55 protein-coding genes, 1 tRNA gene and 1 pseudogene (1 of these 57 cut by a window edge) are annotated in these 57,019 nt (G+C 43.7%); 16 read left to right on the top strand and 41 right to left on the bottom strand.

All coding sequences use genetic code 11. The annotated features are described in order from the left end of the window. The 3 genes in view from WHS63_RS05640 to WHS63_RS05630 are tightly spaced (at most 26 nt apart) and all read right to left on the bottom strand, a layout consistent with a single transcriptional unit that may run on beyond the window. Positions 1-839 carry the 5' portion of an SDR family oxidoreductase gene (locus tag WHS63_RS05640; RefSeq protein WP_445204255.1) on the bottom strand. It extends 49 nt beyond the left edge of the window, so only the first 839 of its 888 coding nucleotides appear in the window; its start codon is at positions 837-839; its stop codon lies beyond the left edge, outside the window. A gap of 12 nt (positions 840-851) precedes the next feature. Continuing rightward, a complete protein-coding gene (locus tag WHS63_RS05635) occupies positions 852-1,856 on the bottom strand; it encodes a potassium channel family protein (protein WP_445204254.1) in 1,005 nt (334 codons plus the stop codon). A 26-nt stretch (positions 1,857-1,882) separates the two neighbouring features. After that, positions 1,883-3,154: a DUF2851 family protein gene (locus WHS63_RS05630; RefSeq protein ID WP_445204253.1), complete on the bottom strand. Its 1,272-nt coding sequence runs from the start codon at positions 3,152-3,154 to the stop codon at positions 1,883-1,885. A gap of 105 nt (positions 3,155-3,259) precedes the next feature. Between WHS63_RS05630 and WHS63_RS05625 the strand changes: the two genes are divergently transcribed. Next, a tRNA-Pro gene (locus tag WHS63_RS05625) sits at positions 3,260-3,333 on the top strand. 31 nt (positions 3,334-3,364) lie between these two features. Here WHS63_RS05625 and WHS63_RS05620 read toward each other — a convergent pair. The 4 genes from WHS63_RS05620 to WHS63_RS05605 all read right to left on the bottom strand — a co-directional run bounded on the left by WHS63_RS05620 (position 3,365) and on the right by WHS63_RS05605 (position 6,689). Next, complete coding sequence (locus WHS63_RS05620) at positions 3,365-4,150, bottom strand: hypothetical protein (RefSeq protein WP_445204252.1); 786 nt, start codon at positions 4,148-4,150, stop codon at positions 3,365-3,367. 11 nt (positions 4,151-4,161) lie between these two features. Further along, entirely contained in the window at positions 4,162-4,878 is a 717-nt protein-coding gene (locus WHS63_RS05615; protein ID WP_445204251.1) for a L,D-transpeptidase, read from the bottom strand. A 2-nt stretch (positions 4,879-4,880) separates the two neighbouring features. Further along, the gene (locus tag WHS63_RS05610) at positions 4,881-6,023 is read right to left on the bottom strand and encodes a L,D-transpeptidase family protein (protein ID WP_445204250.1); all 1,143 of its coding nucleotides are present in this window, start codon (positions 6,021-6,023) and stop codon (positions 4,881-4,883) included. A 69-nt stretch (positions 6,024-6,092) separates the two neighbouring features. Further along, entirely contained in the window at positions 6,093-6,689 is a 597-nt protein-coding gene (locus WHS63_RS05605) for a hypothetical protein (protein ID WP_369490292.1), read from the bottom strand. 280 nt (positions 6,690-6,969) lie between these two features. Between WHS63_RS05605 and WHS63_RS05600 the strand changes: the two genes are divergently transcribed. Together WHS63_RS05600 and WHS63_RS05595 are read left to right on the top strand one after the other, a co-directional pair. Further along, positions 6,970-8,427: a M28 family peptidase gene (locus tag WHS63_RS05600; RefSeq protein WP_445204249.1), complete on the top strand. Its 1,458-nt coding sequence runs from the start codon at positions 6,970-6,972 to the stop codon at positions 8,425-8,427. A gap of 20 nt (positions 8,428-8,447) precedes the next feature. Further along, the gene (locus WHS63_RS05595) at positions 8,448-9,563 is read left to right on the top strand and encodes a gamma-glutamyl-gamma-aminobutyrate hydrolase family protein (protein WP_445204248.1); all 1,116 of its coding nucleotides are present in this window, start codon (positions 8,448-8,450) and stop codon (positions 9,561-9,563) included. A 6-nt stretch (positions 9,564-9,569) separates the two neighbouring features. On the opposite strand, the gene pyrF is transcribed toward WHS63_RS05595, so the two are convergent. The 6 genes from pyrF to WHS63_RS05565 form a co-directional block, all read right to left on the bottom strand. Next, positions 9,570-10,403 carry an orotidine-5'-phosphate decarboxylase gene (gene pyrF / locus WHS63_RS05590; protein ID WP_445204247.1) on the bottom strand — a complete coding sequence of 278 codons (834 nt, stop codon included), beginning with the start codon at positions 10,401-10,403 and terminating at the stop codon, positions 9,570-9,572. A gap of 12 nt (positions 10,404-10,415) precedes the next feature. Continuing rightward, the gene (prfA, locus tag WHS63_RS05585) at positions 10,416-11,507 is read right to left on the bottom strand and encodes a peptide chain release factor 1 (RefSeq protein ID WP_445204246.1); all 1,092 of its coding nucleotides are present in this window, start codon (positions 11,505-11,507) and stop codon (positions 10,416-10,418) included. Between the two features lie 47 nt (positions 11,508-11,554). Next, positions 11,555-12,724 (bottom strand): AIR synthase related protein, encoded by a 1,170-nt coding sequence (locus WHS63_RS05580; protein WP_445204245.1) that lies wholly within the window; start codon positions 12,722-12,724, stop codon positions 11,555-11,557. Between the two features lie 69 nt (positions 12,725-12,793). Beyond that, complete coding sequence (locus WHS63_RS05575) at positions 12,794-13,153, bottom strand: DUF6150 family protein (RefSeq protein ID WP_445204244.1); 360 nt, start codon at positions 13,151-13,153, stop codon at positions 12,794-12,796. Positions 13,154-13,319: 166 nt separating this feature from the next. Next, on the bottom strand, positions 13,320-15,302 hold the full coding sequence (gene porE, locus WHS63_RS05570) for a PorE family type IX secretion system protein (RefSeq protein ID WP_445204243.1): 1,983 nt from the start codon (positions 15,300-15,302) through the stop codon (positions 13,320-13,322). 305 nt (positions 15,303-15,607) lie between these two features. After that, positions 15,608-17,803 (bottom strand): glutamine synthetase III family protein, encoded by a 2,196-nt coding sequence (locus WHS63_RS05565; protein WP_445204242.1) that lies wholly within the window; start codon positions 17,801-17,803, stop codon positions 15,608-15,610. A gap of 349 nt (positions 17,804-18,152) precedes the next feature. Between WHS63_RS05565 and WHS63_RS05560 the strand changes: the two genes are divergently transcribed. From WHS63_RS05560 to WHS63_RS05550, 3 genes are all read left to right on the top strand, one after another. Beyond that, positions 18,153-18,635 carry a CDGSH iron-sulfur domain-containing protein gene (locus tag WHS63_RS05560; protein ID WP_445200237.1) on the top strand — a complete coding sequence of 161 codons (483 nt, stop codon included), beginning with the start codon at positions 18,153-18,155 and terminating at the stop codon, positions 18,633-18,635. Next, positions 18,622-18,846, top strand: coding sequence for a CDGSH iron-sulfur domain-containing protein (locus tag WHS63_RS05555; RefSeq protein WP_445200238.1), 225 nt, complete (start codon positions 18,622-18,624; stop codon positions 18,844-18,846). The genes WHS63_RS05560 and WHS63_RS05555 overlap by 14 nt, the downstream gene beginning before the upstream one ends. Positions 18,847-19,039: 193 nt before the next feature. Further along, a complete protein-coding gene (locus WHS63_RS05550; protein WP_445201284.1) occupies positions 19,040-19,381 on the top strand; it encodes a YbaN family protein in 342 nt (113 codons plus the stop codon). A 6-nt stretch (positions 19,382-19,387) separates the two neighbouring features. Here WHS63_RS05550 and WHS63_RS05545 read toward each other — a convergent pair whose 3' ends face one another. The 14 genes from WHS63_RS05545 to WHS63_RS05480 form a co-directional block, all read right to left on the bottom strand. Further along, complete coding sequence (locus WHS63_RS05545; RefSeq protein ID WP_445198127.1) at positions 19,388-20,380, bottom strand: D-alanine--D-alanine ligase; 993 nt, start codon at positions 20,378-20,380, stop codon at positions 19,388-19,390. A 96-nt stretch (positions 20,381-20,476) separates the two neighbouring features. Further along, a complete protein-coding gene (locus WHS63_RS05540) occupies positions 20,477-21,460 on the bottom strand; it encodes a dihydroorotate dehydrogenase-like protein (protein ID WP_445200240.1) in 984 nt (327 codons plus the stop codon). 31 nt (positions 21,461-21,491) lie between these two features. Next, on the bottom strand, positions 21,492-23,291 hold the full coding sequence (locus WHS63_RS05535; protein ID WP_445204241.1) for an FAD-dependent oxidoreductase: 1,800 nt from the start codon (positions 23,289-23,291) through the stop codon (positions 21,492-21,494). 22 nt (positions 23,292-23,313) lie between these two features. After that, a complete protein-coding gene (locus WHS63_RS05530) occupies positions 23,314-24,507 on the bottom strand; it encodes an NADH-quinone oxidoreductase subunit D (protein WP_445204240.1) in 1,194 nt (397 codons plus the stop codon). Beyond that, the gene (locus tag WHS63_RS05525; RefSeq protein WP_445204239.1) at positions 24,497-25,027 is read right to left on the bottom strand and encodes an NADH-quinone oxidoreductase subunit C; all 531 of its coding nucleotides are present in this window, start codon (positions 25,025-25,027) and stop codon (positions 24,497-24,499) included. Before WHS63_RS05525 ends, WHS63_RS05530 begins: the two co-directional genes overlap by 11 nt. A gap of 11 nt (positions 25,028-25,038) precedes the next feature. Then, entirely contained in the window at positions 25,039-25,680 is a 642-nt protein-coding gene (locus tag WHS63_RS05520) for a NuoB/complex I 20 kDa subunit family protein (protein WP_369490272.1), read from the bottom strand. A gap of 28 nt (positions 25,681-25,708) precedes the next feature. After that, the gene (locus WHS63_RS05515; RefSeq protein ID WP_445198133.1) at positions 25,709-26,614 is read right to left on the bottom strand and encodes a respiratory chain complex I subunit 1 family protein; all 906 of its coding nucleotides are present in this window, start codon (positions 26,612-26,614) and stop codon (positions 25,709-25,711) included. After that, a complete protein-coding gene (locus WHS63_RS05510; RefSeq protein WP_445204238.1) occupies positions 26,615-29,740 on the bottom strand; it encodes a proton-conducting transporter transmembrane domain-containing protein in 3,126 nt (1,041 codons plus the stop codon). Then, positions 29,734-30,108, bottom strand: coding sequence for a sodium:proton antiporter (locus WHS63_RS05505; RefSeq protein ID WP_369490269.1), 375 nt, complete (start codon positions 30,106-30,108; stop codon positions 29,734-29,736). Before WHS63_RS05505 ends, WHS63_RS05510 begins: the two co-directional genes overlap by 7 nt. A 2-nt stretch (positions 30,109-30,110) precedes the next feature. Next, a complete protein-coding gene (locus WHS63_RS05500) occupies positions 30,111-30,812 on the bottom strand; it encodes a Na(+)/H(+) antiporter subunit B (protein ID WP_445204237.1) in 702 nt (233 codons plus the stop codon). After that, on the bottom strand, positions 30,805-31,047 hold the full coding sequence (locus WHS63_RS05495; RefSeq protein WP_369490267.1) for a Na(+)/H(+) antiporter subunit B: 243 nt from the start codon (positions 31,045-31,047) through the stop codon (positions 30,805-30,807). Before WHS63_RS05495 ends, WHS63_RS05500 begins: the two co-directional genes overlap by 8 nt. A gap of 2 nt (positions 31,048-31,049) precedes the next feature. After that, positions 31,050-31,391, bottom strand: coding sequence for a monovalent cation/H(+) antiporter subunit G (gene mnhG / locus WHS63_RS05490; protein WP_369490266.1), 342 nt, complete (start codon positions 31,389-31,391; stop codon positions 31,050-31,052). After that, entirely contained in the window at positions 31,391-31,651 is a 261-nt protein-coding gene (locus WHS63_RS05485; protein WP_445198137.1) for a monovalent cation/H+ antiporter complex subunit F, read from the bottom strand. The genes mnhG and WHS63_RS05485 overlap by 1 nt, the downstream gene beginning before the upstream one ends. Then, entirely contained in the window at positions 31,644-32,138 is a 495-nt protein-coding gene (locus tag WHS63_RS05480; protein WP_445204236.1) for a Na+/H+ antiporter subunit E, read from the bottom strand. The genes WHS63_RS05485 and WHS63_RS05480 overlap by 8 nt, the downstream gene beginning before the upstream one ends. A 199-nt stretch (positions 32,139-32,337) precedes the next feature. Here WHS63_RS05480 and WHS63_RS05475 point away from each other — a divergent pair, with 199 nt between their 5' ends. Then, the gene (locus WHS63_RS05475; protein ID WP_445198139.1) at positions 32,338-33,027 is read left to right on the top strand and encodes a Crp/Fnr family transcriptional regulator; all 690 of its coding nucleotides are present in this window, start codon (positions 32,338-32,340) and stop codon (positions 33,025-33,027) included. Between the two features lie 96 nt (positions 33,028-33,123). Here the strand turns inward: WHS63_RS05475 and WHS63_RS05470 are convergent, their stop codons facing one another. From WHS63_RS05470 to WHS63_RS05435, 8 genes are all read right to left on the bottom strand, one after another. Continuing rightward, positions 33,124-34,179, bottom strand: coding sequence for an RluA family pseudouridine synthase (locus WHS63_RS05470; RefSeq protein ID WP_445204235.1), 1,056 nt, complete (start codon positions 34,177-34,179; stop codon positions 33,124-33,126). Beyond that, positions 34,176-36,089 carry a T9SS type A sorting domain-containing protein gene (locus WHS63_RS05465; protein WP_445204234.1) on the bottom strand — a complete coding sequence of 638 codons (1,914 nt, stop codon included), beginning with the start codon at positions 36,087-36,089 and terminating at the stop codon, positions 34,176-34,178. Before WHS63_RS05465 ends, WHS63_RS05470 begins: the two co-directional genes overlap by 4 nt. Before the next feature lie 7 nt (positions 36,090-36,096). After that, positions 36,097-36,975: a PASTA domain-containing protein gene (locus WHS63_RS05460; RefSeq protein ID WP_445204233.1), complete on the bottom strand. Its 879-nt coding sequence runs from the start codon at positions 36,973-36,975 to the stop codon at positions 36,097-36,099. Positions 36,976-37,033: 58 nt separating this feature from the next. Then, positions 37,034-38,158: an aminofutalosine synthase MqnE gene (gene mqnE, locus WHS63_RS05455; RefSeq protein WP_445204232.1), complete on the bottom strand. Its 1,125-nt coding sequence runs from the start codon at positions 38,156-38,158 to the stop codon at positions 37,034-37,036. A gap of 85 nt (positions 38,159-38,243) precedes the next feature. Next, the gene (gene rpmH / locus WHS63_RS05450; protein WP_369490258.1) at positions 38,244-38,399 is read right to left on the bottom strand and encodes a 50S ribosomal protein L34; all 156 of its coding nucleotides are present in this window, start codon (positions 38,397-38,399) and stop codon (positions 38,244-38,246) included. A gap of 350 nt (positions 38,400-38,749) precedes the next feature. Continuing rightward, complete coding sequence (gene rsmG / locus WHS63_RS05445) at positions 38,750-39,370, bottom strand: 16S rRNA (guanine(527)-N(7))-methyltransferase RsmG (protein ID WP_445204231.1); 621 nt, start codon at positions 39,368-39,370, stop codon at positions 38,750-38,752. 11 nt (positions 39,371-39,381) lie between these two features. After that, positions 39,382-39,999, bottom strand: coding sequence for an RNA polymerase sigma factor (locus WHS63_RS05440; protein ID WP_445204230.1), 618 nt, complete (start codon positions 39,997-39,999; stop codon positions 39,382-39,384). Next, on the bottom strand, positions 39,993-41,156 hold the full coding sequence (locus tag WHS63_RS05435; protein ID WP_445204229.1) for a glycosyltransferase: 1,164 nt from the start codon (positions 41,154-41,156) through the stop codon (positions 39,993-39,995). Before WHS63_RS05435 ends, WHS63_RS05440 begins: the two co-directional genes overlap by 7 nt. A 149-nt stretch (positions 41,157-41,305) precedes the next feature. Here WHS63_RS05435 and WHS63_RS05430 point away from each other — a divergent pair, with 149 nt between their 5' ends. From WHS63_RS05430 to WHS63_RS05415, 4 genes and pseudogenes are all read left to right on the top strand, one after another. After that, positions 41,306-42,439, top strand: coding sequence for a DEAD/DEAH box helicase (locus WHS63_RS05430; RefSeq protein ID WP_445204228.1), 1,134 nt, complete (start codon positions 41,306-41,308; stop codon positions 42,437-42,439). Positions 42,440-42,448: 9 nt separating this feature from the next. Further along, a pseudogene (locus WHS63_RS05425) lies at positions 42,449-45,091 on the top strand (DUF5686 family protein). Between the two features lie 165 nt (positions 45,092-45,256). Beyond that, positions 45,257-45,832, top strand: coding sequence for a TetR/AcrR family transcriptional regulator (locus WHS63_RS05420; protein WP_445198148.1), 576 nt, complete (start codon positions 45,257-45,259; stop codon positions 45,830-45,832). Between the two features lie 25 nt (positions 45,833-45,857). Further along, positions 45,858-46,664 (top strand): DUF5692 family protein, encoded by an 807-nt coding sequence (locus tag WHS63_RS05415; RefSeq protein WP_445204227.1) that lies wholly within the window; start codon positions 45,858-45,860, stop codon positions 46,662-46,664. Positions 46,665-46,897: 233 nt separating this feature from the next. Here WHS63_RS05415 and rsmI read toward each other — a convergent pair whose 3' ends face one another. Together rsmI and WHS63_RS05405 are read right to left on the bottom strand one after the other, a co-directional pair. Next, positions 46,898-47,590: a 16S rRNA (cytidine(1402)-2'-O)-methyltransferase gene (gene rsmI / locus WHS63_RS05410; protein WP_445198150.1), complete on the bottom strand. Its 693-nt coding sequence runs from the start codon at positions 47,588-47,590 to the stop codon at positions 46,898-46,900. Positions 47,591-47,602: 12 nt separating this feature from the next. Beyond that, positions 47,603-48,322, bottom strand: a complete 720-nt coding sequence (locus tag WHS63_RS05405; RefSeq protein WP_445198151.1) for a hypothetical protein — start codon at positions 48,320-48,322, stop codon at positions 47,603-47,605. A gap of 86 nt (positions 48,323-48,408) precedes the next feature. Here WHS63_RS05405 and WHS63_RS05400 point away from each other — a divergent pair, with 86 nt between their 5' ends. From WHS63_RS05400 to WHS63_RS05385, 4 genes are read left to right on the top strand one after another with little or no spacing between them, the layout of a single operon-like run. After that, on the top strand, positions 48,409-48,996 hold the full coding sequence (locus WHS63_RS05400; protein ID WP_445198152.1) for a thymidine kinase: 588 nt from the start codon (positions 48,409-48,411) through the stop codon (positions 48,994-48,996). 32 nt (positions 48,997-49,028) lie between these two features. Continuing rightward, a complete protein-coding gene (locus WHS63_RS05395) occupies positions 49,029-49,499 on the top strand; it encodes a hypothetical protein (RefSeq protein WP_445204226.1) in 471 nt (156 codons plus the stop codon). Between the two features lie 23 nt (positions 49,500-49,522). Then, positions 49,523-49,945, top strand: coding sequence for a DUF3592 domain-containing protein (locus WHS63_RS05390; RefSeq protein WP_445204225.1), 423 nt, complete (start codon positions 49,523-49,525; stop codon positions 49,943-49,945). A gap of 49 nt (positions 49,946-49,994) precedes the next feature. Continuing rightward, the gene (locus WHS63_RS05385; RefSeq protein ID WP_445204224.1) at positions 49,995-52,463 is read left to right on the top strand and encodes a bifunctional UDP-N-acetylmuramoyl-tripeptide:D-alanyl-D-alanine ligase/alanine racemase; all 2,469 of its coding nucleotides are present in this window, start codon (positions 49,995-49,997) and stop codon (positions 52,461-52,463) included. Position 52,464: 1 nt separating this feature from the next. Here WHS63_RS05385 and WHS63_RS05380 read toward each other — a convergent pair whose 3' ends face one another. The 3 genes from WHS63_RS05380 to WHS63_RS05370 form a co-directional block, all read right to left on the bottom strand. After that, the gene (locus WHS63_RS05380) at positions 52,465-53,172 is read right to left on the bottom strand and encodes a Crp/Fnr family transcriptional regulator (protein ID WP_445204223.1); all 708 of its coding nucleotides are present in this window, start codon (positions 53,170-53,172) and stop codon (positions 52,465-52,467) included. A 94-nt stretch (positions 53,173-53,266) separates the two neighbouring features. Continuing rightward, positions 53,267-54,934: an NAD+ synthase gene (locus tag WHS63_RS05375; RefSeq protein WP_445204222.1), complete on the bottom strand. Its 1,668-nt coding sequence runs from the start codon at positions 54,932-54,934 to the stop codon at positions 53,267-53,269. Between the two features lie 16 nt (positions 54,935-54,950). Then, positions 54,951-55,616, bottom strand: a complete 666-nt coding sequence (locus tag WHS63_RS05370) for an outer membrane beta-barrel protein (RefSeq protein ID WP_321586063.1) — start codon at positions 55,614-55,616, stop codon at positions 54,951-54,953. 165 nt (positions 55,617-55,781) lie between these two features. Between WHS63_RS05370 and ispE the strand changes: the two genes are divergently transcribed. Next, positions 55,782-56,603 (top strand): 4-(cytidine 5'-diphospho)-2-C-methyl-D-erythritol kinase, encoded by an 822-nt coding sequence (ispE, locus tag WHS63_RS05365; protein WP_445204221.1) that lies wholly within the window; start codon positions 55,782-55,784, stop codon positions 56,601-56,603. 130 nt (positions 56,604-56,733) lie between these two features. Here ispE and WHS63_RS05360 read toward each other — a convergent pair. Further along, positions 56,734-57,019, bottom strand: a 286-nt coding sequence (locus tag WHS63_RS05360) for a DUF4411 family protein (RefSeq protein ID WP_445204220.1), incomplete at its 5' end; no start/stop codon positions are given.

The raw sequence follows: 57,019 nt of genomic DNA, 5'->3' as shown, positions 1-57,019 counted from the left end.
GTAGGTTTGAAGTTTAAATCGTTTTTTGCCTTGCCTATAACCAGCGAGGTGTTTTTTGGCCTGGGAGCAGCCTCTGCTAAGTCTTTTGAATTTACTTCCAGCAGCAACTTATGGTTCAGGTTAAAGGCTTTTGCAGCAAGTATGGCAAAATCAGCAACTGAAATTATTTGGTCACCGGAAATATTGTAAATGCCTGTAACCCTGTTTAAACAGATCTGGGAGATGGCAGATGCTAAATCCGGAGCATAGGTTGGGGTACGGATTTGATCGCTTGGCACTTTGTACTGCTTGTTTTTGCTGAGGTTATCGAATACACGGGTAATAATGTTTGGACGCGAAAGTTTGGACTCAACCCCGTAGACCAAAGAGGTTCTTACTATTGTATTGACCACACCCGAGGCCTGTATTAACTTTTCCGCTTCAAGTTTCGATTCCCCATAGTAATTTACTGGGTTAGGTGCATCCATCTCTGTGTAGTTACCTTTAGAACCGTCAAAAATGAAATCGGTTGAGAGGAACACAAGGTGAACATTATAGTCAACGCAGGCCGATACAATACGTTTGGTTAGCTCAACGTTCATCCTGTGACAGGCGTACCTGTCAACTTCACAGGCATCCGGGCTGGAAAGGGCAGCACAGTGAACAACAATCTCGGGTTTAATCTCATCAACCATGTGGTTGATGTCAGCATTCAACAGGTTCGATGTAAAAGTGGTTACCCCCTCGAGCTGAAACTTTTTGAGCGATGTGGCAAAAACTTCAACCTGGTTAGTGGCACTTAAAGCTTTTGCTATGTTTTTCCCTACAAGGCCATTTGCCCCAGTAACAAGGATTTTCATTTTTAAAATGTTTTAGGAGATTAGATCTTTTAGCTTCTCAACTTGCTCTGTAGTTCCCAGAACAAACAGTAAGGAGTCGTGGGTAAGTATGTGATTAGGTTCAGGGTTTAAAATGTATTCGCCAATGGGATTCCTAACGCCAATTACATTAACGCCAGTTTTTTCCCTTATTTGTAATTCATCCAACGATTTTGCTCCAACCTCGAGAATTTTCCTGCATGATATTTCAAAAAGGCTAATGTTTCCGGTTCGTTTTAGCATGATATTCTCAACAAACTCAAGAATGTCCGGTTGAATAACCAGCTTTGCCATTTTTTGTCCTCCAACCTTGTCGGGCAGTATCACATTGTCGGCGCCAGCAAGCTTTAATTTTCTATCGTTTGTAACAGCTGATGCTCTGCTAATGATTTTAAGCTTTGGATTCATTTCCCTTGCGGTTATTACAACAAAAAGGTTGTCGGCATCGTTCGCCAGAGCCGTAATAAGCGCTTTAGCTTTATCCACTCCTGCTTTCTGCAAGGTGATATCAAGGGTGGCATCGCCATCAACATATGCTATTTTGGGGTTTTGCTGTATATACTCAATTACCTTGGGTCTGTTCTCAATAACAACAACAGGGATGTTATGAGTAATCAGTTCTTCAACTGCCTGTGAACCATTACGTCCGTATCCCACCACTATAACATGGTTTTGCATTTTGGCAATCATCTTTTCCATGATCTTCTTATTTGAGTATCGGGAAAGTATTTGTTCCGAAAAGTATTTGGCTAAAAAGGTAGCTGCATAGGCAAAGAATCCAATGCTTATGATGATTAGCGTTATGGTAAACCACATTCCTTCAGGTGAAAGAGGCCGAACCTCCTTAAATCCTACTGTACCGATTGTAATAACGGTCATGTAGATTGCTTCAGTGAATGTAAAGTCTTCAATGTGTATATAACCAACTGTTCCTATGGTTATTATACTCAGGAGAATTGTGATTGCAAGCGCTAATGTTCTACCTCCTTTTTGCTCCATTCAGCAATTTTTACGACGCTTTAAAATTATAATTGTTTTCGCAAAATACTAACACCAATAGGGCAGTAAATACATTTTCGGGTTTCGCAGTAAAAGGCTTTTAGGTGAACCAATGCCTGAGAGTCAAATGCCGATAATGCTTTGATGCCCAAGGTGCCAAAGTTTCTGACAATTGTATTATTCTCCGGTGGCATTTGTTGGAGTATAGCTAGTGCGTTGGCCTCAAGGTCAGCTTTTGCCCTGCTCCGACCATAGCTATACATGAAAGGGATAATTGTGTTTATGGTTATTAACCTTATGGTTTCCTCGCCTAAACGTTTTTTCTTGGAAATTGATTCCTCACCAAAAATGTAGTGGTTATTCCAGTAATCCGATGCTTCAACAGCAAAGAATTTAATTACATCATCAATGTTTTTTACCTCCATAAGTTGAGAGAAGAGACCCGACGATTTGTGTGCAAGCATTGCCAAAAGGGCAATTCTAATGGTTGGGAACGATGCCGGCCTGAGCCTCATAAACTTCCAGAGGCTTGGCTCTATGGGTGTAAGTGAAAATTTGTTTTTCAGATAGTTGTACTCCTGTTTCAAAGAAATAGCATAGCTATCGGTTTTTGCTTTATCGAGCAAGCCCGATTGACCGAATAGTAGGGCCTCAAGCTGAAATGCACTGTTTTTATGTTTAGCCAACACTTTTTGCGGTAAGCTTTGAGCCAGTAGTTGAAAGGGAAGTGCATTGCTTTTAAGCCCAAATGAACGACATAAATCGCGATAGAACGCTTCCTCCCAACTTCCATTGCATTGGCTAACCAGCTCAGCTACACGTTTACTCTTGTTTTCTAACCTTTCAACCTGCATTCGATCAACGGTTGAGTTAATTAGCAATGAATCAACAACCCCAATTTTACTGGCGCATGGGATCCATTCGGTCGATTTGATCAAGTTTTCATGGCTATGCACCAGCTTGTTGGGGTAAGGAATGACAAGTGTCTGAACTTCTGTTCCGTTCGATGTTACTGCGGTTCTATCATGTTCAACAACTACGTGTAGAATTACATTGTTGTAAGCGTTGTCGGTTTGATGGTTATGGGTAAACCAGTCGGACGATTTGATGTGCATTTCAACATTACCTACCCAAAGAGTATCCCCAATTCGAACTTTTGCGTTGGAAAAATCGGGGCCTGAGTCGGTATTGTACAATCCGGGATCGATAACCTCAACCGTATCGCCTTTTGTAGTGCTGAGCCCATTTAGGGTATAGTGCTGGTAGCGCCACTGGAAGTGTAAAAGCGATTCGTCCATTTAAAAAGGGTGAATTGTATTTGGATGTACAAGTTAAAAAAATCCAAAAAACTGGGCAATACTATTATGGCGATTCTAAAATTGTAGTAATTTTGCAAGCGCAAACGGGGTGTGGCGCAGTTGGCTAGCGCGCTACGTTCGGGACGTAGAGGCCGGGAGTTCGAGTCTCCCCACCCCGACTTTAGAGTTGATTTAATGTCAACTCTTTTTTTATTCTAATCGTAAAACTACTTGTCCTTGGTTGGGAATTGCCCGGTATATCACCTTTGCATCTTTCTTGCCTAGTCTAAACCTGATGTAGGGCTTGTAAACCGGCGTTTTAAGTTTGAGCATTCGTTTAACATCCTGAACAACAGTCCACGTGCGCTCTCTAAGATCGAACTTGAACTGATTAAATCCATCCGACGATTGCGAAGGGTTTGACTCGTAAAAGTAAAGTAAAATGTTTGGTTTTAGCTCAATAATAAAGTTAACAGGGTCAAGGTCGGTTGTATCAGGTATAACATCGGGCGTGTACTCCGAGGTGTCGCGTGGGGCAATTTTGATCATTAATGGTACTTTTGGGATGGTTGAGGTATGCTTCGATATTGTTAATGGAACCGACAATCCTTGAATAAGCAAGGGTGGATTAATAGCAGAAAACAAAGGGCTTACTTTAATATGCTCTGCTTTTGCTTTGTGAGCAACAACCCCTTTAATCATTAACGAAACGGTACTGTCCGGAATATTAATGGCTAAAAATATTGAGTCAGTTTTGGAAGCGGTAATCAATGCGTTGTAGTAAGCCTTATCCACCAATAAGTTTTTTAAAGTTGAGTCGGGTTCACTAACCCATTCAACTGTTTTCTTTCGTTTGTTGAGCTCTTTTGCAATGTGTTGCTCAATGTTGTTTATGGCTTTCTGGAATGCTATTACTTTAAGAATGGTATATGCAACAGCCAGTATTACAACTAGTATGGCTGTGGTGTAGAGGGTGATTTTTATAGGTTTTCGCATAAAAAAGATCATTAGTAAATGTAAACCTTCGATCCCAGATCTAGGGTTTTGTAAACTGCTTCAAGATCCTCGTCATTCATTCTGATACATCCGTGCGTTACAGGCATCCCCAGGAATCGCTTGTATATTGTTCCATGGATCAGGTACCCATCGCCAATGCTCAGGGCATAGTCGCCCAAAACGCCAGCTTCCCAACGCGATGGGTCGTTGGCCGATGGAATGGGCAGCCCTTCCTCAACGTACGACCAGTCCGGGCGACGCCAAACAGGATTTGTTACCTTACCCAACACCTTATACATACCCTTTGGGGTATGAAAAATCCATTGACGTTTATCGTGCGACTTTAGTAGTGTATAGCTGCCAGTACTACAAAATCCTTCACGAACCTGTTTGCGGTTTTTGTATAGCCTGAAGCGATTGTACGTTGTGTTAACCACAATGTATGGTTGTGCGGGTGTAAGGTTTTGAAAATGTTGTTTTAATGAGGCCACTTCCTTTTGAAGTTTCTTTACATCAACCTTATCGTCCTGTATGTAGTCGGCCACAAAGGTTAGCTTTCTGTTCTTTACCACCAATTCCGCCATGGGTTGCGAAAGATAGGTGAGATAAAAATAAAGAATGATGAAGCCTGAAAGGATGATATTGATAAGCAGCATTACAAAGCCCAACCGTTTTAGCTTAGGGTTTATTTCGGGGTTGAAATCTATTTTATCTTCAATACTATTCATAGTTAACCCTTAATTTGATTACGTTTAAGGTTCAGGCTCATGGCTATGGTGTTGAAGTCGGCAATTGATCCAACAATAACTACCGGAGTGCCAATTTCAACAATCTTATACACCTGTAGCATATCGTTGTTGTCAAGAGCAATACATCCATCAGTCCAATCGGTTCCTTTGCCGCCATCGCCATGGATCTCAATTAGTCCACCAATCTGAGCGTGCTTAGGTATTCGGCCAGCGGCTTTTTCCTTGTTGAAGTTTTCAATATCCTCTGAATTAGGGTAGTTGAGTAGCAATGCCCTAAAATACTTGGTTTTATTTGCAGGTATTTTGCTTTTAACCAGATAAATTCCCTCGGGAGTAGCCTTGTCGCCTTTCAGCCGTTTACGCCCCATCCAATTCTTGCCAAACTCGGCATCAAATTCATATTTTTTTGAACCGTTTTGGTAGATATATAGTTTTCGGGCAAATTTATCCACAATAATAGCCATGGAGTTGTTTTTGGCTGTATTGCTAATAGCGCTTTTAACAAGTCGGTTCCAGTAGGGTTGTGAGTTGAAGTAATCTTCAAGGTCGTCGAGGGTTTTTTTGTAGGAATCCATAATTAGATCCTCAGCCAACTTGATTTTTTCCGATGACTCAAGGTAATCGCCTCTCTTAAATGCTACCTCTGCCTCATGGATTGACATTTTCCCTTTTGAGATTTTTTTGCGAAACTCATCAGGCAGGGGTAACCTTTGAAAAAGATTGTTCATGTTCGAGACAAGGGCGGTTAGGTTGTCAATTTTATCCTTAACCGATATAACCAGGTTTTTTGAAAGTTCCTTGGAGTTACTCGTTGCGCTTTTAGCCATTTCAGCCGATTTCTTGGCAAAGTACGATACCTTCTGGTAGTCGCGGCTTAAAATGAAGCGTTCATTTTGGATATTCCAATGTTTCATGGCCGAATCAAAGTATGCCTTTGCCTTTAGGTACTTTTGTTTTGAGTAACGTTTGGCATTTGACCGCGATGCCTGGTGTAGCGAGGCCAAGGCATAATCGATATCGCCTTTAGGTGGTTCGGGTATGGAATAGTAAAATAGTGCAAATCCGCCACCAATTACTGATAGCGTTGCAAGGGTAATTAAGCTGTACTTTAAAATCGGTTTCATACGGGTACAAATATCAAAAAAAAATCCCCGGTAAAAAAACGGCCGGGGATTTTATAGCAGGTAAATAAATTATTTTCTGCCCTTAACCTTAGCAATAGCCTCGTTAAGTTCGGTGTTGATTTTGGTAGCGCTTTCTTTAGCAGCTTTCATCTTGTTGGAAGCATCCATGTACTTGCCAGCATCGTAAAGACCCTTAGCTTCGTTAACAGTAGCTTCGATGGTAGCCATTTCAGCTTTCATTTGCTCAAGAACAGCAGCACCTTCCTTACCACGAGGAGCCTTCTTCATGAGCTTGCCATTTTCTTCCATCATGGTGGCAACTTCGGTCATAAGGCCTTCTACCTCTTTCTTAACTTCTTCTTTCTTAGCAACAGCGTTAACCTTTAGCTCCTGAGCCATGCCAAGAATGCGATCGAGCTTTTCGCTAGCTGGGCCAAATTTCTTGAATAATTTTGACTTTTGAACTTCAATGTCAGCCATAACAGCGCTCATTGAATCCTGAACAGCTGCGAAATCAGCAGCAAGATAAACATCAGCTTCAACAGCTTTAGCCGAGTCAATAGCGGCGTTAGCAGCATCAATCTTTTCCTGGGGCACTTTGCCACAGCTTGAAAGCATAGCAACCATAGTTAAGGCTGCAAAACCAAGTAAAAGTGTCTTTTTCATAATCGAAATGTTTGGGTTTGTTAGTTAAACATTAAAGTTTAATTTTCAATGCAAATGTATGGGGTTGTTCAATTCATTGTTTCGTATTCGCGTATTTTTTTTGATCTAAACCATAAAAATTATACTAATGTAATGAATATCAAGTTAATAAAAATATAAAAAAATGTTAAAATAATAGATCTTGCCTATATTAAACTTTTAAGTTAATAATATCACCTTAGAGGGATAGCATTTTAAAATATTTTGTAACATTACAATAAATTTTCAAAGGTCTTGTAAAATGAATAGGATTACAATTATTGCAAGCGCACTTGCTACCTTTTATTGCAGCGTTTTATCATTTGCTCAGCAAGTTGATTCGAATATGTTAAAGGATCACGTTTACTATCTTGCGTCCGATTCACTTATGGGTAGGGGTTTTGGGACTGAAGGAGGGCGCATGGCTGCAAAATACATCACCGATAAGTTCAAAGAGGTTGGACTAACTCCTTGGCAAGGGCAGTACCTACACTCATTTATCACTTCCAGTATGATGCTCAAGACCGAAGGGGCAAATATTATTGGTTGGGTTGAGGGCAATGACCCGGTTCTAAAAAATGAATACATAGTACTTGGAGCGCATTACGACCATGTGGCCTATAAAATAGTAAACGGCGAAAAAGTGGTTTACAATGGAGCTGACGATAACGCCTCGGGGGTTGCTTCAATTATCGAAATTGGGCGCTGGCTTGTACTTAACCGCGATAAACTTAAACGCTCTGTCATAATCATTGCTTTCGATGGGGAGGAGGCCGGTTTAATAGGTTCAAGTCACCTTGTAAGCAATAAGGTTATCCCTACGGACAGGGTAAAGTTTATGTTTAGCCTCGACATGGTTGGGATGCTGCAAAAGTATGGAGGTATCGACCTGGTTGGAAATAAAACGCTTAGCGATGGAGATGAATTTTTCGTTCAGTTGGCTTCAAAGCATGGTATTCAAGTGAAAAAATCGGGACGAAGTGTTGAAATGCAAACCGACACTCAACCGTTTGGGAAGATAGGAATACCTGCCGTGCATGTGTTTACCTCTACGGTTTCGCCTTACCATAAACCCGAAGACGATGCCGATAAGCTTGACTATGAAGGAATGGCGAAAATTGCAAGTTTTGTAGCCGATGCAACCCTTCAGCTTTCAACTACTGATAGCATTAAACCCGATGCAAGGTTTGCTGCAAAAACTTTGGGTAGCGATAAATTTTCGGCTGGATACCAAGTAGGCATTGGTAATACTTACCACGATTACAGGGATGAGTTCTACAACTCAAAGGAAGGTTTCTCATTTAACACAGGGTTATCCTTCACAATTGGATTAAGTAGGTATATCGATTTACAGGTTGGTGCACTTTACCAAACAACTGGAACAGAGCATCGGTATGGTCATTTCAGAACCCATGAAGTTATGGCTCCAGCCAGTATCCTTCTTTACTTGGGTGGGAAAAGGAAGCAAATGTTATCGCCAAATCTGTACTTTATAGGAGGAGGATACTACTCCTACCGATTTGCCGGTAAAGTTGGTAATGGTAGTTTTGACATGGATAATTACATTCAAAAGGATAATTATGGTTATCAAGTTGGTGTGGGATTTAGTGTGATGTATGTTAATTTTCAAATTGTTCGACAGGTTGCAGTGCTGTCATTAGAACAGGATGGAAATGTTATTCCCAGCACCCAAATGTTTAGCTTGGGCTTTAAGTTTTAGTATCTTATTACTCTAAAAATATGAAGAACAGTTGGAAAGCTTTACTGATTACTGCAGGGGTATTGCTAAGCATCCTATCCTGTAGTAGAGATTCTGGTAATATTGTTATAGGGATTGATGACATAGGGAAAAACGATAGGGTACTAATACTAGTACACCCAACCGAGAACAATATCAAAACATTTAACTATTTAATTGATAGCAAGATATTACCAATACCTTCGGTGGTAAAAGTTATTGGTGTGTATCACACCTCTGAAAAATACGATTACTCAAAATCGGTTGAGTACATTAAGAAGAATAAGCTGGAGAGCTTTAGGCTGTTGCCTGTTAAGGAACCAATAACCGAAACCGCAATTTACCGGGTAAACGAATGTACTGATGTTTTTGCTCGGTTAACCAAGGTGAGCGATGGTGTAATCTTTACGGGTGGCCCCGATATTCCCCCATCAATTTATGGAGAGAAAACATCGCTATTAACCCAAATAACCGATCCGGCTCGCCATTACTTTGAGGTGTCGTTCATGTTTCATTTAATTGGGGGCTCAAAGGATACTTTATTTCAGCCCCTGCTCGATGCCAAGCCTTTAATGCCTGTCCTAGGCATTTGCCTTGGAATGCAAACCATGAACGTTGCAGCAGGTGGCACTTTAGTGCAGGATATCCCTTCCGAGATTTACGGAATTGAGAGTGTTGAGGATGCCCTCATACAGCAAACCAACAACTTGCACAGGAATTACAATGCCAATTATGCTTTGGACGATAAGCTCCTATGGGGGAATTTCCACCAGATCAGTATCGTTGATGAACCTCTAAAATCCATTTGCCGGGGACAGCCTTGGGTGTTAAGCAGTCACCATCAGGGGGTGGAGCGGCTGGGAAGGAATTTAAAAATTATTGCCACCTCAATTGATGGTAATGTAGTAGAGGCTATTGTTCATACAAAATACCCAAACGTAATTGGAGTGCAGTTCCATCCAGAGCCTACACTCCTATATAATAACGATGAATTCTTACGCTTTTTGCCCAACCAGCCATCGAGGCTTACATACTTAAATATGTATTCCGGTGAAGCTGGCGAAAAATTTCATCTTAATTTTTGGTCGTGGTTTGGTAAAAAGGTTATAGAGCAGTAAGTGGAACTATATTAATCCATTCTGTTTGAGTAACACTTCCATTTCCTGCTGAAGCTTAAGGGCCCGCTTACGGGCCTCAGAGGTAAAATTCCCGGTAATATCGGCGTAAATGACTCCCCGCGATGAATTTACAATCAGGCCGCAACGGTCGTTCATGCCGTTTTCTGCTACTTTTTGAAGGCTTCCGCCTTGCTCGCCAACGCCAGGGACTAGCAGGAAGTGGTGAGGTGCATGCTTACGAACAGCAGCAAAGTATTCAGGGTGAGTTGCTCCAACAACAAACATCATATTGGCATCGCTGCCCCAGTGCATCGATTTAAGCACTACATCCTCAAAGAGGAGGTTGCCGGTTTGCTTATTGTGTACCAGCTGAAAATCGCCAAAACTCTCGTTTGATGTGATAGCCAAAAGGATTGTCCATTTGCCGTCGTACTGTAGGTAGGGGACAACCGAGTCCTGGCCAAGATAGGGCGATACTGTAACGGCATCGCAGCCTAAGCTATGAAAGTAAGCTTTAGCGTACATTCTGGCTGTGTTTGCAATGTCGCCGCGCTTAGCATCGGCAATTACCAGTACATCGGGGTGATGCGTTTTAAGGTACTTTACAGTTTTCACCAAGCTATTCCAGCCCGCTGCACCATGAACCTCATAGAAAGCAAGATTTAACTTGTATGCAATGGCTAAATCGTGGGTGGCCTCAATAATTTTACGGTTGAACTCAAACATTGGATCATCCTTGGTAAGCAAATGCTCAGGGATTTTAGTGAGTTCGGTATCGAGCCCAACACACAGGAAACTTCGCTTCTTTTTTATTTGTTCAAATAGTTCTTGGGCTGTCATAGGCATTGTTTTTTATTCTTCAGCAGCAGCTGCTTTTAACCTTTCAGCATTTTCGGCAAGTTGAAGTTTATCTATAACTTCCTGTAAATCGCCATCCATTATGGCCGATAGGTTATACAGGGTGAGATTTATACGATGATCGGTTACACGCCCTTGGGGGTAGTTGTATGTTCTGATTTTTGCGGAACGGTCGCCAGTGGAAACCATCGTTTTACGCTTCGATGCAATTTCGTCGAGGTATTTTTGGTATTCCATGTTGTAAAGGCGGGTACGGAGTTCCGTGAGGGCTTTTTCAAAATTCTTTATCTGTGATTTTTGATCCTGGCATTGAACCACAATGCCGGTGGGTATATGGGTTAATCTAATGGCTGAGTAGGTGGTGTTAACGCTTTGCCCGCCAGGCCCGCTGGAACAGAAGGTGTCCTTACGGATATCTTCCATTTTAAGGTCGATATCAAACTCATCGGCCTCAGGAAGTACGGCAACGGTAGCAGCGGAAGTATGTACTCTACCCTGAGTTTCGGTTTGAGGTACACGCTGAACCCTATGAACCCCCGACTCATATTTAAGCACACCGTAAACGCCATTACCGGTTACATTCATGATAATCTCCTTATAACCTCCAACCGTACCCTCGGAGAAACTGGTAACCTCGTACTTCCAACCTTTCTTCTCAAAGAATTTTGTATACATCCTGAACAGGTCACCGGCAAAAATACTTGCCTCGTCGCCACCGGTGCCAGCACGAATTTCCATTACAGCATTTTTGGAGTCTTGAGGATCGGCGGGGAGAAGTAGAATTTTGATTTCCTCCTCGAGTTGCTCTTGTTCCCGGGTAAGGGTTTCTAACTCCATCTTGGCCATCTCACGGAGTTCCTCGTCCTTCTCGTTAGCCAGTATTTGCCTGGACGATTCTATATTGCTCAGAACGTTTTTGTATTTCTCGTAAGCCTCAACAATGGGCTCCAACTGCCTGTATTCCTTGTTAAGTGCGACAAACTTTTTCATGTCGGCCATTACAGCAGGATCGGTTATCTGCTGACCAATCTCCTCGAACTTATGCCTTATACCTTCAAGCTTACGCAGTATAGTATTATCTGCCATATCAAAAATTTATTGGCGCAAAGGTAAGCAAAAAATCTCTTTTTGAGTTAGTAATGAAACTCACCGTAAGGCGACTTAATGGTTAATTTATTTGAAGTAGCCTCAGTACAGTATCCAACAATTTGGGCATCTACCTTAAACTCTTTAGCAATTGCAATAATGTCATCGGCAAACTCAGTGTAAACATAAATTTCGAATCGATGCCCCATGTTGAATACTTTATACATTTCCTGCCAGGGAGTATTCGACTGTTCTTGAATTATACGGAATAGCGGTGGTACAGGGAAAAGGTTATCCTTAACCACGTGAAGGTTGTTCACAAAATTCATCACCTTAGTTTGTGCGCCTCCCGAACAGTGAACCATTCCATGTATTACAGGCCGGTAATTATCTAGTATGGCTTTAATGATAGGCGCATAGGTTCGGGTAGGGGATAGAACCAGTTTGCCTGCCGTAAGGCCAGTTCCCTCAACGGGTTGCTCAAGCATAAGGTTGCCGCTGTAAACCAAACTTTCAGGTACCTGAGGGTCATAGCTTTCCGGATACTTTTGGGCAAGGTAGTGCCCGAACACATCGTGGCGTGCCGAGGTTAATCCATTGCTACCCATCCCTCCGTTATATTCCTTTTCGTATGAGGCTTGGCCGAACGATGCCAGACCAATGATTACATCGCCATCCTGAATATTGCTGTTTGAAATAACCTGGTTCCTTTTAATGCGGGCAGTAACGGTAGAATCAACAATAACTGTTCGCACTAAATCCCCTACGTCGGCTGTTTCGCCACCGGTAAGCACAATGTTAATTCCCATACTGCGCATGATTTGGCAGAACTCCTCCGTGCCATCAATGATGGCCGAAACCACTTCGCCCGGAATCAGGTTCTTGTTACGGCCAATGGTTGATGATAGCAAAATATTATCGGTAATCCCCACGCAAAGCAAATCGTCGATGTTCATTACAATAGCGTCCTGTGCAATGCCTTTCCAAACGGACATATCGCCGGTTTCGCGCCAATATATATAGGCAAGCGACGATTTAGTACCGGCTCCGTCGGCGTGCATCACCAAGCAGTAATCGGGGTCGCCTGTAAGGTAATCGGGAACAACCTTGCAGAATGCTTTTGGGAAGAGCCCCTTGTCCAGGTTGCTAATTGCCTTATGGACATCATCTTTCGATGCGGAAACGCCGCGTTGGTCGTAACGGGAATTTTTGTTCATGGGGTACGTTTTAACTGCAAAGGTAACCTATATTTACGTTACAACCAACTTGTAGATGAAAGAGGGGAATTACTTTAATCCCCCAACAGAAAGCAATTTCTTTTTCGACTCATTAATCCATTTTACCTCGGCTGCTGTGTCTACAAGCCAAACCTTAATGTCGGCATCTTTCTCATTATCAACAAATATCAGTGTGATATCGGCCTCCTTGGGGGTTTCAACCTCCATCATTACACCCGGTTTAGTTATCTCTGATGCATTGTATATGATGCAGAAGTGCAGGTCTGCCTGCTCTGGACTATCAACAATAAAGAATTTCACCTGGGCACTCTTGACATCTTCAGCTTCATAAAACTTTTGAGCTGCTGATATGCCACTGAAGCCAAGCAGAACAAATAGTATGGATAATATTTTTATTGAAAGTCGCATTGTATAACAAAATCATTATACTAATAATGCTTTCATTAGGTTACATTGAATAGCTGGTTCAATGCAAAACTAACAAAATGTTTGAAAAGTAATAAAGTGATGACAAATTTAGTGCCAGTGTATTTACTTGGAAAAATAAACCCCGGTAGAAACCGGGGTTGAAATATTACTTTCCTTGATAATCTTCCCTAAGCACCCTAAACTCAGTTCTTCGGTTGATTTGATGAACTGTTTCTTTTTGATCCTCACTGGTTAAGGAGTCGATAAATTTCTTATCAAGAACAGTTCCTGGTGTTAGGAATGGGTATTGAGCAGCAAGGTTATTGTCAACAACCTTTGGTTGGGTTTGGGCGTAGCCTTTGGCTTTCAACCTATCGGTAGCTATGCCGTTTTCAATTAAATAGTTTACTACTGCCTGGGCACGCTTTTGCGATAGCTCATAGTTATACTCCTGGGATCCCCTACTGTCGGTATGCGATGCTAGCTCTATGGTTATGTTGGGGTTGTCGTTCAGTATCTGGATAAGGTTATCAAGCGCTTCTTTTGACTCGGGACGAAGTTCCCACTTGTCGTAATCGTAGAAAATGTTGGGTATTTCAATTGGTTTAGCGGTTGAGGTTAAGGCTATTGAAACGTTAAAATCCTGGCTCTTGGTTAACCCTTTAGTGGTTTCCTTCGCCTTATTGTTCAGGTATCCCTTCTTTGAAGCTACAATTACGTAATCGGTGTTGGGGACAAGGTTAAACCTGAATGAACCATCGCTCTGGGTCTGCATGGTTGCAATAGTGCCATCGCTGCCAACCAGTTTAACGGTAGCATCGGTGATTGTAGTTCTTGTTTTTTCATCAATTACCTTGCCTATCATGTTAAAGTTTATAGGCGGGAGGTAGAACATGTAGATATCGTCGGCTCCACGGCCACCATTACGCCGTGAGGAGAAGAAGCCAGCTTCGCGTTCCTTTTCGAAAATAATGCCGAAGTCATCGGCGGTTGAGTTTACCGGGTAGCGCATGTTCTCAATAACCCATTGGCCTTCATCGTTTTTCTTAGCTTTAAATATGTCGAGGCCGCCCATGCCGGGATGTCCATCGGAAGAGAAGTAAAGGGTGCCATCAGGATGAATGTATGGAAACATCTCATTTCCGGGAGTGTTGATTTGTGGGCCAAGGTTAATAGGCGCGCTCCACTCTTCGGAACCCGCATCGCGGGTAATTTTCCAAATATCGAGCCCCCCGTTTCCTCCGGGAATGTTACTTACAAAGTAAAGTTCAGTTCCATCGGCCGAAATGGCTGGATGGGCAACAATCATACTATCGGCAGCCAACTCCAACTCTTTAGGGGTAAGCCAACCTTGGTCGCTTTGCTTGGCATACAGTATCTGGCATCCAAGCTTGTTGCGCTTGCTAACCTTACAACGTGTAAAGAACATGTTGTTGCCATCGGGAGTTAATGAGGGGGTACCCTCGTCGAATTGCGAGTTTATGGTTTCATCCAGAGGTTTTGGGGCACTCCAAACCCCTTTATTGTCGAGTTCAGTGATAAAAATGTCGGAAAAATTCTCACCGGTAACGGCGCTTGTCTTGTTTCCGACAGTACCGTTGCGGGAACTGGTAAAGTATAGAATATTGTAGTCGGTTGAAGCGTATGCGGGTGAAAAATCGCTAAACTTTGAGTTAATGGCACGCATGTTGGTTATTTCATAACCAGCCGGGGTGGCAATCCACTGCTTGGCAAGTTCGCACGATTGTATTCCGACTTCGGCAAGGGGATCGTTAGGGACAAGAACTTTGTACTTTTGGTACTGTTCAATGGCAAGGTCGTACTTCTCATTCATTTTCAGCATTTCAGCGTAGTAGTAGTAAACCTTAGGGTTTGGACATTCCCTTCGAATGGCTTTTTCGTACCACTGCTCGGCCTGGCGGGGTTCTCCTATTTGTCTAAAACAGTTCCCAATTTTAAAAAGGTAGAGGGAAAGTTCCTTTTTATCTTTAATCTTGTCGATATCGTCGCGGTAAAGGGCAATCGCATCAAAGTATGCACCGGCATTGTATAGCGCATCGGCTTTCTCTAACTTTTTAGTGGGTTGAGCCGAAATGTTTCCTGAGGTTAGGTAAACTAATCCCAATGCAATAAGAAGTAGTCGCTTCATTGTGCTTTAAAGGTTTTTGTCACAAAATTATGGTAAATATAAGTAAATGCCAATTAAGTAGTAACGCAAGGGCTATTTTTTTATTATAACTTATTCACAATGGTTTTTCGGCTTAGTATGGTAGATGTTTACTTTACTCGCCCATTTAAAAGGATGATCGTATTTAATGGTGATTATGGCTAGCATCCAAAAACAACAATCAGTCAATCTCAATAGTATCAAAACTACTTGTGCAATTAAGTACGCCCCGCTTTACAGGGCGGGGCGTATGGAAAATCAAAAAATGTTTTAGCCGTTGAATGCTATTACCGAATGAATAGCATCTCCCTATACTTGGGCAAAGGCCACATCTCATCGTCAACAATCATTTCCAACTTGTCGATATGCGTGCGAATGCTTTCAATATAGGGTTTAACGTTTTTCCCGTACAAGTGGGCTTTTTCAACAATATCTTCAACCTGGTTGGCTTCCTTTCGGCGTTCAATCATCTCGTTAACCTGATGGCTTATGGCATGTATATGCTCGGAAATTTCCAGGATTAAAGCATGCTGATGATCGGCCAGTTTTTCCCATTCTTTTGGGAAAAGCTCCTTTAATCCCTTAACGTTGCTAATTAAGGTGTTTTGGTATGCAATGGCTGTGGGGATAATATGGTTGATAGCTAAATCGCCAAGCACGCGGGCTTCAATTTGTACCTTTTTTACAAAGATCTCGTTCCTTATTTCGTACCGTGCTTCCAGCTCGCGTTTTGTTAGTATTCCGTTACCGGTGAGAAGTTTTACAGATGAGTCGAGCAGGAAGGTCTTGAATGCCTCCAGTGGGTTGCTGATGTTAGGGAGCCCTCTGCGTGCTGCCTCGTCAACCCATTCCTGGCTGTACCCGTTGCCCTCAAAGCGTATCTTTTTTGACTCAATAATCACCTTGCGCAGGCACTGGATTATGGCTTCGTCCTTTTTAATTCCTTTGGCAATTACCTTATCAACCTCATCTTTGAACTTCATGAGCTGATTGGCCACGGCTGTGTTAAGCACAATCATTGGAGATGCGCAACTGCCCGAGGAGCCTACAGCGCGAAATTCGAATCGGTTTCCGGTAAAGGCAAATGGCGATGTACGGTTGCGGTCGGTATTGTCTAAAAGGATCTCCGGGATTTTACCAATGATTTCCAGTTTGAGTTCGGTCTTTTCGTCGGGAGTCATTTTTTGGTCTGTCACCTTTTGCTCTAGTTCATCGAGTACGGAACTTAGGGTTTTGCCGATGAAGACTGACATGATGGCTGGCGGTGCCTCGTGCGCACCAAGTCGGTGCGAGTTTGGTTCCGATGCTATACTGCCCAAAAGTAATGCGGAGTGGTCATGTACGGCTTTGATGGTATTGATTAGGAAGGTCAGGAATTGTAGGTTGTTCTTTGGTGTTTTGCCCGGTGAAAGCAGGTTAGTCCCAGTGTCGGTCATCATTGACCAGTTGTTATGCTTGCCCGAACCATTTATCCCCTTGAAGGGTTTCTCGTGAAATAGAACACGGAAGCCGTGCTGACGAGCAATGCGATCCATCAGCGACATGATAAGCTGGTTGTGATCAACAGCAAGGTTGGCCTCCTCAAAAATGGGTGCGCACTCAAACTGGTTTGGTGCCACCTCGTTATGGCGGGTTTTAATAGGTATGCCAAGCTTAAGAGCTTCAACCTCAAAATGACGCATAAAGGCGGAAACCCTTGCAGGAATTGAACCAAAGTAATGGTCCTCAAGTTGTTGATCCTTGGCCGCAGCGTGTCCCATAAGCGTTCTGCCACACAATGCAAGATCGGGCCGGGCGTTATAAAGCGATTCATCAATCAGAAAATACTCCTGCTCCCAGCCAAGCGTGGCATAAACTTTACGGGCATCCTTATCAAAGTACTCCAGCACCGAAAGGGCTGCCTTATCGAGAAGTGCAAGTGATTTGAGCAATGGCGTTTTAAAGTCGAGCGCCTCCCCGGTATACGAAACAAACACAGTGGGAATACATAACGTATTCTCTAGTATAAAGGCTGGCGAGGTTGGATCCCACGCGGTGTATCCACGGGCCTCAAAAGTATTACGGATGCCCCCGCTTGGAAAACTTGAAGCATCGGGTTCTTGCTGAACAAGCATATCGCCTTTAAAAACCTCAATGGGTTGACCTTTGATATCAATTGAGAGGAATGCGTCATGCTTTTCGGCGGTGGAACCGTTTAGCGGATGGAACCAGTGTGTGTAGTGAGTAGCCCCACGCTCAATAGCCCAGGCCTTCATGGCCGAGGCAACCTGGCCGGCAATCTTACGGTCAATCTTTTTACCCTCATCAATGGAGGTGATAATACTATCATAAGCTTCTTCCGATAGGTACTTCTTCATTTTAGGCCTATCGAATACATTGATAGCAAAGATATCGACAAGCGATTCCGCTGTGCCCTCGCCGTTCATGTCAACCGGGATGCGATTAGTTGCTTCACCGAATGCTCTAAATCTTAGTTTTGGCATAGTATGATATGTTTTTCAAGGGCAAAGATAAGAAAAAAATCAAAATAAATAGTTTTGGTATATAAAAAAAAAGGGGTATGTATGTAAAAAAAATAAATAATATTCAATATATATAAAAACAAATAGGGGGTGTGGTGTAAAAAAATAAGTATTTTGTTAAATGGTTGTAGGTTTAAAATTCTTATCAGGTATCGTCCCTTGTTTTGATGTCAGCTTTGTATTTGTTTCTTGGTAGTGGGTTGCTTGCCTTAGTGGTTTATTGTGAACACATTTATCCATTATGTATTACCTTGGGTTGGTTTTTGAACAAAGTGTTGCCGTTTTGCGTTGGTTTTTGTAAATTGCAAACATGGAAAGCGATAACAGAAAATATTCCAACGACGAAATCACTGTATTCTGGCGACCAGGGGAGTGTGTTCATGCCTCCATTTGCTACACTAAGCTGCTCTCAGTGTTTAACCCCCGTAAGCGCCCCTGGGTTAACATGAACGGTGCAAGCACAGAGCGAATTATTGAAATTGTGAATGAGTGCCCAACAAACGCACTTACCTTTATGTGGAACGATCCTGAAAAAAATAAGCAAGAGCGTTCGCACAAATGTGTTCGGGAATTTACTCCCGAGGAGGTTGAGGCGTTTGAGGTTACGCCGGTAAAGATTCAGGTAATGCCCAATGGCCCATTGTTGGTTTCAGGCGATTTTCAAATTATTGATGCCGATGGCAAGGAGGTTAAGTCAATGAAAATGGTTTCCATTTGCCGCTGCGGTCATTCAAACAGCCAGCCATTTTGCGATGGCACACATTTCAAAAAAGGATTCCGTGATAGAGAGTAGCAAAATGAACCAGCCAAAAAAAATTGCAGCAAAGCTGCATCTAAGCAAAGGAGGCCCAATTAGGGTTGAGGGGCGCTTCTTTATTGTTAACCTCGATGGCGAAAGTCTTATACCCGATAACTCCAAGGAGGTTTTCCTATGCACCTGTGGGGCATCGCGCAATAAACCCTTTTGCGATGGTAGCCACAAGGGAGGAAAGTCCAATGGGTAGGGTTATTTTGTGCCTAGGATATCTGCCCGTATGGCAATAAGCTAGAATAATCAAAATAATTATCATTTAACTTAATTAGCCAGTTGTGCCTGAACACTTTTGCTATCTTTGCATGGCATAAGTTTTAACGGGCACTAACTTGGAATTACATAAAGCAAGAAAAGCGAAAAGCCCTGTGTTAAGGGCTTTGTTTGTGATATTCGGTATAGTATCGTTTGGGTTGGGAGTGTTGGGCATCTTTTTACCATTACTACCCACAACACCCTTTATGCTGCTTAGCGCATTTCTGTTCATTCGGAGCTCGGGGAGGCTTTACCGGTGGTTAATAAACCATCGGCTTTTCGGAAAATACATACACGATTACATTGAACGCCGGTCAATTCCCCGACGAGTGAAATGGTATACTTTAGGATTGCTCTGGGCATCTATACTTACAAGTGTTGCAACACTTGATGTTGGCAACGTTATCCGGTTAATACTACTGTTAATTGCGGTTGGTGTTACCGCCCATGTGGTAAAGTTACGAAACAGCTAGCCTTCGCTACTCCCTGCTACGATTAAGGGCATCGTAGATGACCAGTGTGAAGAATTGGCGCATGTTCCCACCCATGGCCTTAACCTGCTGGGGGATAATACTTGCCTCGCTCATGCCGGGCACGGTATTTATCTCAAGGAAATAGATTTTGTCATTATTAACAATATAATCCACACGAACCACACCGTGGCATTGCAATCGATCGTATATCTTTGATGTGAATTGTTGTATGGCACTGGTTAACGATTCTGGGATTGGGGCAGGGGTAATCTCCTTCGACTTGTTTCGGTATTTTGCCTCGTAATCGAAAAACTCGGTTTCAGGGACTATCTCGGTTACGGGCATAATCATTTCTCCATTCTGGTATTTGAAAACACCGCAGGTGAATTCTCGGCCGGGTATGAACTCCTCCAGTATAATGGTTTTATCTTCGGCAAATGCTTTTTCAATGGCGGGCATTAAGTCAGAGGCCTGCTTAACCTTGCTTACTCCGTAGCTGCTGCCGCTCTCATTGGGTTTGACAAAAATGGGTAATCCCAAAGTGTCCAGAATTGCTTGCGCATCTACTTTTTGACCGCGCCTGAGCAGCAATCCCTTTGCGAGGTTAACTCCTGTTTCGCGAACTAACTCCTTGCAGTAATACTTGTTAAAGGTAACGGAAGAGTTCATAACTCCTCCTGTGGTGTAGGGAATTTGAAGCATCTCAAAGTATGCCTGAAGCAGTCCGTTCTCGCCGGGAGTGCCATGTATGGCTATCAGGGCGCAGTGGAACGATAGTTTTTGTCCATCAATATCAACGGTGAAATCGTTTTTATTGACAGGTATTTGACCTTTCTGGGGGTGTTCAAGTGTCCAGGTAGTACCTTTTACGAGTATTTTGTATGCATTGAATTGTTCGGGGTCGAGCCAACCGGCAATCTGGGTGGCGCTACGCATGGATATGTTGGCCTCCGATGAGTTACCTCCAGCCATTATGGCGATGTTGAGCTTTGTGTTCATAGTGTTTTAAATTCATTGCAAAGCTGCAAGAATTTTGGCAAAAATAAAAGAGTCGCAGGCGGAAACTGCGACTCTTTTTGAAGTAATCTTTTGTTTTTATCGGGCATCGGAGAAGTAACGCATGAACTGTGCTCTCTCGTATGCCAGCGGTTTTATGCTATCGGCTTGGCGTAGCTTGCCAGTAATGGAATTAATGGATTCAAAATCATTGGCATCTAGCCATTTACTGGTTTCCTCAATCCATGGTTCAAGTATCTCGGGGCCCGATTTGTACATAGCCGAAGCCACCTGAACCGCATTGGCCCCCAAGAGGATATTCTTGACCGCTGTTTGCCAGTCGTGTATGCCGGTTGAGGCTGCCAGGTTGCATGCAACTCGCCCTGAAAGAATGGAAAGCCATCGGCGAACCTCTGCATTTTCATCGGGATGGCTGAGTATGCTGCCTGAGGTAACCTTAAGGGTGTTCAAGTCTACATCGGGCTGGTAAAACCGGTTGAAAAGGACAAGTGCCTTAATTCCGGTCCGGGATAGTTCCACGGCAAAGTTTGCCATGCCTGAAAAGTAGTGATGTATTTTCATGGCAACGGGAACCGATAGTGTTTGTGCTACCTTGCGGGCAACATCGATGTAAATTTTCTCAATCTCATCGCCTTTCATCTTAACATCCGAAGGCATTATAAACATGTTGAGTTCAATGGCATCGGCACCGGCGGCTTGAATATCGCCTGCAAAGTCAATCCAGCTATCGGCGCTACTACAGTTGATGCTTGCAATTACCGGTATACTTAGCTTTTGCTTCATGCCATCAATTAGTTCAACATAGTTGCTAAGGGCATGCTTGCGGGTGTAGTATGCAATGTAGTCCTCGGCTTCGCTGTAGGAGTTGAACATGTTGTTCATGCGTTGGGCATCAACATCCATCATGATTTGCTCTTCAAAGAGCGATTTAACCACAATGGCGGCAAATCCATGTTTCTGGAGCAGGGCTGCTTTTTCAACCGAGTCGGTAAGTCCAGAGCTCGATGCAATGTATGGGTTCTTCAGCTTGAAGCCCATGTATGTGGTTGATAGGTCTGCCATATCGTTTTAAGTTTAAGTTGATTGACTTCTTTTACTTTTTGCCACCCAGGAACCTATCGATTCCAATGGCTGCTTTATGGCCGTTTGCAATACCATGTATAACATCGGGGCCCTGAATGATATCGCCACCCACAAAGAGCCATTCGACGCTTGACTGGAAGTAGTCATTAACTACTATTCGTCCGCGGCTGTCGAGTTTAAGATTATCCTTGATGCTCTCGGGTAGGTAGCTTAAATCCATTCCCTGTCCAATGGACTCAACCACCATTTCGCCGGCAAAGAAATCGGTTTGGGTGTCATCAAACTTGGGGTTGAAACGGCGATTCTCATCGAACACTGAAACGCACTTAACTACGTGTAAGCCTTTTATTTTGTTGTTTTCAATTTCGATTTTAACGGGTCCCCATCCGGGAATGATTGTGGCACCTTCCTCGCGGGCCTCAACAACTTCCTCGCGGTCAGCTGGCATCTCATTTTCCGATTCCAGCGAGGTGGTTATGATATTCACCTTGCCATACCTCTGGTTCTGGATTCGGGCAAGTGTTCGGGTGATATCCATGGCTACGTTACCGCCACCAATAACCACAATACTCGGGGCAGCAGGAATTTCCTTGCCCATGGTTACATCGCGGAGCAGGTCAACAGCCTGGTAAACATGGGGATGGTCAGTACCGGGAATGCGGGTGCTACGACCAAGGTGTAAGCCTGTTCCGGTAAACACAGCGTCGAACTGGTTGTGCAGTTCCTCCAGAGTGATATCCTTACCCACGGTAGTATTGCACCGGATTTCAACGCCCAGCGATTTGATATAATCAATGTCCTTGTCAAGGGCATCGTAGGGTAGACGGTACTCAGGAATTCCATAGCGCATCATTCCGCCGGGAAACGGTAATTTCTCGAAAATGGTGCACTCGTAGCCCATTAGGGCAAGGTAATGGGCAGCCGATAGGCCAGCAGGTCCAGCTCCAATAATGGCTATCCGCTTACCATTCTTGCTGATGTTCTCGGTTTCCAGAATTTGTTTGTAATTCTCCGCGGGTTGCTGGTCGGCAATGTAGCGTTTAAGCCAGCGTATGGAGAGCGGGTCGCCCTGATGCCCCACGGAGCAAACAGTTTCGCACTTATGTGTACAAATGCGGCCGCAAATCTCTGGCAGCGGGTTGGTGTCGTAGAGTATGCGTAACCCTTCGTTCAGGTCGTCGTTTCGTATTGCTTTAATGTATTCTGGAATTCCCATATGTGCCGGGCAGGTTGCAACGCAAATTCCACATTCTACGCAGCGGTCAGCTTCCTTTATGGCCTGTTCCCTGGAATAGCCGCGAACAATTTCAATGAACGACTTGTCGCGTTCCTCGGGTTTAAGCTCGGGCATGTGAACGCGCTCCTTGCTGTAGAGCTCGTAGTTTGGCCCAGGTTTCTTGTAGCCATTGGGTTCGTCGTCCCATTCTTTTTTGTCGACTCCGGGAATAAACCGGAATACATCTGGGTCTGAGTCGACCCACTTGAAGTGATTCGACATGGACAGTGAGCCTGTGGTGCAAACATCAACGCAAAGGGCGCACCAGCAACAGCGACCATAGTCGATACGGGGTCTTAACCCGCTATCACCATTTTTTGTCTCAATGCCCTCAACCGGAACCATATCGATTGCTGCATTCTGGCATATTGACTCGCATGTTCCGCACCCTATGCAGGTATCAACATCGTTCTTGTGGAAACCCCGGTATCTGGGTGCAGCCTCTCTCTTGAGGGGTTCCTTAATGGTTACAGGCTCTTTAACCACATTTTTCCATGCGGTAAAGGGGCTTATGATATCTTTTATTCGTGCCATACTTTACTTACATTTCAATAAATTACCTTTCAATTTCAGGTGGATAGGTGTGCAACGAGGTCATAAGGCCAGCCACATCGGCAAGGTTGGTATTGATTATCATTTTTTCAAGCAATGCAACGGCATGGGTGTAGCTTGGACCGCGAACATTAATACGGCGGGGGTACTCGCTGCCATCGGAAACAATGTAGTAGGCAAACTCGCCGCGTGTACATTCGGAACGGATAAAGGTTTCGCCTGCTGGTATTTGCCAGTGAAGCACATTGGGAGTGGATGCCTTAAAATCGCCACCTTTTGGCATTTTGGCCAGGATTTGGCGGATGAGGTCAACCGAAAGAAGCAGGTCGCGACGGCGGACATCGGCTCGGGTATAGATATCGGAATCCTTCCCCACAACGGGTTCAAAGTCGAGCTCGGGGTATTTCAGGTAAGGGTACTTTTTACGAACATCATCGGGGATGCCGGCCGCACGTGCGTTAGGGCCGGTAATGCCAAACTGGTAAATCCATTTAGGGTCGATATATCCCATACCAACAGTGCGTTTCTTGAAAACTGCATTGTTGAACATCACCCTGTCAATATCAACCATAAACTCCTCGATTGTTTTGAGGGTTTCTTCCATGCGTGCTTCAAATCCATCGGGCAAAAGTCCTCGAACTCCTCCGGGTATGATATACATGTGATATATACGTCCACCGGTAAGTTCCTCAAAGCGGTCGAGAACCAGGTCACGGCAGTAGTTGCTCCATTGTCCAATTATTCCCATTCCCAGCGAGCCAGCTTGTCCGCCTATCCACATCAGGTAGCTTTGCAGGCGTGCCATTTCCAATGTAAGAGTTCTAAGCCATTGGGCTGTTTCAGGAATCTCAATCCCAGCCAACTCCTCAACCCCAGCAGCAAAACAGTACTCGTTGAAGTCGGGTTCAGGAACGGTAATTCGGCAAACAATGGGGAAGCACTGAATCCATTTGCGGCGCTCCATCAGCTTCTCAAAACCGCGGTGTAGGTATCCTACGTGGGTTTCGCAATCCATAATCTCGTCGCCCAGAAGGGTTAACTCAAGCGACATGTTCCCTGTTATGCCCGGGTGTTGTGGGCCATGCCATAGCTTCACATACTTATGTGAGCTAAGGTCAATATCTACCTTGCCCTCGCTGTTAAGCGGTGGGTAAAGGCTTCTATCCTCGTTTATCTTGAACAGTTTGCTAAATTTCATCGGGGTAAAGTTTTTTCTTCATATACTCCTTTGGATCATGAGTTTCCCTTCCCGGACGAGGGAAGTAGGTTTCCTCGGCGTACTTCTTGGTATCAAAGTCGCGGCGGTAGGGTGGGATGTTGTCCCAACCCTCCAGTATAAAGGGCTTATCAACCCTTGGGCTACCGGGAAAGTCAATGCCAAACATTTCGCGGAGCTCACGCTGGTAGGTTGCAGCTTGTTCCCAAAGGTGATGAATGGTTTCCATCGTGGGATTATCCCTAGGAATAAAAGTTTTAACCATTACATCAATCCTTTTGTTTGGATTGTTAAGGATGTAGGTGAGCTGGAATTGATTTTTTTCAATCCAATCCACGGCAGTAAGCTGAACCAGATGAAGGTAGCCTTCAACCTCCTTGAGGTGAGTAACCAGTGTTACCAGTTGTTCCTTTGGAATGCTCATGTGGTAGAGCCCTTGACGCTGTGTCCACACTTCGGCATTAGGGAAAACGGTTTTTATGTTATCAAGTAGTGTGTTCATGGTCGTAACTTTTACCAGTTATAATCGGGCATATCCCAATCCTTAATTATCTTTTTCTGATTTGCCTTATACCAGTCAAAGTTTTTGGCATAAAGGTTAGCCCCTTCACCCTTGCCCTGGCGAATAAGCTCTTTCAGCTTCTCAAACCCAGCCAGAATAGCTTCGGGGCGTGGCATGCAGCCTGCAATATAAACATCAACCGGTAAGTAATGGTCGAGTCTTTTGATGGTATTGTAGCTGTCCCAATACATTCCGCCGTTTATTGTGCAACTACCTAGAGCAATAACAAACTTTGGATTTTGCATCTGCTCGTAGCTGCGGATAACCCTTTTCAGGGTTTTAACGGAAAGATATCCTGATATAATGAATACCGACGATTGACGGGGTGTGGGGCGCCACTGTATGCCAAAACGGTACGCATCGAACCGTGGGGTCATGAGCGGACGCATCTCAATGGCACCGCAACCGGTACCAAAGCCTAACACCCATAACGATTCCGAGCGGGCCCAGTTCAAAAATTTTTCAAATATGGGAAGTACCGGTTCGTGAACTTTTGGACGAGCGTCGCAAAAGTAGTCCTGAAGCGGATTTATCTCTATTGGTTCCCCATCGGGCGACATTACTGTCCTTTTCTCTAAATCACTTTTACTCATGGTTATAGTGATATTACTTATTTCATAATCAGATTAAAAGAATGGCTATAATTCCAAAAAGTAGTGGAACGCCTAAGAACCAGCGAACGCTTTGGTCAACCCTGAAGCGGGGAAAGGCAACCCCAACAAAAATTGACCATAGGTATATGAAAAAGGTTTTAATGAATAGCTCGGGCCAACTGGTTGCACCTCCATACAGTAAGTTCATGAATAGGATTAGTTTTGCCACAGGGAAAATAGCTCGGTTAAGCTGCAGCACACCTAGAAATCCAGAATGGTACTCTGTGGGTGGGCCAATAGGAATTTCCTGTGGCGCTAAAACAACATCAAAGGGAGCACGTCCCATGGAACCTAAAAAGGTGAGCATTAGAGCGGCACCGGCAAAGGGATTAGTAAAAATGGTCCAGTTCAATATACCGCCTTGTTGCGCTGCAACAATATCGCTAATATTGAGGGTATGGTACTGCATGGCTATTGATATTACTCCCAGGGTAAGAGGTAGCTCAAGTGCAGTAACCTGCGAAAGACCTCTGGAAACCCCAATTGCCGAATATGGATGTCCACCTTCACCTGCCCCTAAGGCCATACCCAATACACCAAAGAATTGAAAGAAAAGAACAAGGGTAAGGTCCCCAGCAAACGATAGATTATCAAACATAGGGGAACCATATATTACAGGAAGGAAAAAAAGAAGTCCAATTCCTCCGGTAAGTCTAAAAACTGGGCCTAAGTAGTACATTACACCATGTGTAATTTTGCTCCTTTTGGCATGATTCTTTATTAAGTCGAGGTATGGTTGATACCATCTTATACCATAACGTCTCCCAACTCTTGCTGCTATTTTGGGCATAATGCCCTGAAGAATTAGCCCGTAATTTAAAACTATAAAAAGGGTTAGCAGCAAGTATAGTATTTGTTTAATTCCAAATTCCATTTAGAATCCTCCGTTAATTAAGATGTAAACTATTACAGTAAACCCTAGGATGTGAACTAGGTAAGTTTGTCCATTACCATTGTAGATGCTCCTGATTTTATCGGCTATAGCATGTGCGCCTTCGCCAACAGCATCCCAAAAGTTGGTTATACCCGGAGCTACTAGGAATCCAACGGCCTTTTTATAGGGTGCGTAAAAGTTATATGCAAAATGGGTGGTTTCAGGGCGGAATGGACGTTCAGCAGAATATACAATATTGAACTGCTTTACCTTTTGGGCTTTCCGGTTTATGATGTACAGCCATGCAAAGACGGCACCAAAGATAAGCACCACTATGGCTAGTATAAGTTTACCATTCCAATACCCAAATGGTCCAATAGCTAATTGCCCATGCCAAACCAATGCACCTTCAGGGAAGTAGTTTAACAGAATTTGCCCAATTGGTTTTAGCATTGAGTTTGGTAGCGCTGAAAGAACCAATAGTACTGTAATTATTATATATTGAGGAACAAGCATCCAAAAAGGAGCTTCCTTGACGTTTCGGAGTTCATCCTTGGGTTGCCCCAAAAAGATAGTGTGAATAAGCCTAAAACAATACAGGAACGAGATTACCCCTGCAAAAAAAGCAATTCCGGCCTGAAAGTACCATCCGTTTTGCATGATGGCGTTGAACATTAACCATTTACCGCCAAAACCTGTTAAGGGTGGCAATCCTGCAATTACTATGATACCAATCAGTACCGATACAAACGAAAAAGGCATTTGCTTGATCAAACCACCCATCTGATACATATACTTGGTTTTGGTTCGCATTACTACACCTCCAATTGCTAAGAATAGTAAGGATTTGAACATGAAGTGTGTGACCACAATTGAAAGGGATGCTAACCAACCAAGGTGCGACATCATGGTTAAACCAAAAAGTGCATATCCCAATACGCCTATGCTTGAATATGCTAATAGCCTTTTAGCGTCTTCCTGGAATGCCGCCATCATATTACCCATAAGAGCGGTAAGAACACCTACCCAGCTTAGCGCATAAAGGACATCGATGCCAAATAGTTTTTGTGGTCCCATGCTTAGGAATAGCATTACCAATCCTAACACTCCAGCTTTCAGGAGAATTGCCGAAACCATTGGCGATACATCGGCCTCGGCCTCGGCGTGCGCGCCTGGTAGCCAAATATGAAGGCCTATTGACGCAAGTTTGGTCATGAAACCTATTGCCATTAGGGTAAATGCAATAGGAGCATAGTAATGTATGTCCTTTAATATTTCAAGCCCCATACCAGTATGGCCTAGCTGTGCAATGCTAAAACCAGCCAGGATTAAGTAGGCTCCCCCAACCGAGAAAAGGATGTAGCTTAATGCATGCTCCATCGATTTTTTACCCCTGATAATCAAGAAGTAAGAGCCTGCAGTCATTAACTCCCAGGCAAAGAAGAATTCCAGTGTGGTTTTAGCCTCGAGTAGCCCTATTAATCCAGCAAACATCATCATTACAAGCGGGTAAAATCCAGTACGTTTACCCTTAAAAGTGTATCCGGCCAGGAGAGTAATTATACCGCCAACTACAAAAATGATAAAGAAGATACTGGTTAACCCATGGAATGTATCCTGATGTGAAAAGTAGTACAACGCCATTGCTCCAATGGCTAAGGTGTTTTTGATGTAAACAGGTAAAAAGTCAACTATGTAAAGGAATGCAATGAATGCGGTAGCCATATATATAAAGGTAGATTTGTAACCTGCAATCTCTCCAAAATAAAATCCTAAAGCGTATGTCAACCCAGCAAATAATGCAGTAGGTATAAACTGATGTAGTTTGATTTTAGGGTAATTCTGTTCTACCTCGTCCCATTTGATTGCATAACCCAACCACCGGAACAGGTAAACCCCTTCAAAGAGCGACCCAAGCAGAATTATTGCTAGTAACCAGAAATGGTGGTTACTTGCCAGTTGCATTACCAGTTGCCATTTCCCAAAAAACGATGGGAATGGAGGGAATCCAACCAGAGTAAAAATAAAAGTTCCCATCAGGAAAAGGTAGATTCGATGGCCTCTAATTGCACCCCAATCCTTTAACTTATCCGCATTTACAATGCCTGCAAGCCAAAACAAACCAGCTTTAGCCAGGTAATGCGAGAGGAGGATGGCCAATGCAATGAACTTTGTATTCTCACCAAGGTAAGGTTTTAACCCTATTATGGTCATAATTAAACCAATTTGCCCTACCGATGAGTAGCCCAAAAGCCGCCTGGTGTTTTCCTGCTTAATCCCAAGCAGGTTCGATGCCATAAAGGTTATGGCTCCAATTATGCTTAGGGTATTGAAAAGGGTAAAATTTCCAAACACCATCAGCTTGTCCAGAACAAAAATTCCTGCAGTGGCCGATGCCGCTGATATTAAAGCTCCAATTCCTGGATGTGCACCTTCATACACATCTAGCGCCCATCCATTGGCTGGGAAGGGTTTTAGCTCCAAAACAATGGATAGTAGGACTAGAAAAATTGCTACATATCCACCTTTAACGTATAAAAGCGACGCCTGGCTTATAAAGTCGATATTCAGTGTGCCACCAAAGTAGTAAATGAAAACTGTTCCGAGTAGTAGCAGTCCTGAGATTAAGCCGGTGGCAATAACATACTTAAAACCTGCCGGAATCGATTTACGGTCAGGGTTAAGTATTACCAAACCCGCAATGGCAATGCTCTGTATCTCCATAAAAACAAATAGGTTGAAGAGGTCGCGAGTCATTACCATTACATTTAGGCCTAATACTAGTACTAGAAACACAATCATCATGTTTTTGCCAGCCTGCAATAGCTCTTTAGCCAGGTAGATTGCGCCAAGTAATCCAACTGTATTAATAAGAAGCGTAAATATCGATTCGGCTAAGCCCATTTGCAGGTTAATGGCAAAGGGTGGTTTAAATCCCCCGGTAAAAATCTGAACAGATTCTGTTGCATTGCCCCAGAAATGGCTTAACCAACCTGCCGATATGGCAATCATGGCTGCCAGGGCGGTGTAAACAACCCCAAGGGCTAACTTCTCCCTTTTCCCTAAAAATCCAAGCGCAAAAGCTACTCCCAGCGCTATGGAAACTATATGTATTGGGTTTACCATTTCAAATCGGTGTATGAGTTAATATCAAGTGATTTTTTCTCCCTATACATTCGCAAAACATATGCAAGCATTAGGGCTGTAACGCCCAGTCCAATTACAATTGATGTGAGAACAAGCGCTTGTGGCACAGGGTCTGCTACTTTGCTTGCAGCTTGCGACACATCTACAGCCTTATCGATAATTGGTGCGGTGCTGTTTTTAATATAAGCCATGCTAACAATCACTATGTTAAGGCCAGTATCGAACAGGCTGAAACCAATCACAATCTTTATCAGGTTTTTCTGGGTAATCATACCCCATAAGCCAACTACTATCAGCATAAAGCCTATAAGCATGGCAAGAAACTCAAGTGTAAGGTATTGCGCCATAGCTAAATCTCGTTTTGGTTTTCCTTAAGTGAATCGAGTATGCCAGTTAGCTCAGAGCCAACCTTAATGCCAATGAAAACATATATTATTGGAATGGCGCCTGCGCTTAAAAGGCTTCCGAGTTTGCCCAGTGGTAAAAAAGCGTTGTTTAGGAAACCGCTAGCCAGAATAAGGCCCAGTATTCCCATTGCAACAAATCCAACCCCTGATACCGATTCAAGAACCGATATCAGCTTGTGGTTAAACCTTGAGGTGGGTTGGGCAAGTATTATCATCATAACACCTGTGGCAATAACAGCGCCACCTTGAAAACCTCCGCCAGGGGTAAGGTGCCCATTAACAAAAATGTAAACACCCAGCATGAAAATGGTTGGCACAAGCAGGGTGGACGCTGTTTCCAGAATCTCGCTTGTTTTCCTTAGCTTGTTGGGCCTACCATTATCGGCATTCATTACTTTTAGAAAGAAGCCCACAATTGCCGCAGCAATGAACAAAATGGTGACCTCGCCTAGGGTGTCGAATCCACGATAGGTAACTACCACGGCAGTTACCAGGTTGGCTGCACCCACTTCGGCAGGCCCGTTTTCTGCGTAGTAACGCGCCAGCGGATTAAGCTCATTGCTCCCGGTAAAGTTGATTAGTAAACTGCTGATTACAGCAACAAACCCAACCAGTAGTAGCAGTAGTATTCCTTTCTTAATCATTGGAGTGTCGGATTTTGTTTAAAACGTAAAAAAAAATAATCGTGGAAAGTCCACTACCTATCGATGCTTCGGTTAGTGCTACATCGGGTGCAGCAAGTAAAAGGTACAGTACCGATGCAAAAAGCCCAACTGCCCCAGTGGCAATAATGGCCACCTTTGTGTTCTTGTGGTAGATGGCAGTTACTGCCAGCACAAGGATAACTACTCCTAGAAATATTGCAAGAATTAAACTCATAGCTATTCCTCCTTAGGTTTGTTTTCGCTTTCCACCAAGAGGTCGGCAACCGTTTTATCGGTCATTTTTGTACCCCTAAAGTGTGCTGCGCGCGAAATCACGTTCGATGAAACCGGGTTGGTGATAAGCACAAAGAACATAATGACTAGCAGTTTCCAAATCCAGGCAGGATTTACTATGGCTAGCCCAATTAGGCTAAGAATGGTTCCCAGGGTCGACGCCTTGGTACCAGCCTGAATGCGGTTGAACAGGTCAGGCATGCGAACTATGCCAAGGCCACCTAAAAATATGAAGATGGAACCCACAAGGGTTACCGATGCTCCTATAAGTTCACGTATTTCCATCACAACCCCCTTTCGATATACCTACCTATTACTACTACGCTCAGGAAGCTGAGTAAGCCGTAAACCAGAGCCACATCCAGATAGATAATTCTACCGGCAAAGTGGGAGATTAGAGCAATTACCGATATTGAGGCCACGGTCATCACATCAAAAGCAATGGTTCGGTCGGTGACATCGGGACCCTTTATGAATCGGAGCAATGCCAGCAGGATGCCCAAGGCCATGAGCACACCTGCCATAATTAGAATGGTGTTAACCATAAATCACCTCCAGCAACTTTTCGAATTTTCCCAGAATTTTCCGGCTTGCCTCTTCGGTATCAAGCGTTTTTACATCAATCCAGTGGATGTACAGCTCATCATCCTTCATGTCAATGGTAAGTGTACCTGGAGTCAGGGTGATAGAGTTTGCCAGAATCATCCGCCCTATGGGCGATTTAAGCCGTGTTTTAACCTTTACTATCCCTGGGTTTATGGGAAGTTTAGGGTTTAACACCCTAAGCGCCACATCGATGTTCGATTTTACTATCTCCCAGCTAAGCACAAAAAGGTAGATTAATGAGTAAACGAACACCTTAGGGGTCATGCGAAACCTCCCAAAAACGTTGCTATTCTTCCCGAAAATTAGGGCAAGAGTAACGGCAAGCGCCAAGCCCAATAGTAGACTTGTAAGCTCAAACGTACCGGTAAGCAGCAACCAAATCAGGAAAAGTAAAACAAACAGGTTTACTACATTTCTGATATTCATTGGTTTATAGTTTGTTTTGTGAATTAAAATAAACAGATATATAGATATGTAAAAGTAGACATGTTATTTGACTAACAAATAATTAAAGCAGTAACATATTAGGGTAAAAAGATTAAATTTGCAAAGGTTTTCAATTAACATATGTTGATAAAAACGATGATTTACATCACCGTTTCTTGAATTGTAATTTAATTAACAGATGGTTGAGTCTAAAAAATCATGCCTGCTTTGCAATAACAAGTCGGAATGTTTTAGGCAGCTGAGCGACTCTCAGCTTGATTTTGCTAATAGCAACAGGGCTGAAATATCGTACCGCAAGGGGGAGATGATTGCCAAGCAAGGGAACTTTTATACCCATATTCTTTACTTGCAAAGCGGGATGGTTAAGGTTTACAAGGAGTTGCCCGATGGCAGTAACCTTATTTTGAGCATATTTGGTGTGGGCAGCTTGATTGGTTTACCCTTCCTTTTCAAGAACCAGATTCTGGACTACTCCGTAGCTGCGCTTGACGATACAACCATATGCGCCATCGACAGGCATGCTTTTGAAAAGCTTATTCACGAGAATGGCGAATTTGCCGCCGAGGTGGTAAACCAGCTTAATCAGTGTACGCTTTACAACTACGACAGGCTGGTAAGCCTCACCCATAAGCAAATAAATGGCCGTTTTGCCGATACGCTCCTTTATCTCTCCAGAGTGGTTTACAAGGCTAATCCCTTTAACCTTACCCTTAGCCGTAAGGATTTGGCCGAATATACTGGGGTTTCGGTTATGAGCGTTATACGCGCCATCAAGGAATTTAAGAACGATGGAATTATTGATATAAGCGGTAATAGGGTTGAAATCCTTAACTTCAGTCAGCTGGAGCGGATAAGTAGAACCGGGTAATTCGTTTAGTTTTACAAGCCATTGATTAAAATTGAGAATATGTTAGCTGATCAGAAGGTAGATCTAAACTGCAAATGGAATTATTTCAAACCTTTACTAAATCCCTTTGCCGTATGCTCTCCATTTCTCAATTAGCGCAGACATGTCGTATGGTAGCTGCGAGTCAAAGTGCATTTTCTTGTTGGTGAGTGGGTGGGTAAACCCGAGCGTTTTGGCGTGCAGGGCATGGCGGGGGCATAGCTCAAAGCAGTTCTCCAGAAACTGCTTGTACTTTGTGGTTAGGTTGCCCTTTAGGATTTTATCACCTCCGTAAACCTCATCGCTGAAAAGTGGATGCCTGATGTACTCCATGTGGGCACGTATTTGGTGCGTACGGCCAGTTTCCAGCTTACATTCAATAAGGGTTACAAACCCAAATCGCTCAATTACCTTCCAGTGCGTTACAGCATGCTTCCCTTGCTCGCCATCGGGGAATACCTGCATTTTTTTTCGGTCACGGATACTACGACCTATATGTCCGGTAATCGTTCCACTATCGGTTTCCATATCGCCCCATACAAGCGCAATGTATAGCCTGTCAGTGCTTCGCTCAAAGAACTGCCGGGCCAGGTGATTCATGGCCATCTCGGTTTTGGCAATAACCAGCAACCCCGATGTGTTGCGGTCGATACGGTGAACCAGCCCGGGCCTTACTTCGCCGCTCTTGAAGAGCGGAACGTCGCGCAGGTGGTAAAGTAGGGCATTAACTAATGTTCCTGTGAAGTTACCATGTGCCGGATGCACAACCATTCCTGCAGGCTTGTTCACCACAAGCAAAGCCTCGTCCTCATAAACTATGTCGATGGGGATATTCTCGGGTTTGATATCGGTTTCGCGGGGTGGGTAAGCCAGAACAATGGAAATGATGTCGAGCGGCTTTACCTTGTACGACGATTTAACGGCCTTTCCGTTAACCAGTATATTGCCTGCATCGGCAGCCCCCTGAATACGGTTGCGGCTCACATTCCGTATCTTATCGGTAAGGAATTTATCGATTCGCGTTGGTGTTTGTCCCTTATCAACCTCAATACGGAAATGTTCATACAGGTCGGCCTGTTCCGCCGTTCCGTTTTCCAAATCATCGTCGGGGTCAAGCAGCCGATTTTGGTTCATTGCTTAATAATCACTTTGGAAGTAAGGGACTGTCCGTTGGCAAGGTTCACCTTTAGTAGGTACATTCCTGTTGGGATGTGTTCAACATCGATAGGTTCGTTCTGATAAACCGATTTAGACTCAATTACCTGACCGGTTATAGCAATTAGCTGGTATGAATTTACAGCAATTCCATTACCAACATCGATGTATATCCTTTCACTTGCCGGATTCGGATAAACCCTGATGTTACTGATAGTAGATATAGGTGCAGTGGTAGGATTTTGGTAAAGCTTACCAAAAATAGGTCTGATCATTATAGTTCCCTCAAACTGGGTGTTTGTCCAGTAACCGGGTAGGGTGTGGAAAATCCTCTCCCGACTATTTGTGTTGCGGTCAAATCCAACATTCAAAAACTCAATGGTACTTTGCTGCCATCCTATGTAGAAGTTGCCAACAGGTATCGAAACGGGGTCGGTACGGTAAACAGTAAAGCAGTTCAGACTATCGGTGAATAGGGGGCGGGTTGTGCTTTTCTGGTAGAGTAGTTCCCCCGGTTTGCCATTGTTGTCGGCCCAAATGGATATTTTAAAGGGCTGGTTATTGGCATCCTGGTAGCTGCGGTTAAAGTAAATCATTACGCCTACCAGGTTGTCGGCCTTGTAGCTGTAAAACTTTTGGGCAATCATGGCGTTAATGGTACCCTCGCCAAAAAGTCCATAGCCGCTTTCGGCCGAACCATCGTCGAGGGCGTAGAAGTTATAAAAGTTGAGCTGGTGAACCAGCGTGTCGTTGTACCTTAAGTGCTTGGTTGATTCATCAAAATCGGTTTGGAGAAAAGTTTTGAGCAGGAATTTGGCGGAGTCGGGCCAAGCAGAGGCGAAGGTGTAGTCGAACGGTCGGGTGTATGTGAATTCCTCATATCCATAAATGTTTTCGGCTCCTCCAGAAAAGGCGTACTCATTGCCGGTTGAAAGGTTGGTAACCGCAAAGCGGCGGGTAACGTTCCATGTGGTGGGACCAAGGTTGTTGTAAACAATAGAAAACTCGCGGGGATTCTTAATTTCAGAAGCCTCAGCATCAGCAAAATGTGTCCATGGAACCGATGTGTAGTTCTTCAGTATCGATTTTATTGGTTTGCGGAACGCAATGTCGTTGTATATGGTGTCGTCCCAGTTACGTAGCCTGTTCAGGTAAACCATATCAATATGCCAATGGTCGGAGTTGGTTTTGTAGCCGGGCACAGTGGCATTCTCCATAAGCGAAGCATACCCAATAAAGCGAAAACGGAAACCGTTTTCTAAGAAAATGGGATTATCAATGTTGATGTTAACTGTAAAGAATGTTGAGTCGAGCTTAGTGGAACTTTTCTCATCCTTATGGTTGAGCAGGTGGTTATAAAAAGCGATCTTGTTAGCGTTGAAGTCAACCGATGAAGCCCAGCCTCTAACCCAGCGGTTTTCCGATGGGCTAAATAGTTCAAGCACCAGCGAGTCATTGGGGCTAGGTTGGTAACCCAACCCTCCGGGTTGAACGCTGAACGATAGGTATATGCTATCGGTTGCAGGGTAGTTAAGGTTTATGGGGAGCGATGTAAGCGTATCGGCAGGTTGCGGGGTGGTGGTTAGGTGCTGATGTAAAACTCCCTTGCGGTTTACTGCATCGAATGTTGCCACCCCAACGGTAGGAGGGTTTATGGCATAGGTTTTATTGGATATCGCATTGCTAGGTTCCCAGAGCTCTAGGGTGGGATAGGGAGTGTTTCGGGCAAAATCGTCGAAAAATGGTAATGACAGATTCGTTTTTGTGTAATTACTTTTCTTTGTAACATCACTTATGGTACGATAGCCCGAAAGGTTAACCAGAACCTCCTGCCCGTAGCATAGGGATGATACAAATATGAATACTAGAATGGTTAATGCTTTCCGCATTGTATTGCTATTCAATAATTTCATCGGCATGCTTAGCCGGCATTGTGTTAGCCGAGTCTGCACGCTCAATCTTTGGTATACGTGCTTGGTTTAGTGTTAACCATATATCAACCCTAGTTCCAAAGCCAAGGGTTGCGTTCTCCATGTAGGCAGGGTACTGGCTATACACCCTAGCATCTAACGAGTCGTTGTGCGTAATTATTGTTTCGTCGTACCTTATTCTACCAACATTGAGCGATGCCTCAATTATTCTGCTTACTGCATCGTTAAGCTTAAGACCTATGAGTAGTGGTATTCCTGTACGTTCACCCTGCATGCCCTGACCTAAAACCAGGTCAATTTTTGAGCCCTTGGGGATGCGTGTGCCAGGTTCCGCAGTTTTGCCTTCAAAACGTTGTTCAAGAACATTGTTTAGCCCTAGGTCGGGGCGGAAGTATAGGGTGCCAACCTCAAAGCCTTCCTGCTCAAGGATAGCCTTTGCTTGTCTCAGCGTGTAGCCAACAATATTAGGGATTTCAATTTTGATAGGGTTTTTGGCATTGATAGTAACAAATACCCTTCGGTTCTTTTTAACCATGGTGCCAGGTTCGGGGTTCTGGGAAATTACGCTTCCCGGTTTCTTGTTAAATATGTAAACCGAATCGGCTATTTCAATACTCAGGTTGTTATCGGCAATCACCTCAGCTGCTTCCTCTACTGCCATACCCAAAAGTGAGGGTGTGGGTTGTTCCTGGTTATGCCTGGTGTATATCCTCAGAAAGATCATAAGTACAATAAGTACTCCAAGAATCAACCCTAATCCATTTATTATGGTGTTAACGTAGGGGATTTTGTATATCTTCAGAAGGTACTGTTTTACTTTCTCGAATGCAGTTTTGGTTGTCATAATGCAAGGTAATTAAACATGATACAAAAATAGCATAAACATGTAATAATGCTACCAATTAGCTGTATACCTTAATAATATTATATAGCGAATCGCGCTCGGCCGGAATCTTACCCGCTTCTCTTACTAGTTGTGTCAACCGGTTAACTGTCATAACTGGCTTTTGCTCTTCGGCTCCGGCCATGGAGTATATCTTTGTGGTATCGTCGATAGTTCCGTCAATATCATCGGCGCCAAAATGGATTGCAAGGCGGGTGTTCTGTATCCCGAGCATTGGCCAGTAAGCCTTTAGATGCTTAATATTGTCCATAAAGATTCGGGATACTGCAAAATTGCGAAGGTCCTCGGTTAGGTTAACCTCGCCTAGGTATCCCATTGGGTTGTTTGCGGAACGGAACTTAAGAGGGATAAAGCAGTTAAACCCATGGGTTTCGTCCTGAAGGTTGCGGATGGCCTCCATGTGTTGTACCCTATGCTTGTAGCTCTCAATGTGGCCGTAAAGCATGGTGGCATTGGATTGTATGCCATTTTGATGTGCTGCTTTGTGGATTGCTAGCCATACCTCGCCCGATGCTTTATCGGGGCATATTTTGGCTCTCACGGCCGGGTCGAAAATCTCAGCACCCCCTCCGGGGATGGAATCTAAACCATACTCTTTGAGTTTCCTCAAACCCTCCGCGTACGAAAGTTTGCTTTTACGAATCACATAGTCGAGTTCAATGGCCGAGAAGGCTTTAACGTGAATGTTCGGAAGTATCTCCTTAACGGTTTTGATCATTTTCCCGTAGTAGTCCAAATCCCATTTTGGGTGAACACCGCCAACAATGTGTACTTCCGTAACATCGCTATTTTGGTAGTTGCGGGCAATTTTTTTGATATCGTCAAGATTATAAACCCAGCTCTCAGGGTCGCCAGCACCCTTATGGTACGAACAGAATTTGCAGTTAAAAACACACAGGTTGGTTGGCTCTATGTGGAAGTTCTTGTTAAAAAGAACGTAATCGCCATTTATCCTGCTACTTGTAATATTTGCCAATTGTGATAGTAGGGCTAAATCGGCTTTCTCGTAAAGGTACACAGCCTCGTTTGGCTGTATACGTTGCCCATCCATTACCTTACTTGTAATGTGTTTGAGAAATTCATCGTTGATGTTGGGTGCTATTGTTTTTACAATGGGTTCCATGTTGAAAATTTGCGGTAAATATACACCAAGAAAACAAAAAAGGCAGGTTAATTACCCGCCTTTATCTGTTATGATTGATTAGTAATTATTTCCGGAAGATTTCATCGGAAACAGTCAGTCTTTTTCTTCCCTTTGCACGGCGGGCAGCCAGAACCCTGCGGCCATTGTGGGTCGACATACGTTCACGGAATCCGTGTTTGTTTCTTCTTTTCCTGATGGATGGCTGAAATGTTCTTTTCATCTCTGTATGCTTTTACTAATTATTATTTCCAGCAAATCTATGGCTTTTTTAAACCCATTTTGGGTTCGCAAAGGTAAAACAATTTTTCAATATTAAAAAACACCTGGTTAAAAATTCAAAAAATAGTTAGCCGCACATCCCTTAACCAGGGGTTTGGTTTAGGTACTTAATAACCGCTGAGTTGACACATAGGCGACTACTATAATGCTCAATCCTTTAATATGCATTTTACTGATAATCAATGTGCTAAAAGCATCAAAACTTATATTGCACCATTTAGGCCAGATTTTGAATCAACCCACTTTATCCTTTACCCTTTATCCTTTATCCTTTATCCTTTATCCTTTACCTCACACCTCAATATGTATCACATACTTTTCAACGAAGTAGTCGTCCTCAAAAAAATCGTCAATATTCCATTTTGTAGCCCACTTGTGGTAGGGCTTTAGCTCCTCTTTTATGTCGCCTCCTTTAAGACAGATTAGGCCGTTAGGCAGGTTGTTAAAGCCCCCGGGGTGAATGTTTTTTTCAATCCAGGCCATTAGCTTTGGAACAGGAGCCACTGCACGGCTCACAACAAAATCCCACACCTGTTTTAGATCCTCAGCGCGGGCGGTGATTACCTCCACATTATGTAAGCCAACGGCTTTGGCTACCTCGGAGGTTACCTTTGTTTTTTTAGCAATGGAATCAACCAGGGTAAATTTACAGTTTGGGAAAAGGATGGCAAGGGGGATGCCCGGAAAACCGCCACCAGTGCCAATATCCATAATGGTTGTGCCTTTGGCAAACTGAACAACCTTTGCTATGGCCAAGGAATGCAGAACATGGTGAATCATCAGGTTATCGATATCCTTACGCGAGATAACGTTGATTTGTGAGTTCCATAACCTGTAAAGCGGCTCAAGTTGTGCAAACTGATCGCGTTGAGCTTGAGTTAGCTCAGGAAAGTATTGTGCTATTTGTTCCATGGCAAAATGTATTATTTATGGTGTGGCGGAAGGTTGCTCAGTATGTTTGAGAGCAGTTCACGGGCTCTGAAAAGTTGAGCTTTTACGGTTCCTAACGGAAGGTTTAGCTCCTCGGCAATCTCTTCGTAGGAGTACTCCTTAAAGTAGCGTAGCTCTATGAGCTTGCGGTATCGGGGTTTAAGCTTGGAAACCACTTCCTGTATCAGGCGTATGTTCTGTTCCTTAATTAGATTTTCCTCAGGATCAGGTGTCGATGCCGGTATAACGGACGATGGCGACATGGAGTTGCCTTCGGCATCCTCTGGGCCTTGGTCAATCGATATCAGGTTGGCCTTGCGCTTGCGAATGAAGTCGATACAGTTGTTCGATGCAATTTTGAATAGCCAAGTGCTAAATGCAAAATTCGGTGTATACTGGTGTATGTTCTTGAAGGCTTTGCCAAAAGCCTCAAGGGTTAAATCCTCCGCATCGCTTTTGTTGTTAACCATTTTCAGCAGCATGTAGTATATGGCATCCCGGTAGCGATCCATAAGCTCAGCGTAAGCTTTCTGGTCGCCTTTAATTGCTTTATCCACAAGCACAAGGTCGTATTTCGCCTTCTCCGAAAGGTTTTCCGGGATCATTACCATTTCTGCTGTCGTCGGTTAAGAGTGTTAAAGATTAGCAATTTAGCATAAAAATAGAGAGAAAACAAATCCCACCAAAATGCAATATGCATTAGCTTTTTTTCTTCAAGCCTTTTTGCTGCAATTGCAGCTATAGTGTGTTTTACAATTATTACCAGCAAAAGTAAAGCAGTTGATATCAAAGGAAGAATTTTGAAAATTAGGGTTAACGCAAATAGAATGTAAACAAGTATTCTGCTTAATGGTTCAAGCCCTAAACGGGTTTTCAGGTTGCTGCTGTAGAATTTGGCTGTTGATAGGTGCCTGCGCTTTTGGCGTAACCAGGTAGAATAAGTTTTTCGAGGGACTGAGAGAGTATGTGCCTCAGGGCGATACTCAACAGCCGTATTGCTTGGTGTTGCAACCTCCATCACAAAAAGGTCATCGTCGCCGGAGTTGATACCCGCATGGTTGGCAAACCCTTTATTTTTGAAAAATAGCGATTTTTTGTAGGCCAGGTTACGGCCTACGCCCATGTATGGTCTACGGGCTAACGCCCATCCAAAGTAGTTTAAAGCGATGAAAAGCGTATCGAGCCTAACTAGTTTATTGAGTAAACCCCTTTCGGCCAAATATCCGCCATAGCCTAGCACCACCTCTGTGCCATTGGTGAAGTTCGACGCCATGTAGCGTAGCCACTTGTTCGATTTTGGGAAGCAATCGGCATCAGTCAGCACCAACCATTCGTTTTTGGCTGCCTTTATGCCAACCGTAAGTGCTAATTTTTTGGTATGGGTAAACTTTTCGTCTTCCTTGATGGTTGTTACACGCAGCCGAGGGTATTTCTTTTGTAAACTCTCAAGTACCAGATCGGAATCATCGCTTGAACAATCGTTCACTACCACCACCTCGTAGTCAGGGTAGTCCTGCTCAAGGACTTTGGGAAGGAAATGCTTAAGGTTTTCCTCCTCGTTGCGGGCGCATATTACTACCGATAGTGGTGGGTACTGTTCATCGTTTCCGGGTAAATCATTAAATTTTCTACGGATAACCCGTAGGTAAAAAACCAGGTAGAAATAAAGCTGTATAAGTACAAATACTAAAAAGGCAACACCAATTACTTTTTGGTAAATGCTTAAATTATAGATAATTTCCATTATAAGACAAGTAGTAATTTTCATGCAATGATATTAAATTTTGGCTGAATTTCAAGTGAAGTTTAATCATGATTTGTAACAAGGGGTTTCAAATTTGTCTCCTGTCAGTATTTGTGAGCTCAACATAGCCATGTTCAATTACTTTACTACATTTGTGAAAAATTTATAAAGATTTGAGTTTTAGTAGATTTAATTTAAACCCCGCGGTACTTGAAGGTATCGAAGCCATGGGGTACACAAAACCTACTCCTATTCAGGAGCAAGCCATACCCGTAATTTTGGAAGGTCGCGATTTGCTAGCCTGTGCACAAACAGGAACTGGAAAAACTGCAGCTTTTATGCTGCCTATCCTCAGCCTCTTGTCAGCTGAAGAACATGATGCTTCATCGGTCAATACGCTTGTAATTGTTCCTACACGTGAGCTTGCCATGCAAATCGACCAACAGGTTGAAGGGTTTTCATACTTTGCCCCGGTTAGTTCAATAGCCGTTTACGGCGGGAACGATGGCTCTAACTGGGACAGGCAGCGACAGGCTTTAGAGCATGGCGCAGAGATTATTGTTGCCACGCCTGGCCGATTGATGCAGCATATTCAAATGGGCTACGTTAACCTTAAAGGCGTTCAGCACCTCGTGCTCGATGAGGCCGATCGAATGCTCGACATGGGTTTTTACGACGATATCATGGCAATAATTGCCTATTTGCCCAAGCAAAGGCAAACCCTGATGTTTTCAGCAACCATGCCCCCTAATATACGTAAACTGGCAAAATCGATACTTGTTGAGCCAGTTGAGATAAACCTGGCTGTTTCTAAGCCGGCTGAAAATATTTTACAGGCGGTTTACCATGTTGGAGCCTCGCAAAAGCTGTCGCTTTTGGCCTCGCTTTTGAGCAAGAAGGAGGTGGTACAGAGTGCCATTGTTTTTGCGTCAACCAAGGCCGAGGTGAAAAGCATTGAAAGTAAACTACACAAGGAAGGGTTAAGCGTTGCTGCCATGCACTCTGACCTGGAGCAGAAACAGCGCGAGGAGGTGATGCGCAATTTTCGTAACCGTAAGGTTCAGGTTCTGGTGGCTACCGACATTGTTGCGCGCGGTATCGATATTGAGGATATCGATTTAGTGGTAAACTACGATGTTCCATCCGATCCTGAAGATTACGTTCATCGTATTGGTCGTACTGCCCGTGCCCAGTCCGATGGCGTAGCCATTACTTTTGTTAGCCTCGACCAACGCGGGAAGTTGCATGGCATAGAGCGTTTCCTGGGCTCAAAAATATTTGTCATCAACTATAATCCTAATAGCTAAGCTTAGGCAATGAAGAAATGGTTACTCCGAATAGTATTCCTAATCCTACCGGTAGTAATGCCATTATTTTCATTTGGTCAGGTTATTAAGGGTCGAGTTGCCGACGATACCGGTAGGCCAATCCCTTACGCATCGATATATTCCAAGGAACTTAGGCAGGGGACATCATCTAACTCCGATGGAGACTACATGCTAAGGGTTCCCAGTGGTGAGTATTCCTTTGTTTTTCGGAGTCTTGGTTACGAAACGGTTGAGCGGCGGATTAAAGTAGATGTAGGTGAGGTAACCCTAAACATCACCATGCCTGTAAAGCCATTTCTGATTGCCCCCGTGACCGTTGGAGGCAAGGGCGAAGATATTGCATACGATGTGGTTCGCAAGGCAATTGCCATGGCGCCATACTACCGCAATCTGGTTAGTGAGTACGAGGCGGAGGTTTACCTTAAAGGGACTTTCAAGGTCGATAAGCTGTCGTGGTTGGTTAAGCGAAGCATAAAGGATAGCCCAAATCCGCCCAAGGAGGGTTCGCTTTACCTGCAAGAGTCCTACAACAACGTTAGGTTTACAGCGCCCGAAAAATTTGATCAAAGGGTAAAGATGATTCGTTCCAATTTTCCGGGCGAGTTAAACAGCACCGATAATATTCTGGGTTTTGTTTCGGCAAATCTATACCAACCTAAGGTTGGTGAAATCATTTTACCCCTAGCACCTTATGCTTTTAACCATTACCTGTTTAAGTACGAGGGTTACGCCTTCCAGGATAACCGCGCACTGGTTAAGGTTAAGGTTATTCCCAAACGGAAAAGCAGGCAACTGGTTGAGGGCTACATGTACGTTGCGGAGGACTACTGGAACCTACATGAAATCGATTTTACTGTTCAGTCGCTTGCGGGGCCATTTCGGATTAAACAAACCTTTGGGGAGGTTGAGCGTAATGCTTGGCTTCCCATTAGCCAGTATTTTGTTATTGATGCTAATTTCCTTGGCAACGTTGGCCGAATACAGTATGTTACGGCTATCAAGTATCTGAATGTAAAACTAAATTCAAAAGTAAAACCACCTGTTAAGATTGATATAAAAGAATCAGAAACAAAGCAAATTGCCGAGGATACACAGGTCAAAAGAAATACTTCGCCCCGAAAGCAAAGGGAAGATGCCCGCATGGAACAACTCCTAGCCAAGGATAATCTTACAAATCGTGAAATGTATGAGCTGCAAAAGCTCATGCAAAAACAAGTACGCCAATCCGATTCGCTTCCCAATAAGCTTGAGGTGCCTAACCCTCTAACCATTACAGTCGACTCGGTTGCAACCAAACCCGACACCATGGCGTGGCAGCAGGTTAGGCCTGTTGCGCTTAATGCCGAAGAGTTCAAAGTGAATAGGGAGATAGATAGTAAGCTACAGATGTCGCCCGATAGCGTTTCAGCCGATAGTACCGGTAAGGCAAATGTACTTAAAACCCTTTACATGGGGCACACCTGGTATAACGCCAATTAAAAACGTACATTTCTATTCTCGGGCTTTGCTGGTCCAAATGAGTTCCGCTTCAACACTGTTGATGGTTTTGTAGTAGGGGCTTCGGGTAGCTACCGTAAGCAGTACAGCAGGAATGGAATTTATATCAAACAATCGGCATACTATGCAACTGCCCGCAAAACGCTCATGGGTGAAACCGATTTTCGGCTTTCCTATGCCAATATGAATAGGGGTTTAGCATCCATCCGAATGGGTTGGATAAGTTACGATTTCAATGGCGATGCGGGTATTAGTCCATTAACCAATACCTCGGCCTCGCTTTGGTTTGGCCGAAACTACATGAAACTTTACGAAAACCGATATGTGTCGCTTTCGAACCGGATTGACCCATTAAACGGATTTGAGGTTTACACCTCGGTTTCGTTTGCGCGCAGGGTTGAGCTGCAAAATAATACCGATTTTATTGTTTACCAGCAGAACCTGCGATGGTACACCCCAAATGTTCCTGCTAACGAGGATGCCACACCCCAGAACCTATCAACTCATAGTTCGCTTGAGGGTTCCATTCGGGTGCGCTACACTCCGTTTTACCATTACCGAATTCGCAATGGTCGTAAGCAAATGCTTTACTCCCGCTGGCCTACCATTACCTTTCAGGTTCATAAGGCTTTACCCAATTTACTTAATTCAAATTCCGATTATCTCAGATGGGAAGCCATGGTTAATCAAATAATCAGAACCGGTCCAAGTAATCGAATTTCCTATAAATTTATCTACGGTGATTTTGCAAGCAAGGGGAGCCTTTACTTTGTGGATTTTAAGCATTTCAACACCATGCGGGTTTCGGTGGTAATTCCCTCTTTTAGCGAGGGTTACCAGAATATCAGTTACTACCGCAGGAGCACATCGGAGTGCTATGCGCAAGCTTTTCTGAGTTACCAATCGCCGTACCTTGCTTTAAAGTATTTGCCATTCCTGAGCAATAGAATTTGGCTGGAAAACTTGCAGTTGACTTTCCTTAAAACAGCAGGCTATAAGCCTTACTATGAGATTGGCTACTTTTTAAGCCAGATAGGCGTTGTGGGGGGTATTGGTGTTTTTGGATCGTTTGAGGGTAAGCAATTCCACTCGCTATCGGTAAAGGTATCGCTAATTATTCCTGGCTTTGAGTAGTATGCTAAACTGTTTGTTTAGTACTTAGGGGGGGCTGCATTTGTTTTTTTTTACATTGAAATCTAAAGCATATAATCTATTTTTTTAACGGTTTAGAATTCAGTGTAATATCATTATTTTTTTGTGTTTTTTGTAAAATGAATGACAATTCATTAATATTGCCACATGAGAAAAAAGGACGAAGCCAAACCGGAAGTAATCTTTGAGGCAAGCCTTGATGTACTTATAAATCATGGTTTTGTGAACTTTTCAATGGGAAGGGTGGCCAAACAGGCAAAAATAGCTGTGGGTACCATCTATCTTTACTTTAAGCATAAGGATGATTTACTCAATCAACTTTACTTTAAACTTTACAAAGAGAGTGTCGATAGGTTTTTGGAGCACTACAATCCCAATAACTCATTTAGAGAGAGTCTTAAACTGGTTTGGGTCAATTACCTTAAGCATCGCATAAATCATTACAAGGAGAGCCACTTCCTTGAACAGTACTATAAATCGTCATATATTAACGATAGCCATAAACAAATGGCAGAGCAGATGAAAAAGCCAATACATGATATCATTCAAAAGGGTAAGGAATTAGGTCTCGTGAGGAGCGATTTGGATAATGAAATGATTTTTCTGGGGATGCTTGGATTTCTCAGGGAGTTAGCCGATGAGCATGTAGGTAACGTTTATATTCTTGATGAAGATAGGATTAATAAAGCCTTTGAAATGAGCTGGAATATGATTAAAGCATGATTGTAAAACTTAAATTTTGATGTTTATGGCAATACCATTTTGGCAGTATTTGGTTTCGATGCCACTTTACATTGTACTGTTAATGCTGGCAGTGGAGTTTATGCGAACGAATTACAGGTTTGCAGCTGTATTCTGGGTATTATCGCTTTTTACTTTTCCTCTTTGGTTTAACAACCTTGAGGGTTGGTTCCGTTGGGCAAAAACACTTTCGGTTTTATTGCCTACAGCCTTTGTGGTTGGCTTTGCCCGCATTGCCCAATACGAAAAACGCGATGGATGGTGGACAATCTTTCGAAAGGATTGGGTGTTATGGTTTCTGTATGCTATTCTTGGGCTTAACATACTGGAAGCCTCTTTGAAGGATTTTGAAATGGGCAATTGGTTCAATGGCCTATCGGGATTAATACTTATTGTAACGATACCGCTTGTAAAATCAGGAAAGGGTAAACGGTATGGATGGAAGATTTCCGAGGAGAAACCTGGCGACTTAATTGCTTACACCGATGCTATATGGAACTTCCTATATACCAGCTGGAATATTGCTTTTGTTTATGCTGAAAATCCCGGATACGCAGCAAGTTCGCTTTGCATCCTATTAGCAGCTGAACTTTATCCTGTAATTAAACGCAGACCCGAATTATATGTTCAAGCCCGCGTATATACCTTAGCCATTCACATTCTTATTAGAGCTACATATGATATTTTTACGCCAATCATGGATTCGTCGGCATTTGCAAGCCAAAACGTTGTATTTTGGTGGGGTATAGTTAACTTCTCGCTTCATTTGCCATATCTTATTTGGTATTTCTTTTTGAAGAAAACTGAAAAGTGATTGTTCTTTAATAATGTAGCACTAATTGCGCGCATCGACTGATGCGTGCAATTATTTTGTATAGTTTTCATATTGATAATTTTGAAACCAGTTAACCGTTGGCGGGTTTACTTTACGAAGCCGAATAGATTAATGTTGAATTGATTTTATGAACTAAATTGAAACGTGTATTGGTTTTAGCTTGAAAATTATTTAGATGTTGTATTAGTGCACTTGTTTTTTATTGCTCCGTTTCAATCTTCTTCCTTTTCGTTATTCGTTTTCCCCTTCACCACAACTACAAATTCCCCTTTGGGAGATTTGGAGCTGAAATGCTCCTTGGCTTGGGCAAGTGATCCGCGAAAGTTCTCCTCATGCAATTTGGTAAGCTCGCGCGCAATGCACACCTGCCTATCGGCTCCAAAAATGGGGAGCATCTGCTCAAGCAGTTTAACAATACGGAATGGCGATTCGTAAAGTATTATGGTTCGTTCCTCGTCCTTTAGTGCTTCAAGCCTTTTATTGCGTCCTTTTTTTTGGGGGAGAAATCCTTCAAATATGAATCTGTCACAGGGGAATCCACTCTGCACAAGTGCAGGAATAAGGGCTGTTGCTCCGGGTAGGCACTCCACCTCAATACCCCGCTCAACACAAGTGCGAACCAGCAGAAAACCGGGATCCGATATGCCGGGCGTGCCTGCATCGGATATTAGGGCTACCGATTCACCTGCCTCTATTCGGCTTGCAAGGTAATCAACCGTTTGGTGTTCGTTGAATTTATGGTGCGATTTAAGTGGAGTAGCAATTCCGTAATGCTTGAGCAGGTTGCTACTGGTGCGTGTATCCTCGGCAAGAATAAGGTTTACGGTTTTTAGCACATCGAGCGCTCGCAAGGTAATGTCGGCAAGGTTGCCTATTGGAGTGGGAACTATAAAGAGTTTTGACATGAAGCAAAGTTATTACGATAGTTTTCTTCGAACCAAGTCAACAAATAAAGTGGTAACCTCATTGGTTGGGTCCCAGCTAAAATTCTCCTGGAGGTAAATAATGGCCTCATTTAAATCAGTAAGCTGGTTGAGGTGTTTAATGGTTTGGTTGTAAAGGTCGGAATCGCCGCCAAAAAGTTCCTTGATGAATAGGAACTTATCGTTAATGCCAATTGCCTTGGCAAGGTCGGTTATGGGTTTATTCTGCAGTTTGCTCTGCATGTCAACCTTTTGGTGTTGCTCGGCTATTACCTCGTTGCGGAACTTGCGCTTACCCTGGTACTTATCGGCAAGTATGGCTGAACTTTCCTCGTGTGATTGCTGTGTGGAAGCCGGAGTGGGTTTTGGGGATGGACTTATGTCAGCCTTTACAGGGTTTGGTTCCTGCTTAGCTGTCGGAATGCTGGAAGGTTCTGCGCTCTCCTCAACTACTGTTGTTTTTTTAGTTTCAGGTATGCTTGCTATAGTTTTCTCATGTGGTTCAACCATTTTTCCGGACGGAACTACTTGTGGTTTCTCATGGGTTCTGGAAGCAACTTGTTGCCTATCAAGCAGAAGGTCTTCATATATTGAGGCCAGCTTGGCAAGTAGTATATCGCGTTCAATGGAAGGTAGTTTTCCGGCTGTAAGTGCCTTATCGATCATGGCAACCGCTTCAACTAGTTGATTCCGTGCATTCTTTAGGTATTGCATTGCAAATTGTTTTTTGTTCGCATTTCAAAAATAAGTTTTATTACATTTGTCTGTAAAACTAACTCAAAATATTTATTTCTGAACCAATGCCTTTTCTTGAAAACCCCGTTAGTGGGAAACGTAAGGGATATATCGAGGTTATTGCCGGCTCAATGTTTTCGGGCAAAACCGAAGAACTGATTCGTAGGCTTAAGCGAGCCAAGTATGCCAAGCAGAGGGTCGAGATTTTCAAGCCTATGATTGACACCCGATACTCTGAGCAGGAGGTTGTTTCGCACGATGCCAATTCAATACTTTCTACCCCGGTTTCATCGTCGGGGAACATTCTTATTCTGGCACAGAATGTCGATGTGGTGGGAATAGATGAGGCGCAGTTTTTTGATATGAATTTACCCAATGTTTGTAGCCAGCTTGCCGATATGGGGATAAGGGTGATTGTGGCTGGGCTCGACATGGATTTTCGTGGTAAACCTTTTGGCCCAATGCCAAACCTTTTGGCCATTGCAGAGTACGTTACTAAAGTACATGCCATTTGTGTTAAGTGTGGCGACCTTGCCCAATACTCACATCGTAAAACCGATGCCGACAAGTTGGTTCTACTGGGCGAGACCGACATCTATGAGCCGCTATGCAGGCTATGCTACAACGAGGTAACCCGTAAGAATAGAAAGTAGGCTTTTTCGACCCGATGTATAACATCAGCATCATGCAAAAAATTAACAGGTTGGGGAAATTGCTAGGGCCAGTTGGATCCATTGCTGGGCATTTTATTGCTTTGGTGGGAGTTATTCAACTTTTTAACTCCTTCCTGGCAATAGTTTTGATTATCATTGGACTATTCATTGGTTTTACCTCTTTTGCTGCTCAGGTTGATTTTGGAAATAAAAGGTTTCGGAACGCATTGTTGCTTTTTGGAATAATTCCTATTGGGAAATGGCAAAGCGTTGATAGCTCAATGGGTTTGAGTGTTAAAAGGTTGAATAGGGCATGGAGGACATACAGCTCAAGTAATAGGTCGTTCGATATTGCTGATAGCGATTACCGTATTGTGATTGTTGATAAACAAGGGAACCCTCTTGCCGATATTCAACGAGTTCAAAGCCCTGAAAAGGCAAATGAGGCACTGGTTTATTACTCCGAGCAGTTGGGTTTGAATATCCTTAGGCCAAGTAGGTAGAGGATTTTTTATCATCTACATCGATGAAAACCCAGGTTGACATATCGCATCGCATATCGCCAAAACTTTTTTGGTTTGTTACTTTGATGATAATTACTCTGCCTATAACCACACAATACCGTTTGTTGATTTTTGGGGAGTACACTACCGGTGAGGTTGTTGGAGTGGAGTATGAAAAAACATTAGGAATATCGGCATTTGGCCCCGATAAGTATCCTGTAATAGTTTTCACTACGCTTGAAGGCAAATCAGTTCAGTTTTACGGCCCTGAAAATTTTGAGTACCCCAAAGGTACTATGTTGAAGGTGGTTTACAGTCCCAATAACCCCACCGATTGCATGGTTTTTAGCTTCGGGGCTTTATATACTGACCGAAAAGCCATAATCCCGGGAATACTTTTTTTACTTTGGATGGCTTTCTACCTTGCTTTTAGAAACAAAAAATAGATTTTGTAATTTTGTTGAATTATATTGCACCAATCAATTTTAAACATTGATGATTAACCTAACTGCTATACAGCTTACTGAAATTGTTCAGGGTCAAGTAATTGGTGATTCGGGTTTTACTATCAGAAACGTTATTACCGATAGTAGAGTGCCTGTATCGGGAAACGGCTCCATGTTTATTGCGCTGGTTGGCCCAAATCACAACGGACACGAGTTTATCGGTGAACTTTATAATATTCGAAACATAAAGGCATACCTTGTTGAAAAGGGTGAGGTTGACTACACAAATTACCCGAATGCTACGTTTGTTGAGGTTGACGATACCCTCCAGGCCCTACAAAAACTTGCGGCCTACCACCGCAACCGATTCGTTTACCCGGTAATTGGTATTACCGGAAGCAACGGAAAGACCATAGTTAAGGAGTGGCTCAACCAGCTTCTTTTCTCGGAATACCAAATTGTGCGCAGCCCGCGGAGCTATAACTCACAGGTTGGTGTTCCCCTGTCGGTTCTCCAAATGGATAACCATTTCGATTTAGCAATTTTTGAGGCGGGTATATCCAAACCGGGTGAGATGGTTAAACTTCAGCCCATAATTGACCCCACTATTGGTATTTTCACCAACATCGGCATGCCCCATCAGGAGAATTTCGATGATATTGATGAAAAGGTTAACGAGAAGCTGAAGCTGTTCCGCGAAGTTAAAACGCTTATTTACTGCAAGGATCACGCTGTAATTGATGCTGTTGTTCAGGATAACACTTTGCTTGCCGATAACCAGCTGCTTACCTGGGGACAAAATAAGGAGTCGAAGGTTCAAATAATGAGCGTAAAGCGCGAAGCTGGGAAGACACTAGTTCATGTTCACTATAACAATCACGAGCACACAATAACGATTCCATTTACCGATGCTGCCTCGTTTGAGAATGCCATGCACTGCGTGGCTACCATGCTGCTATTAGGTTATAGCTTACAGGATATCGATACGCGCTTACAGCGCCTGCAACCCGTTGCAATGAGGCTTGAATTAAAGGAAGGTATAAACGATTGTTCAGTCATTAACGACTCCTACAATTCCGATTTGGGGTCGTTAGCCATTGCCATTGACTTTTTGATGCAGCAAAAGCAGCACGAACGGCATGTGGTAATACTTTCCGATATTCTGGAAAGTGGCTATGCGCCTGAACAGCTTTACTCAAAGGTTGCCCAAATGCTCGAGGATAAAGGGGTTGATCTACTCATAGGCATTGGGCCTGAAATTAGCCGGTACGACTATGCCTTTGAGATTGAGGCCGAGTTTTACAGCAGCACACATGAGTTTTTGCTCGATCTAAAGCGTAAGGAGATTCGCGATGCCGCTATACTGGTTAAGGGTAGCCGAAAGTTCCACTTTGAGCAGATTAGTGCAGCGCTTGAACGAAAGGTTCACCGAACCACACTCGAAATTAACCTGAATGCAATTGCCCATAACCTGAACTACTACCGCAGCTTGCTGAACCCCGGGGTTAAAGTGATGGCTATGGTGAAAGCTTTTTCGTACGGCAGTGGCTCCTACGAAATAGCCAACCTACTGCAATTCCAACGTGTCGACTATCTTGGTGTGGCCTACACCGACGAGGGTGTATCGCTCAGGGAGGCTGGTATTTCGTTGCCTATTGTGGTGCTTAACCCATCGTTTGGGACTTATGAGTTGATGGTTGAGTTTAACCTTGAGCCTGAAATCTATAACATTACAGGCTTAAAGGAGTTTATCAACGTTTTGAACAGGGTTGGGGTAAGCTCGTACGGTATTCATATTAAGATTGATAGCGGAATGCATAGGCTGGGTTTTACTCCCGACCAGTTGGATGAGCTTATAGCCATACTAAAATCAACCAATTCAGTTAGGGTAAAAAGCATATTTTCCCATTTGGCAGCCAGCGATGAGCCACATCACGATCAATTTACAATTCACCAGATTGAAACCTTCCACAAGGCTTGTAACGTGTTAAGTGATGTGTTAGGGTATCAACCCATACGACATATTTTGAACACTGGCGGTATAGAGCGTTACCCCGAGGCTCAGTTCGAAATGGTTCGCTTAGGAATTGGCCTATACGGCATAAGTCCTACGCATGGCGATAAGTTAATGCCCATTAGTACGCTAAGGAGCAAGGTGATTCAGGTGAAGCAAATCAAACCCGGCGACACAGTAGGATATAGCCGAAAGGGAATAGTTGATACGCCTACAACGGTTGTAACCATTCCGGTTGGTTATGCCGATGGCTTATCGCGTATGCTGGGTAATGGCAATTACAGCATGATGCTGAACGGTAACTTGGTGCCAACCATCGGCAATATTAGCATGGATACGTGTACCCTCAATGCAAACGGGGTTGAGGTTAAGGAGGGCGACGAGGTAATTGTTTTTGGGAATAAACCCACCATAACCGACATGGCAAAGGCCATGGGAACTATTCCGTACGAGGTTCTCACCTCAATTTCGCAGCGCGTGAAACGGGTTTACTTTCAGGAGTAGCCTACCCCAATTCGCTAATGCGTTCCAACCTGTGATGGTCAAGGATTTTTATCCTGCGACCGTCAAGTTCAATTACACCTTCCTCGGCAAAGCCCGAAAGGGTTCTGATTGCATTTGAGGTAGTCATGTTGGAGAGGTTTGCCAAATCCTCGCGCGATAGGTAAACCTTGATGGTTTTACCGTCGTCCTCAAGCCCGTAGGTATCGCGCAGGAATATGAGCGATTCAGCCAATCGTCCACGGATATGCTTTTGGGTTAGGGTTACGGTGCGGTTGGTGGAGAATCCCAGCTCGGTGGCAACCGATTTGAGAATATTTAGCGTAAGTTCTGCGTTGTTCCGGAGAATCCCCATAAAGGCATTCTTTTCAATGATGCACACCACGGAATCCTCAAGAGCTTCGGCTGTAGCGGAGTAGTTCTCCTCAGCAAATAATGCCCTGTATCCTATAAAACCGATAGGCTTGGCCATGCGAACAATCTGGTCGCGACCGCCAACTCCCTCCTTGTAAAGCTTTACTTTCCCCTTTGAGAGGCATACCAAACCCTGTGGGGTATCGCCTTCCTTGTATATTATCTCACCCTTGCGGAAATACTGACAGGTGATATTATTGCGCATTATCTCCCTTTCCTCTGGTTTTAGGTTAGGGAAAAGTCCGCACACCCCTTCAAATACGCTTTCAATATCGATGTTGTAGGAATTTCTGGACATTTTTTTTTCAAAAATACGTCATTTTATGCTTTCAAACATAAAATTAACATAATTTTAGCATGGATGGTTGTGTTTTTTAATATTTACGGGCTATTTAGCTCCATTTAGTAACCAAGGGCATTTTTCGTCCATAGCCAAATGCCTTTGATGAAACCCTAAGTATTGGTGGCGACTGGTAGCGCTTATACTCATTCATGTTAACAAGCCTTAGGGTACGGTTTACCGTATCGCTGGGAAAGCCTAAACCTACAATTTCTTCGGCGGAGAGGCCTTGCTCAATGTATGCAAAAAGAATGGGGTCAAGTATTTCGTAGGGTGGGAGCGAGTCGGAATCCTTCTGGTTGGGTCGGAGCTCTGCCGATGGCGGTTTTTGAATGGTGTTTATAGGGATTATTTCATCGTTGCGGTTAATGTAGTTGGCCAGCCTGTAAACATCGGTTTTGTAAACATCGCCTAAAACGCTAAGCGCACCGCACATATCGCCGTAAAGCGTACCGTAACCCACGGCAGCCTCGCTCTTATTGCTGGTGTTCAGCAGTAAATGACCAAACTTGTTGGAGATGGCCATTAACAGGGTTCCCCGAACCCTTGCCTGTATATTCTCCTCGGTGATATCCTCGGGTTTACCCTCAAAAATAGAGCTTAGCTGGCTTTTAAACGACTCAAAAATGGGCTGTATGGAAACTATGTCGTATTGCACGCCAAGTTTTTGCGCAAGCGCCACAGCATCGTCAATGGAGTGCCGCGATGAGTACTGCGATGGCATCAGCAGAACACGGATGTTGTTAACATCAAGAGCCTGTGCAGCAAGGGCTAACACAACTGCCGAGTCGATACCGCCTGAAAGCCCAAGGGTGGCCTTTGTAAACCCTAACTTACCGAAGTAATCCCTAATGCCCATAACCAAGGCATTGTGAATACGCTCAATCCGTTGTTCTGAAGTTGCCGATATTTCAGGGGGTATGGATTGGTTGCGCTCCAATACGTTAGTGTCAATCACCCTAAAATCTTCCTCAAAGCTTTTCAGCTTTACTATGATATCGCCCCCGGCGTTCACTACCATGGAGCCACCATCGAAAAGCAGATCGGCATTACCTCCAACCTGGTTTACATATATTACGGGCTTGGAATACCTTGCCACATTGCTTTGGAAAACCTGTAACCTGCGCTCCTCAACGTTGTAGCTGAATGGCGAAGCCGATATGTTTATCACCATATCGGGGTTCAACTTTACCAGGTGATTCATGGGCGCATCGCGGTAAAGCTTGCTTCTGGAAAAAGCTGTAGTGGTGGGCTGGTCATCCCAAATATCCTCGCATATGGTTATGGCTATTTTTATTCCATCAATTTCGGCAACCCGGTAGTTGCCGGGGTTGGGCTCAAAGTAGCGATACTCATCAAAAATATCGTAATCAGGAAGTAGTGTTTTGTGGTAAACATCCAGCACTTTTCCCTCGCCCAAAAGGTATGCGGAGTTAAAAAGCAGCTTTCCCGTAGTATCAGTATTGATGCTGGGGACCCCAACTATAGCATAAATTCCATTGCATTGCTGTGCAATCTGGTTTACGGTAGCTATGCTCTTATCCACAAAATGCTTGTGGGTGAGCAAATCGTGGGGTGGATATCCACACACCGATAGCTCCGAGAATACAACTAACCTTGCACCGTCGGCTTTAGCCCGGTTTATCGATGCAATTATTTTATCGGCATTACTGTCAAAGTGACCAATGGTGTAGTTCAGCTGTGCAAGCGCTACTTTCATTTTGTATTATCCAGAGTTAAAAAATTATACCAACCTTCAACGATAGGCTTTGCGATGTAATGGTTGAGTTAGGCAGTTCGATAATTCTGGTTAAACCATCGCACCAGGTTATGCCAAACAGAATGGCGCTCTCGCCGCCGAGTGAGTATTCACCTCCAATTCCTATTTGGTATGAGGCAAACCCCCATGCCATATCGGTTTTGGTGGTTTCACGGTCAACATGGTTGGTTTCGTTCCATGCGTAGCTTCTTATTCTGAGGCTTCCGCTAACGCCAACATTGGCAAAGTATGTGGTATAGCCAATCTGGTTTGTCCGAAACTTAAAGCCAATGGGCAGCGTAAGGTATTGCGATTTGAATTTGATATTGTCGCCAATGGCGATGTTGTAGGTGCTATCGATAGTTTTCAGGGTATAGGTGGATTGCATAAGCCTGATATTCCCGCCAAGGGCGTTAACCGAGAGTCCTGAGGAAAAGGCGTACCGTTTGGCAAAGAATTTATCGGCTGTAAAGCCAATGTTTAAGCCCACAACAGGGCCGTTGGGATCGTAACGTTTGGTATCGGAGTTGAACCACGATAGTTGCGGGTCAGCAAATACTCCAAAGCTGTATTGCTGGGCATTTGACAGCTGATTACCAATTAGAATTAAACCGATTGAGAGTGTAAGGCTATTCAACTTCATTGTTTCATCATTTTTTGTCTTACCTTGCAAAGGTAACCATTATTTTTAAAGCGACTTTTCGGATTGCTGTTCCAAAAAGTAAAACCATATTTCACTTTAGCTCTAAATGTAACGTTGATTACATTGCCTAAGTATTAACTTTGTGACCTAAATTATGCTAAAACAATGATTCTGTTTCCAAATGCCAAGGTTAATCTGGGTTTAAACATAGTGCGTAAGCGCCCCGATGGCTATCACGATATTGAAACTCTGTTTTACCCTGTAAAGGGATTATGCGATATTCTTGAGGTAGTGGCAACCGATGGCGAGGGGAACACCATTGAATTCACCCAAACCGGAATTGGCATTGATTGCGATACCGAGAACAACCTGTGTGTTAAGGCTTACCGCCTTCTTGCGCAGCGTTACGGAATGCCCCATGTGAGGATGCACCTGCATAAGCTCATACCCATTGGTGCGGGTTTGGGTGGCGGCTCGGCCGATGCCGCATTTGCTTTGAGAGCCTTGAATACCTTTCTGGACAAGCCGCTTAACCCTGAAAACCTTTTATCGTTGGCTTTGGAGCTTGGTAGCGATTGCCCGTTCTTTGTGCATAACACGCCCGCTATTGGCAGGGGCCGCGGCGAGCAGCTTGAGCCCATAAGCATTAACCTAACTGGTTACTGGATTTTGCTGGTTAATCCGGGTATCCATGTAAGCACCAGGGAGGCCTATGAGGGTAGCAACCCCAAACCTTGGGAAAACCCCATAGGCAACATTGTTAACCTACCAGTAAACGATTGGCCAAACAGATTAGTTAACGATTTTGAGAAAACCGTTTTCCCAAAGTATCCGTTAATTGAAAGGGTAAAGGAAGAACTTTACAGCATGGGAGCGGTTTACGCATCCATGTCAGGCAGTGGCTCTACAGTGTTCGGAATATTTAAAAGCAAACCCGCAATTCCTGATGCATTTAATGAGTATTTTACGCATACCTCTGAAATGTAAGCGTAAGCGGATTGGGTGATGGTTGGTAGAAAAATGTTTTTTTATTGGATACAGTGAGTCGATTTAATGGGTTATATGCTCAGTGCAATTTCTCGACAACAGGGCATACATACTTTTGACTATTGCGGGGCTAAAATGTTTCACCTAATTGTCTGAACATTTCAATGGTGTTTACATACGAAACATTCAAAGCAATACAAGCATCTGGTATTTTTACTTTGTTCTGTCTGTTGGGTTCGCTTACTTCTTGTGTAACTACAAATCTATTAGCGTTGTCAGCAAGGCAATAAGCTACAAGGAAAGCATCTGCTTCGTCTGCATTCAGAAATTCATTTAAGGCATTTGGTAAGTAATGCCCACTTCTCGACATTGCCCAACCTGTCACTTGGGCATAAGCACCCATTACTACTGATGTG

Source organism: Tenuifilum sp., from assembly GCF_037481895.1.
Taxonomy (GTDB): Bacteria; Bacteroidota; Bacteroidia; order Bacteroidales; family Tenuifilaceae; genus Tenuifilum; species Tenuifilum osseticum.
This window is presented reverse-complemented; position numbering and strand designations above follow the sequence as displayed.

Coding starts and splice junctions, on each gene's coding strand:
- WHS63_RS05620 (WP_445204252.1), bottom strand. CDS start 4,150: ATGCGAAAACCTATAAAAATCACCCTCTACACCACAGCCATACTAGTT.
- WHS63_RS05415 (WP_445204227.1), top strand. CDS start 45,858: ATGGCAATACCATTTTGGCAGTATTTGGTTTCGATGCCACTTTACATT.
- WHS63_RS05595 (WP_445204248.1), top strand. CDS start 8,448: ATGAAGAACAGTTGGAAAGCTTTACTGATTACTGCAGGGGTATTGCTA.
- WHS63_RS05375 (WP_445204222.1), bottom strand. CDS start 54,934: ATGAAAGTAGCGCTTGCACAGCTGAACTACACCATTGGTCACTTTGAC.
- WHS63_RS05635 (WP_445204254.1), bottom strand. CDS start 1,856: ATGGAGCAAAAAGGAGGTAGAACATTAGCGCTTGCAATCACAATTCTC.
- WHS63_RS05405 (WP_445198151.1), bottom strand. CDS start 48,322: ATGCAATACCTAAAGAATGCACGGAATCAACTAGTTGAAGCGGTTGCC.
- WHS63_RS05460 (WP_445204233.1), bottom strand. CDS start 36,975: ATGACAACCAAAACTGCATTCGAGAAAGTAAAACAGTACCTTCTGAAG.
- WHS63_RS05615 (WP_445204251.1), bottom strand. CDS start 4,878: ATGAATAGTATTGAAGATAAAATAGATTTCAACCCCGAAATAAACCCT.
- WHS63_RS05420 (WP_445198148.1), top strand. CDS start 45,257: ATGAGAAAAAAGGACGAAGCCAAACCGGAAGTAATCTTTGAGGCAAGC.
- WHS63_RS05435 (WP_445204229.1), bottom strand. CDS start 41,156: ATGAAAATTACTACTTGTCTTATAATGGAAATTATCTATAATTTAAGC.
- WHS63_RS05600 (WP_445204249.1), top strand. CDS start 6,970: ATGAATAGGATTACAATTATTGCAAGCGCACTTGCTACCTTTTATTGC.
- WHS63_RS05630 (WP_445204253.1), bottom strand. CDS start 3,154: ATGGACGAATCGCTTTTACACTTCCAGTGGCGCTACCAGCACTATACC.
- WHS63_RS05385 (WP_445204224.1), top strand. CDS start 49,995: ATGATTAACCTAACTGCTATACAGCTTACTGAAATTGTTCAGGGTCAA.
- WHS63_RS05500 (WP_445204237.1), bottom strand. CDS start 30,812: ATGATTAAGAAAGGAATACTACTGCTACTACTGGTTGGGTTTGTTGCT.
- mqnE (WP_445204232.1), bottom strand. CDS start 38,158: ATGGAACCCATTGTAAAAACAATAGCACCCAACATCAACGATGAATTT.
- WHS63_RS05525 (WP_445204239.1), bottom strand. CDS start 25,027: ATGAACACACTACTTGATAACATAAAAACCGTTTTCCCTAATGCCGAA.
- WHS63_RS05400 (WP_445198152.1), top strand. CDS start 48,409: ATGCCTTTTCTTGAAAACCCCGTTAGTGGGAAACGTAAGGGATATATC.
- WHS63_RS05390 (WP_445204225.1), top strand. CDS start 49,523: ATGAAAACCCAGGTTGACATATCGCATCGCATATCGCCAAAACTTTTT.
- WHS63_RS05495 (WP_369490267.1), bottom strand. CDS start 31,047: ATGAGTTTAATTCTTGCAATATTTCTAGGAGTAGTTATCCTTGTGCTG.
- WHS63_RS05545 (WP_445198127.1), bottom strand. CDS start 20,380: ATGAACACAAAGCTCAACATCGCCATAATGGCTGGAGGTAACTCATCG.
- WHS63_RS05575 (WP_445204244.1), bottom strand. CDS start 13,153: ATGCGACTTTCAATAAAAATATTATCCATACTATTTGTTCTGCTTGGC.
- rsmG (WP_445204231.1), bottom strand. CDS start 39,370: ATGGAACAAATAGCACAATACTTTCCTGAGCTAACTCAAGCTCAACGC.
- WHS63_RS05510 (WP_445204238.1), bottom strand. CDS start 29,740: ATGGTAAACCCAATACATATAGTTTCCATAGCGCTGGGAGTAGCTTTT.
- WHS63_RS05605 (WP_369490292.1), bottom strand. CDS start 6,689: ATGAAAAAGACACTTTTACTTGGTTTTGCAGCCTTAACTATGGTTGCT.
- pyrF (WP_445204247.1), bottom strand. CDS start 10,403: ATGACAGCCCAAGAACTATTTGAACAAATAAAAAAGAAGCGAAGTTTC.
- WHS63_RS05465 (WP_445204234.1), bottom strand. CDS start 36,089: ATGCGGAAAGCATTAACCATTCTAGTATTCATATTTGTATCATCCCTA.
- WHS63_RS05480 (WP_445204236.1), bottom strand. CDS start 32,138: ATGAATATCAGAAATGTAGTAAACCTGTTTGTTTTACTTTTCCTGATT.
- WHS63_RS05540 (WP_445200240.1), bottom strand. CDS start 21,460: ATGGCAGACCTATCAACCACATACATGGGCTTCAAGCTGAAGAACCCA.
- mnhG (WP_369490266.1), bottom strand. CDS start 31,391: ATGGAAATACGTGAACTTATAGGAGCATCGGTAACCCTTGTGGGTTCC.
- rpmH (WP_369490258.1), bottom strand. CDS start 38,399: ATGAAAAGAACATTTCAGCCATCCATCAGGAAAAGAAGAAACAAACAC.
- rsmI (WP_445198150.1), bottom strand. CDS start 47,590: ATGTCAAAACTCTTTATAGTTCCCACTCCAATAGGCAACCTTGCCGAC.
- WHS63_RS05505 (WP_369490269.1), bottom strand. CDS start 30,108: ATGGCGCAATACCTTACACTTGAGTTTCTTGCCATGCTTATAGGCTTT.
- WHS63_RS05395 (WP_445204226.1), top strand. CDS start 49,029: ATGCAAAAAATTAACAGGTTGGGGAAATTGCTAGGGCCAGTTGGATCC.
- WHS63_RS05370 (WP_321586063.1), bottom strand. CDS start 55,616: ATGAAGTTGAATAGCCTTACACTCTCAATCGGTTTAATTCTAATTGGT.
- prfA (WP_445204246.1), bottom strand. CDS start 11,507: ATGGCAGATAATACTATACTGCGTAAGCTTGAAGGTATAAGGCATAAG.
- WHS63_RS05520 (WP_369490272.1), bottom strand. CDS start 25,680: ATGAGTAAAAGTGATTTAGAGAAAAGGACAGTAATGTCGCCCGATGGG.
- WHS63_RS05515 (WP_445198133.1), bottom strand. CDS start 26,614: ATGGAATTTGGAATTAAACAAATACTATACTTGCTGCTAACCCTTTTT.
- WHS63_RS05440 (WP_445204230.1), bottom strand. CDS start 39,999: ATGGTAATGATCCCGGAAAACCTTTCGGAGAAGGCGAAATACGACCTT.
- WHS63_RS05485 (WP_445198137.1), bottom strand. CDS start 31,651: ATGGTTAACACCATTCTAATTATGGCAGGTGTGCTCATGGCCTTGGGC.
- WHS63_RS05530 (WP_445204240.1), bottom strand. CDS start 24,507: ATGAAATTTAGCAAACTGTTCAAGATAAACGAGGATAGAAGCCTTTAC.
- WHS63_RS05535 (WP_445204241.1), bottom strand. CDS start 23,291: ATGGCACGAATAAAAGATATCATAAGCCCCTTTACCGCATGGAAAAAT.
- WHS63_RS05560 (WP_445200237.1), top strand. CDS start 18,153: ATGGAAAGCGATAACAGAAAATATTCCAACGACGAAATCACTGTATTC.
- WHS63_RS05565 (WP_445204242.1), bottom strand. CDS start 17,803: ATGCCAAAACTAAGATTTAGAGCATTCGGTGAAGCAACTAATCGCATC.
- ispE (WP_445204221.1), top strand. CDS start 55,782: ATGATTCTGTTTCCAAATGCCAAGGTTAATCTGGGTTTAAACATAGTG.
- WHS63_RS05610 (WP_445204250.1), bottom strand. CDS start 6,023: ATGAAACCGATTTTAAAGTACAGCTTAATTACCCTTGCAACGCTATCA.
- WHS63_RS05475 (WP_445198139.1), top strand. CDS start 32,338: ATGGTTGAGTCTAAAAAATCATGCCTGCTTTGCAATAACAAGTCGGAA.
- WHS63_RS05470 (WP_445204235.1), bottom strand. CDS start 34,179: ATGAACCAAAATCGGCTGCTTGACCCCGACGATGATTTGGAAAACGGA.
- WHS63_RS05380 (WP_445204223.1), bottom strand. CDS start 53,172: ATGTCCAGAAATTCCTACAACATCGATATTGAAAGCGTATTTGAAGGG.
- WHS63_RS05580 (WP_445204245.1), bottom strand. CDS start 12,724: ATGAACAAAAATTCCCGTTACGACCAACGCGGCGTTTCCGCATCGAAA.
- porE (WP_445204243.1), bottom strand. CDS start 15,302: ATGAAGCGACTACTTCTTATTGCATTGGGATTAGTTTACCTAACCTCA.